Origin of the sequence: Staphylococcus simiae (genome assembly GCF_002902085.1) — a bacterium.
Lineage (GTDB): Bacteria > Bacillota > Bacilli > Staphylococcales > Staphylococcaceae > Staphylococcus > Staphylococcus simiae.
The window spans coordinates 1-48,934 of the sequence record NZ_PPQR01000013.1; the positions used below are offsets into that span (position 1 = coordinate 1).

44 protein-coding genes, 1 other RNA gene and 1 other annotated feature are annotated in these 48,934 nt (G+C 32.1%); of the genes, 2 read left to right on the forward strand and 43 right to left on the reverse strand.

Annotated features, from left to right (window positions below; translation table 11 throughout):
* Nucleotides 1-661 precede the first annotated feature (661 nt).
* The 19 genes from CD113_RS01865 to CD113_RS01955 all read right to left on the reverse strand — a co-directional run bounded on the left by CD113_RS01865 (nt 662) and on the right by CD113_RS01955 (nt 21,570).
* Entirely contained in the window at nt 662-1,897 is a 1,236-nt protein-coding gene (locus CD113_RS01865) for an NRAMP family divalent metal transporter (protein WP_095092742.1), read from the reverse strand.
* 12 nt (nt 1,898-1,909) lie between these two features.
* Nucleotides 1,910-2,662 carry a 5-oxoprolinase subunit PxpA gene (gene pxpA / locus CD113_RS01870; protein ID WP_002465295.1) on the reverse strand — a complete coding sequence of 251 codons (753 nt, stop codon included), beginning with the start codon at nt 2,660-2,662 and terminating at the stop codon, nt 1,910-1,912.
* Nucleotides 2,662-4,023: an acetyl-CoA carboxylase biotin carboxylase subunit gene (locus CD113_RS01875; protein ID WP_002465294.1), complete on the reverse strand. Its 1,362-nt coding sequence runs from the start codon at nt 4,021-4,023 to the stop codon at nt 2,662-2,664. The genes pxpA and CD113_RS01875 overlap by 1 nt, the downstream gene beginning before the upstream one ends.
* Before the next feature lie 12 nt (nt 4,024-4,035).
* The gene (locus tag CD113_RS01880) at nt 4,036-4,470 is read right to left on the reverse strand and encodes an acetyl-CoA carboxylase biotin carboxyl carrier protein (protein WP_002465293.1); all 435 of its coding nucleotides are present in this window, start codon (nt 4,468-4,470) and stop codon (nt 4,036-4,038) included.
* On the reverse strand, nt 4,471-5,475 hold the full coding sequence (locus CD113_RS01885; protein WP_002465292.1) for a 5-oxoprolinase subunit C family protein: 1,005 nt from the start codon (nt 5,473-5,475) through the stop codon (nt 4,471-4,473). It abuts the gene before it with no gap.
* A complete protein-coding gene (pxpB, locus tag CD113_RS01890; RefSeq protein ID WP_002465291.1) occupies nt 5,465-6,199 on the reverse strand; it encodes a 5-oxoprolinase subunit PxpB in 735 nt (244 codons plus the stop codon). The genes CD113_RS01885 and pxpB overlap by 11 nt, the downstream gene beginning before the upstream one ends.
* 586 nt (nt 6,200-6,785) lie before the next feature.
* Nucleotides 6,786-7,262, reverse strand: a complete 477-nt coding sequence (gene greA / locus CD113_RS01895; protein WP_002465290.1) for a transcription elongation factor GreA — start codon at nt 7,260-7,262, stop codon at nt 6,786-6,788.
* 27 nt (nt 7,263-7,289) lie between these two features.
* Nucleotides 7,290-7,913 (reverse strand): uridine kinase, encoded by a 624-nt coding sequence (udk, locus tag CD113_RS01900; protein WP_002465289.1) that lies wholly within the window; start codon nt 7,911-7,913, stop codon nt 7,290-7,292.
* Nucleotides 7,913-9,181 (reverse strand): peptidase U32 family protein, encoded by a 1,269-nt coding sequence (locus tag CD113_RS01905; RefSeq protein ID WP_002465288.1) that lies wholly within the window; start codon nt 9,179-9,181, stop codon nt 7,913-7,915. Before CD113_RS01905 ends, udk begins: the two co-directional genes overlap by 1 nt.
* Before the next feature lie 12 nt (nt 9,182-9,193).
* Entirely contained in the window at nt 9,194-10,117 is a 924-nt protein-coding gene (locus CD113_RS01910) for a peptidase U32 family protein (protein ID WP_002465287.1), read from the reverse strand.
* A 2-nt stretch (nt 10,118-10,119) separates the two neighbouring features.
* Nucleotides 10,120-10,758, reverse strand: a complete 639-nt coding sequence (locus tag CD113_RS01915) for an O-methyltransferase (RefSeq protein ID WP_002465286.1) — start codon at nt 10,756-10,758, stop codon at nt 10,120-10,122.
* A 608-nt stretch (nt 10,759-11,366) separates the two neighbouring features.
* Complete coding sequence (locus CD113_RS01920; RefSeq protein ID WP_002462083.1) at nt 11,367-11,681, reverse strand: DUF1292 domain-containing protein; 315 nt, start codon at nt 11,679-11,681, stop codon at nt 11,367-11,369.
* A gap of 15 nt (nt 11,682-11,696) precedes the next feature.
* A complete protein-coding gene (gene ruvX / locus CD113_RS01925) occupies nt 11,697-12,125 on the reverse strand; it encodes a Holliday junction resolvase RuvX (protein ID WP_002462081.1) in 429 nt (142 codons plus the stop codon).
* 3 nt (nt 12,126-12,128) lie between these two features.
* Nucleotides 12,129-12,389, reverse strand: a complete 261-nt coding sequence (locus tag CD113_RS01930) for an IreB family regulatory phosphoprotein (RefSeq protein ID WP_002462080.1) — start codon at nt 12,387-12,389, stop codon at nt 12,129-12,131.
* A 62-nt stretch (nt 12,390-12,451) separates the two neighbouring features.
* On the reverse strand, nt 12,452-15,082 hold the full coding sequence (gene alaS, locus CD113_RS01935; RefSeq protein WP_002462078.1) for an alanine--tRNA ligase: 2,631 nt from the start codon (nt 15,080-15,082) through the stop codon (nt 12,452-12,454).
* A 518-nt stretch (nt 15,083-15,600) separates the two neighbouring features.
* Nucleotides 15,601-18,057: an SF1B family DNA helicase RecD2 gene (gene recD2, locus CD113_RS01940; protein ID WP_002462077.1), complete on the reverse strand. Its 2,457-nt coding sequence runs from the start codon at nt 18,055-18,057 to the stop codon at nt 15,601-15,603.
* A gap of 1 nt (nt 18,058) precedes the next feature.
* On the reverse strand, nt 18,059-18,727 hold the full coding sequence (locus CD113_RS01945) for a tetratricopeptide repeat protein (protein ID WP_002462075.1): 669 nt from the start codon (nt 18,725-18,727) through the stop codon (nt 18,059-18,061).
* 581 nt (nt 18,728-19,308) lie between these two features.
* The gene (gene mnmA / locus CD113_RS01950) at nt 19,309-20,427 is read right to left on the reverse strand and encodes a tRNA 2-thiouridine(34) synthase MnmA (RefSeq protein ID WP_002462073.1); all 1,119 of its coding nucleotides are present in this window, start codon (nt 20,425-20,427) and stop codon (nt 19,309-19,311) included.
* The gene (locus CD113_RS01955; protein WP_002462072.1) at nt 20,428-21,570 is read right to left on the reverse strand and encodes a cysteine desulfurase family protein; all 1,143 of its coding nucleotides are present in this window, start codon (nt 21,568-21,570) and stop codon (nt 20,428-20,430) included.
* A 275-nt stretch (nt 21,571-21,845) separates the two neighbouring features.
* Here CD113_RS01955 and CD113_RS01960 point away from each other — a divergent pair, with 275 nt between their 5' ends.
* A complete protein-coding gene (locus CD113_RS01960) occupies nt 21,846-22,856 on the forward strand; it encodes an LLM class flavin-dependent oxidoreductase (RefSeq protein WP_002462071.1) in 1,011 nt (336 codons plus the stop codon).
* Between the two features lie 205 nt (nt 22,857-23,061).
* On the opposite strand, the gene CD113_RS01965 is transcribed toward CD113_RS01960, so the two are convergent.
* Both CD113_RS01965 and cymR read right to left on the reverse strand, forming a co-directional pair.
* Nucleotides 23,062-23,211, reverse strand: a complete 150-nt coding sequence (locus CD113_RS01965) for an SAS049 family protein (protein WP_002462069.1) — start codon at nt 23,209-23,211, stop codon at nt 23,062-23,064.
* A gap of 136 nt (nt 23,212-23,347) precedes the next feature.
* Nucleotides 23,348-23,770, reverse strand: a complete 423-nt coding sequence (gene cymR / locus CD113_RS01970; RefSeq protein WP_002462068.1) for a cysteine metabolism transcriptional regulator CymR — start codon at nt 23,768-23,770, stop codon at nt 23,348-23,350.
* Nucleotides 23,771-23,855: 85 nt separating this feature from the next.
* Here cymR and CD113_RS01975 point away from each other — a divergent pair, with 85 nt between their 5' ends.
* Complete coding sequence (locus CD113_RS01975) at nt 23,856-25,130, forward strand: replication-associated recombination protein A (RefSeq protein ID WP_002462067.1); 1,275 nt, start codon at nt 23,856-23,858, stop codon at nt 25,128-25,130.
* 222 nt (nt 25,131-25,352) lie between these two features.
* Here CD113_RS01975 and CD113_RS01980 read toward each other — a convergent pair whose 3' ends face one another.
* The 22 genes from CD113_RS01980 to mreC all read right to left on the reverse strand — a co-directional run bounded on the left by CD113_RS01980 (nt 25,353) and on the right by mreC (nt 48,875).
* Nucleotides 25,353-26,126, reverse strand: a complete 774-nt coding sequence (locus CD113_RS01980) for a tRNA threonylcarbamoyladenosine dehydratase (protein ID WP_002462066.1) — start codon at nt 26,124-26,126, stop codon at nt 25,353-25,355.
* Between the two features lie 350 nt (nt 26,127-26,476).
* A non-coding RNA gene (ssrS, locus tag CD113_RS01985) (6S RNA) lies at nt 26,477-26,666 on the reverse strand.
* An 83-nt stretch (nt 26,667-26,749) separates the two neighbouring features.
* Nucleotides 26,750-28,516 carry an aspartate--tRNA ligase gene (gene aspS, locus CD113_RS01990; RefSeq protein ID WP_002462065.1) on the reverse strand — a complete coding sequence of 589 codons (1,767 nt, stop codon included), beginning with the start codon at nt 28,514-28,516 and terminating at the stop codon, nt 26,750-26,752.
* A 15-nt stretch (nt 28,517-28,531) separates the two neighbouring features.
* Nucleotides 28,532-29,794 (reverse strand): histidine--tRNA ligase, encoded by a 1,263-nt coding sequence (gene hisS / locus CD113_RS01995; protein WP_002462064.1) that lies wholly within the window; start codon nt 29,792-29,794, stop codon nt 28,532-28,534.
* Between the two features lie 436 nt (nt 29,795-30,230).
* A complete protein-coding gene (locus CD113_RS02000) occupies nt 30,231-31,106 on the reverse strand; it encodes an N-acetylmuramoyl-L-alanine amidase (protein WP_002462062.1) in 876 nt (291 codons plus the stop codon).
* Nucleotides 31,103-31,555 (reverse strand): D-aminoacyl-tRNA deacylase, encoded by a 453-nt coding sequence (gene dtd, locus CD113_RS02005; RefSeq protein WP_002462060.1) that lies wholly within the window; start codon nt 31,553-31,555, stop codon nt 31,103-31,105. The genes CD113_RS02000 and dtd overlap by 4 nt, the downstream gene beginning before the upstream one ends.
* A 12-nt stretch (nt 31,556-31,567) precedes the next feature.
* Entirely contained in the window at nt 31,568-33,757 is a 2,190-nt protein-coding gene (locus CD113_RS02010) for a RelA/SpoT family protein (protein ID WP_002462058.1), read from the reverse strand.
* 388 nt (nt 33,758-34,145) lie between these two features.
* The gene (locus CD113_RS02015; RefSeq protein WP_002462056.1) at nt 34,146-34,664 is read right to left on the reverse strand and encodes an adenine phosphoribosyltransferase; all 519 of its coding nucleotides are present in this window, start codon (nt 34,662-34,664) and stop codon (nt 34,146-34,148) included.
* Nucleotides 34,665-34,686: 22 nt separating this feature from the next.
* Entirely contained in the window at nt 34,687-36,960 is a 2,274-nt protein-coding gene (recJ, locus tag CD113_RS02020; RefSeq protein WP_002462055.1) for a single-stranded-DNA-specific exonuclease RecJ, read from the reverse strand.
* A 576-nt stretch (nt 36,961-37,536) separates the two neighbouring features.
* Nucleotides 37,537-39,816 carry a protein translocase subunit SecDF gene (gene secDF, locus CD113_RS02030; RefSeq protein WP_002462956.1) on the reverse strand — a complete coding sequence of 760 codons (2,280 nt, stop codon included), beginning with the start codon at nt 39,814-39,816 and terminating at the stop codon, nt 37,537-37,539.
* Nucleotides 39,817-40,087: 271 nt separating this feature from the next.
* The gene (gene yajC, locus CD113_RS02035; protein ID WP_002462958.1) at nt 40,088-40,348 is read right to left on the reverse strand and encodes a preprotein translocase subunit YajC; all 261 of its coding nucleotides are present in this window, start codon (nt 40,346-40,348) and stop codon (nt 40,088-40,090) included.
* Between the two features lie 17 nt (nt 40,349-40,365).
* Entirely contained in the window at nt 40,366-41,505 is a 1,140-nt protein-coding gene (tgt, locus tag CD113_RS02040) for a tRNA guanosine(34) transglycosylase Tgt (RefSeq protein ID WP_002462960.1), read from the reverse strand.
* 21 nt (nt 41,506-41,526) lie between these two features.
* Nucleotides 41,527-42,552 (reverse strand): tRNA preQ1(34) S-adenosylmethionine ribosyltransferase-isomerase QueA, encoded by a 1,026-nt coding sequence (gene queA / locus CD113_RS02045; RefSeq protein ID WP_002462962.1) that lies wholly within the window; start codon nt 42,550-42,552, stop codon nt 41,527-41,529.
* A 1-nt stretch (nt 42,553) separates the two neighbouring features.
* On the reverse strand, nt 42,554-43,558 hold the full coding sequence (gene ruvB / locus CD113_RS02050; RefSeq protein ID WP_002462964.1) for a Holliday junction branch migration DNA helicase RuvB: 1,005 nt from the start codon (nt 43,556-43,558) through the stop codon (nt 42,554-42,556).
* Between the two features lie 33 nt (nt 43,559-43,591).
* The gene (ruvA, locus tag CD113_RS02055; protein WP_002462966.1) at nt 43,592-44,197 is read right to left on the reverse strand and encodes a Holliday junction branch migration protein RuvA; all 606 of its coding nucleotides are present in this window, start codon (nt 44,195-44,197) and stop codon (nt 43,592-43,594) included.
* Nucleotides 44,198-44,210: 13 nt separating this feature from the next.
* Nucleotides 44,211-44,666 carry an ACT domain-containing protein gene (locus CD113_RS02060; RefSeq protein WP_002462969.1) on the reverse strand — a complete coding sequence of 152 codons (456 nt, stop codon included), beginning with the start codon at nt 44,664-44,666 and terminating at the stop codon, nt 44,211-44,213.
* A gap of 12 nt (nt 44,667-44,678) precedes the next feature.
* Nucleotides 44,679-45,971 carry a GTPase ObgE gene (gene obgE, locus CD113_RS02065; protein ID WP_002462971.1) on the reverse strand — a complete coding sequence of 431 codons (1,293 nt, stop codon included), beginning with the start codon at nt 45,969-45,971 and terminating at the stop codon, nt 44,679-44,681.
* 487 nt (nt 45,972-46,458) lie between these two features.
* On the reverse strand, nt 46,459-46,743 hold the full coding sequence (gene rpmA, locus CD113_RS02070; protein WP_000916187.1) for a 50S ribosomal protein L27: 285 nt from the start codon (nt 46,741-46,743) through the stop codon (nt 46,459-46,461).
* 11 nt (nt 46,744-46,754) lie between these two features.
* Complete coding sequence (locus CD113_RS02075) at nt 46,755-47,075, reverse strand: ribosomal-processing cysteine protease Prp (RefSeq protein ID WP_002463023.1); 321 nt, start codon at nt 47,073-47,075, stop codon at nt 46,755-46,757.
* A 6-nt stretch (nt 47,076-47,081) separates the two neighbouring features.
* Nucleotides 47,082-47,390, reverse strand: coding sequence for a 50S ribosomal protein L21 (gene rplU, locus CD113_RS02080; RefSeq protein WP_002463025.1), 309 nt, complete (start codon nt 47,388-47,390; stop codon nt 47,082-47,084).
* 12 nt (nt 47,391-47,402) lie between these two features.
* Nucleotides 47,403-47,476 (reverse strand) — a sequence feature (ribosomal protein L21 leader region).
* Nucleotides 47,477-47,502: 26 nt separating this feature from the next.
* On the reverse strand, nt 47,503-48,033 hold the full coding sequence (gene mreD / locus CD113_RS02085; protein WP_002463027.1) for a rod shape-determining protein MreD: 531 nt from the start codon (nt 48,031-48,033) through the stop codon (nt 47,503-47,505).
* A complete protein-coding gene (gene mreC / locus CD113_RS02090) occupies nt 48,033-48,875 on the reverse strand; it encodes a rod shape-determining protein MreC (RefSeq protein ID WP_002463029.1) in 843 nt (280 codons plus the stop codon). Before mreC ends, mreD begins: the two co-directional genes overlap by 1 nt.
* Between the last annotated feature and the right edge of the window lie 59 nt (nt 48,876-48,934).

Below are 48,934 nucleotides of genomic sequence, written 5' to 3' on the forward strand. Positions count from 1 at the left end.
AGATGTGTATAAGAGACAGGATTAAATAGACATTTTAAAAGGCTTAACAACTTATGACTAGCTTCATTAATTAAGAAAAATTAAAACTATTACTTTATTTAATGAATACTATCTTATTAATCATTAAATAACTATCAATGTTAATAAATAATGAATTGTTATTGTTTAATATTTTAATATCCTTTATATTAATTAGAGAAAACTTTACCATAGGAGATGACAAATAATTAAAAATTATATTTATGTAAGTCTATTATTAACTTTACTGTCGTTTATCACAATGGCATTACCTATAATATGGTATCAAGCAACAATAATATGGTTTATTCCTGGAGCAATAATCATTACAGTAGCGACATTAATTTTACTTGCGTGTTATTTAAAATTTAGAAATAAAATTATGTTGATTTTATTTATTATTAACGTTTTGATTTTACTCATATATGCTTCACCTTTAATTCTTTCATAACATCACACCTAATAACATACTACATAGTGATAGTTAACTTGTCTTTTAGGATTAAGAATGTATGTTTTCAAACTCAATAAAACAAGCCAATTGCTATCAATTTTTATAGCAATTGGCTTGTTTACTTTACCTAAGAACTTAATATTCTATGTCCTAAGTTCTAATTTTTAATTTTCATTAAATGTCACAATATTATTTAAACAATTCTAAAACACCTTGGAATGAGAAAATTCCAGTTAATATGGTCACAATTACTGCTACAATACCAAAGACGAACATCCATGTTGGGTGCTTATAATCACCCATAATTGATTTTTTCTTACTTGCTATCAAGATTGCACCAAGCGTGATTGGTAAAATCCAACCATTGATAGCACCAGCGATAATTAATAAACTAATTGGCTTACCAATAAATAAGAAAATCAATGTTGAAATAACGATGAAGATAATCACAATTAAATTACTTCTATTTAGTAATGATTTATGCAATGTTTTTAAAAATGTTGCACTTGTATATGCTGAACCTATGACTGATGACATCGCTGCAGCAAATAAAACCACACCAAATATATTTTTACCTATTGGTCCAATGGCATGTTCAAAAACTGAAGCTGGAGGATTTTCCGCACTTAATGTGACACCAGTAACTACGACACCTAATACCGCTAAGAATAACAAACCTCTCATAACACCAGTTGTTAAAATACCTGCAACAGCTGACTGATTTACAAATGGTAGATACTGTTTACCTTTAATACCAGAATCTAGAATTCTATGGGCACCAGCAAATGTAATATAACCGCCTACAGTTCCTCCAACAAGCGTAATTATAGGTAACACTAATTTCATAGGATGTTCCGGTGCAAAAGTATGGATTAAAGCATCACCATATGGAGGATTAGAAACAACCATGACATAAGCTACGACTATAATCATAACGACACCTAATATCATTGATACAACATCCATAATTTTCTGTCCACTCTTACTGACAAATATTAAAATCGCCATAATAGCTGTTAAAGCTGCTCCCCATTTAACATCAATACCAAAAATAGCATTTAAACCTAAACCTGCGCCTGCAATATTACCAATATTAAATGCTAAGCCACCAAAAGCAATTAAAATAGAAATCACTGTACCTAAACCAGGTAAAACTTTATTTGAAATTTCTTGACCCCTTAATCCTGTGACAACTAAAATTCTCCAAATATTAATCTGCGCACCGATATCAATAATAATTGATAATAATATAGCAAAAGCAAAGCTGGCATAAAATTGTGCAGTAAACACTGCTGTTTGCGTTAAAAATGCCGGTCCAATCGCAGATGTTGCCATTAAAAATACTGAACCTAGTAATAACCTTTTATGATTTTTAGTAAATTGAAAATCTTGTTGTTGATGTTGTGGTTTTAAATCTTCTCCCATCTTTAAGCCCCCTTATAGCGATTGAATTTCAACGCCTTCTTTCATTAACTGTTGTCTTATGTTAGTCACGAATTCTAATGCATGTGCACCATCGCCATGCACACAAATTGTATCAGCTTGCAAGTCAATAACTTCTCCATCTTTAGATACAACTTGTTGCTCAGTTACCATTGTTATAACTTGTTTCAACGCCTCATTGGTATCAGTTATAACTGCATCTTTTTCTTTTCTACTTACTAACTGTCCATTACTCTCATACCTTCTATCAGCAAAGACTTCAGAAGCAGTAATTAAACCTATTTTTTGTGCTTCAGAGATTAAATAACTATTAGCTAATCCTACAAAAACTAACGAAGAATCAAAATCATAAACTGCTTGTGCAATTTTTCGAGCTATATCTTTATTTTTAGCACCCATTTGATACAAAGCACCATGTGGTTTAACATGATTGATATTTACTTGATGTATTTTGCAAAATCCTTGTAAAGCACCTAATTGATAAATAACTAGATTATAGATTTCATCTAGTGTCATGTCCATATTTCTTCTACCAAATCCTTGTAAATCTGGTAGACCTGGATGAGCACCGATACCTACATTATTATCTTTAGCTAATTTAACAGTTCCATTTATCACATTTTCGTCACCAGCATGAAAACCACAAGCGATATTTGCAGATGTGATTAATGGAATAATTTGTTGATCTCCACCAAACGAGTAATTTCCAAACGCTTCTCCTAAATCACAATTCAAATCTATTTTCATCATAATGTCACTCCTGTTATAATTTGATGCTTTTCTAAAAATTTAATATCTACATCACGAGCATCACCATTTGCATATGGTGGATAATTCAATACTGCATATAAAAAGTCAGCTGTAGTAGTAAATCCATCAATAACCATTTCATCTAATGTTACTTTTAATTTGGTAATAGCTGACGCTCGATTATTTGCCTTAACAATAACTTTTGCAACTAATGAATCGTAAAAAGGTGATACGTGATATCCTTGATATAATAATGAATCTACCCTTACATTAAATCCTTGTGGTAGATGTAAGTGATTGACCTTACCCGGTGTTGGTTGGAATTTCTTTTGTGGATTTTCTGCATTAATACGTGCTTCTATCACATGTCCACTGAACTTAATATCTTGTTGCTTAAATGGTAATTGGTTATTCATTAATAAATAAAGTTGAGTAGCGACTAAATCACGTTCGGTTCTCATTTCTGTAACTGTATGTTCTACTTGAATACGAGCGTTCATCTCTATAAAATAATGTGCATCTTCAGTAACTAAGAATTCAATTGTACCCGCACTTCTATAATGAGATGCTTTTGCTACTTTAACTGCATCATTACAAATTTGTTGTCTTCTTTCTTCTGACAAAGCTGCACAAGGAGATTCTTCTATTAATTTTTGATTCTTGCGTTGAACTGAACAATCTCGTTCACCAAGATGAACAAAATTATGTTGGCCATCTCCCATAATCTGAACTTCAACATGTTTGGCGACTGGGATAAAAGCTTCAACATAAACTCGGTCATCATCAAAATACTTTTGCCCTTCGCTTTTAGCTTCATTTAAAGCTTTTTCCAAGTCTTTAGCTTCCTTCACTATTCTGATACCTTTACCTCCACCACCACTAGCAGCTTTTATAACTACAGGATATCCAATATCTTCAGCCAATTGTTCAATTTCTTCTACCTTATTCACTTCATCCTTTGACCCAGGAATAACTGGTACACCAGCACTATCTACTGTTTGTCTAGCTGTTATTTTATCTCCCATCATTTGCATCGTTTCTTTAGTTGGTCCAATAAATTTAAGACCATTTTCTTCGATAACTTGTGCAAATCTAGTAGATTCTGATAAAAAACCATAACCTGGATGAATCGCATTAGCTCCAGTAATATGTGCAGCCGCAATTATCCTGTCAATATTTAAATAACTATCTAAAGCATTAGCCTCTCCAATACATACTGCTTGATCAGCCAAATGAACATGTAGACTTTGTTCATCACCTTTGGCATAAATAGCAACTGTTTCAATATTCATTTCACGACACGCTCGAATAATACGAACAGCTATTTCACCTCTATTGGCTATTAAACAACGATACATTGACTTTCCTCCTTATTTAACACGCACTAATACTTGATCATATTCTACGTTACTTCCATGATTGACAACGATTTCTTGCACTTCACCAGTGACATCACTTGGAATTTCGTTTAATACTTTCATTGCTTCTACATATCCAATAATGTCACCTTCATTTATTACATCACCAACTTTAATCATTGGTTCTGTTAATTCCTTACTATCTTGTAAATAAAATGTGCCAACCATAGGTGACTTAATTTCTTTATTATGATTGGTTTTATCTGTCTTGTTCGATGTCGTTGCTTCTTCATTAACATTTGAATGAGTTACAGTATGTTGTGATACTTCTTGTTGACTTGTAGTAAAATCAATTTCTATTTCATCTTCGAAATTTTTATATTTAAATTTTGCTACATCATTTTCTTTTACTAATTTGATTAATTGTTCTATTTGTTCTATGTTCATTTAATTAGCCCCCTGTAACATTTTAGAAATTTTTTGAGAAGTTTGTCTTAACGCTGTCATATCATAGGTTGGCTTGTCCTTCATTGTCTTGATATTTATTTCAAAGTCATTTTCTAACTTGTCATTTATTTTCTTAGCAACTTCAAAATCAAGCCATTTGAATTTTATGTCATCATTAGGCTTCATTTGAGCCAATTTTGGTAAATCAAATTTACAAACTGTAGCAATTTTTGTATAACCACCGATTGTTTGTTTATCATTCAATAAGATAATAGGTTGTCCATCATTGGGAACTTGTATACTTCCAAGCGCAACAGGTTCAGAAATAATATCAGCATTGTTGATAGGTGCAACACCTTCACCAATTAAGCGATAGCCCATTCTATCTGATTGTTCAGAAATAACATATGATTGTTGCGTCAATGTTTCGATGGTCTTAGTAGAAAATTCATTAATTTGTGGTCCTTCAATGATATGAATCAACTTATCTTGAGGTAGTAGATTCATGTCAGCATGTTTGCCTAAATTTATTTTATATTTATTATTATGACGTACGTTAATCATGTCATTTTTTTGCAATGTTCTACCTTTATAACCACCTATAGCAGTTCTAGTATGGGTTGAATAACTATTCGCTACTTTAGGAATGTCCAGTGGCTTACCAAACGTAATATAGCCTCTTGTGCCATGGCTTAATGGTCCTATGGTTAAGATATCTCCTTTGTCTACAAAATAAACTGTTTGGTGACTAATAGCTTGATTATTAAGTAATGAATCACCATATGCGCCACACAAAACAAATGTATTTGCTTCATTAAATTGGATAGTTGGACCTATCATCGTATATTCTATTGCAGGCCCTTCATTGCCAATCATAATCTGTGCTAAACGAAAACTATTAACATCCATTGCACCAGCACCAGAAAATCCAATATGTTGATAGCCTATTCTTCCTATATCTTGAATTGTAGAAAACAAGCCAGCTTGTATTATTTTAATAGACATTTTTAGTCACCACCCAATCTGCAATATCAAATTTACCATTTTGAATACGATCTTTTATTGAGTAATATTCTGACGCACTAATGGATTTAAATTGAATATAATCTCCCGCTTCATATAGTGTCATCGGCTGTCTATTTAAATAAAAAACTTCGACGGGTGTTCTACCAATAATCTGCCATCCTCCTGGTGAATCCAAAGGATATAAACCTGTTTGGTTATTAGCAATACCTACAGAGCCAGCAGTTATTTTGACTCTTGGCTCATCTCTTCTAGGCGTATGTAATCGTTTATCAAGCCCTCCTAAATATGGAAAACCAGGCATAAAACCCATCATATATATGAGGTACGGTTTACTGACATGCGTTTCAATCACCTCTTCAATTGTGATGTTATTATAGTGAGCCACTTCTTCAATGTCTGGACCAAATTCATCACCATAAACAACAGGAATTGTAATAATACGTTGTTGTTGTAATTCAAGCGTATTACTTTTGTTATGTAAACGATTAAGTTCTAAATTTTCAATTAATTTAGAAGCTGAAATTTCCTTTTCATTAAAGTATATTAATATAGCTCGATATGATGGGACAATATCTTGAATTGCAGGATGACTTTTATCTTTAATATGTTGCACTACTAAATTTACTTGATTATAATTTTCTTCACTAATTTCATTGTTAAAATAAAGCATCACAGTTTGCTCATTAATATAGTTAATTTCCATAGCCCTTTACCCCCTTTGTATTACAACATCTTATTTATTGAATACTTTAATATTGTATCATTGTAAATACCTAGTTGTTTAATAAGTAATTCAAATCGCATTTAATAATGTAGACAAATCGAAAAATAATTTCTTAAAATATATATTGTACTATATTAATTTTATATGTAGTTAACTTTTTAGTAGCTATAAATAATATTAACGCTTGATACGCTAATAAATTATTCAACTCTTATTTATCATTTGTAAAAAATAGAGAAATTAAATAATAAGATTACAACAATACAGTCTACAGATTAAAATTATAAAAATAGTTTCGTTTCTCTCAACTGCATAAGAGGCTCTATTCCTTTTGATCGTAATCAAAAGTTTAATGGTTTACTGTTTCGTTGCACTCAACTGCATAAGAGGCTCTATTCCTTTTGATCGTAATCAAAAGTTTAATGGTTTACTGTTTCGTTGCACTCAACTGCATAAGAGGCTCTATACTTTTATTCAAAAGCTAAGAGCCTCTAAAAAATTTAAATACGACTACAAACTATTATATAGATAGTTGCAGTCGCATTTTTAAATCATATTTATTTAATTATTGAATGTTTACAATTTTGACGTTCATTTCGCCACCGTTTGGTAATGGTACACGTACTTCATCATCTAGTTTCTTACCAATTAAAGCTTTAGCCATTGGTGATTCGTTCGAAATTTTACCATTAAATGCATCTGATTCTGCTGAACCAACGATTTGATAGCTTTCTTCTTCATCACCTGGTAATTCTACAAATGTTACTGTTTTACCAATTTTAACTTCATTATTATCTCCAGTGTCTTCAATGATTAAAGCATTTCTGATCATATGTTCAATGCGTTGAATATCTTGTTCGATGAAACCTTGTTCATCTTTAGCCGCATCATATTCTGAGTTCTCTGATAAGTCACCGAATGAACGAGCTACTTTAATTTTTTCAACTACTTCTGGTCGTTTAACTGTTTTTAGTTCTTCTAATTCACGTTCTAACTTTTCATAACCTTCTTGAGTCATTGGATATTGTTTTTGATTTTCCATAATGTCAACTTCCTTTACTTTGGTTTACTATTGCTTACTAACTAATGTCTGAATTTTTGTTGTCATAATATCAATAGCTACTTTATTGCTGCCACCTTCAGGAATAATTATATCAGCATATTTCTTAGTTGGTTCAATAAATTGATCATGCATTGGTCTGACAACACTTAAATATTGTTTAATAACAGATTCCATTGAACGTCCACGTTCTTTTGTATCTCGTGTAAGTCTACGTAATATTCTTAAATCTGCATCTGTATCAACATATATTTTAACATCCATCATATCACGTAATGTCTTATTTTCTAAAGCAAAGATACCTTCTACGATAATAACATCTTTAGGTTGAAAATCAATGGTAACATCACTACGTGTATGATTAGCATAATCATATGTTGGTACTTCAACAGCCTTACCACTCTTTAAATCTGATAAATTTTGAATTAATAAGTCATTATCAAAAGCAAAAGGGTGGTCATAATTGGTTTCTAAGCGTTGCTCAAATGTTAAATGTGATTGATCTTTATAATAATAATCTTGTTCTAATAAAGCTACACTATGACCTTCTAGATTTTTCATAATTTCATTCGTTACAGTTGTCTTTCCTGAGCCAGAGCCACCAGCAATGCCAATTATCGTTGTAGCTTTCATTAACCAATTTCCTTTCTCATCATATTATTTGGATAAATTGGACGATCAACCTTTATTTGTACAATTTGTAATGGATGTCGTGCAGCATCTAAACTATTACCTTCCTCATCATAAATCGCTTCAACGACTTGTCTAAAGGTTGCTATTTCTGGACCAAAAAATTCAATTTCTTGACCAGGTTTAAAATTATTACGTTGTTGAATTGTGGCCAATTGTGTTTCTTCATCATAATCTAGTACTAAACCACAAAAATCATATGGCGACTTCTTAGATTGTTGTTGTCCAAACATTTGTTCCTCATATCCTGGAGTACCTTCAAAGAAAGCTGGAGCGGTATCTCTATTAGCACATTTGTCTAATTCAACTAACCATTCAGGATTAATCGTAAAATTGTCTGGGTCTGCCGCATACGCATCAATTACTTTACGATAAACAGATACAACTGTTGCAATGTAATGAATTGATTTCATACGTCCTTCAATTTTCAGAGAATCTACCCCTATATCCATCATTTGTGGAATAGATTCAATTAATTTAAGATCTTTAGGACTCATTGCAAACGGTACAACATCACCTTGTTCGTAAAATAAGTCTAATTCTCCATTTTCATCAATTTCTAATAAATCATAATCCCAACGACAACTTTGACAACAGCCGCCACGGTTAGAATCTCTAGCTGTCATATGATTACTTAAGGTACATCTACCAGAATAAGCGATACACATTGCCCCATGTATAAATGCTTCTATTTCGATATCTACTTTCTCTTTCATTTCTTTCATTTCCATAGCACCTGTTTCACGAGCTAATACTACACGATCTAGTCCTTCTTCTTTCCAATATTCTACAGCTTTGTAATTGGAAAGAGATTGCTGTGTAGATAAATGGATTTCTAATTTAGGAGCTACCTCTTTACATGTTTCTATAATTAATGGGTCAGCAACAATTATACCCGTAGCACCTGTTTTTTCAAGATTTTGTAAATAATTTGTTAAGCCATCTATATTTTCATCATGAGCAATAATATTAGTAGTTATATAAATTTTAGCACCATAACGGTTTGCAAATGCTACTCCTTCAGCTATTTCTTCCATTGTAAAGTTATCCGCATTAGAACGTAGGCCGTATTCCTGACCTCCGATAAATACTGCATCGGCGCCATAATGAACAGCAATTTTTAATTTTTCTAAATTACCAGCAGGCGCTAACAATTCTGGTTTCTTCATAACTGTTTTAGGAGTTGATTTAATTTCTTCCATTGTTTTCATAATTATTCTCCTTTAGTATACCGTTTGTTTAAATAAGAAACCTTCATCAAATGGACGATGTTCTGGTTGTATGTCTTCGATTGGATCCACTAACATAAATTTTTCATCTTCATAAATTTCTGGATCTTCATTATATAAATCGATAGCTTGTCTATATTGTTCTGTGACAACATTAATATACGCTTCACTTTGCAAAATACCATCTATTTTAAACGAATCAATACCCGCTTCGAAAAATGGTTCTAATTCTTCAATTAAACAAATATCATTAGGCGACATGATATGCGTGCCATTATAATCTTCATAAACGGGATAATTATTTTGACGTTCTTCATCATATAATAGTAATGATTGATCATCTTTATGACGTTCAATTTTCATTTGTCTATCTTGAAATGTATAATAATTTCCAAGTAACATACGTTTTGATTGGAACATACATGTCATTCCATGAACTTGGACTTCAATTTCTACATCAGCATGCTTTTTAATATTGATAATTTCTTCTAAATTTAATTCTCGTGCTAATACTGCTCTTGCAGCACCTTTTTTCCCCCAATAATTACATTGAAAATGATTAGTTACTAATGCTTCAGCATTCCAATGCAGTGGAATAGGATTGTCTTGTTGTTTAACAAACATAACTACCGCTGGATCTCCAAAAATAATTCTATCGACGTTTATGTCATGTAAAAATTCAATATAATTTTCAACTGCATCTAAATGATAATTATGGAATAAGCCATTTACAGCTGCATATACTTTTTTATCGTTATTATGCGCAAGTTCCACCGCTTTCTCCATATCTTGTCGATTAAATTCTCCTGGTAATCTTAAACCAAACTTTTGTTCTCCAATAACAAAAGCGTCTGCACCTAACTCTATAAGTGTTTCCATATGGCTTAATGACTTAGGTGTAACGAGTAATTCCGTCATAGTCATTCTCCTTTTATTGATATTGCTAATCCATCATCTATATTTAAAAAATTGGTTGTATAACCCGGTTGTTGTATCAACCATTCATTATATTCTTGAACTTTTTTAACCATTTGTCTGACATTTCTAGATCTAACAATGCCTATATCAGAAACAAAACCATGATATAAAACGTTATCTGTAATTACGAGTCCATGATTTTTTAAAAGTGGTGTATATATTTCAAAAAACTTCTTTGATTGTGCTTTAGCAGCATCAATGAATATCATATCATAGACCTTATCATTTACATGATTAAACTGATCAAGTGCATTACCTTCAACTAATGTAATCTGATCATTAAATCCAAACTGTTGAATATTATCTTTAGCATAAAGAATCATATCATCATCACGTTCTATCGTAGTAACATGAATATCTTTATTTATTGAAGCAAATTGCATTGCACTATAACCAATAGCAGTTCCAATTTCTAAAATATTCTTAATGTTATTCATACGAATGAGTTGTTTAATCAAGTCTAATGTTAAACGGTCAACAATTGGTACAGCATAGTCATCTGCAAATGTGCGTAAGGATTCAATAGGATTATCATGATACTTATGTAATTGTATTAAATATTTTGCATTTTGATCATCCATGTTTCAATACTTCCTTTATGTAAATTAAGTCGCGCTACGTTAAAAGCAATAAAATAAATCAGTCTCAACAATTGATTGACTGCTGCTAATCAATTAAATGACTGATTTAATAGTTGATGCATTACTATTTTGTGTACGAAAGCACATCATTCATATTTAAATTAACTTAAAATATTTTATCACATTTTAACTTAAAATATAAGTAGTAAATGTAAGATTACTATTGACAAATAAAAACTCTTACATGATGATGTCGTTAATCATGTAAGAGTTTAAAATTTTATTTATCATATCAACAAATCACCGATAATAGAAGGTTCTCTAACAAATCGGACTGATACAAGATTAAATTTTCAAGCCTCGCACCCCAGCTTGCACACTAAAGTAAAAATTCTTTTGACAGAATTTTTCTTTGCTGGGGCCCCAATGCCCAACTATGCCCGTCTTGCACATTATTGAAAAAATTCTAAGTATAGAATTTTTCTTTGTTGGGTCCCTACCTCAGGAGTCTCGGCTTCAAATTAATTTTTTAAAAATTATTCATTTTCTATTTATCAGTCCTAAAAAATAGAGAACCTAATAAAGTTGATAGCATTAATGGATGTTAATTATTCAACGTCATCCATTTCTGTGTTTACTACTTCTTCAATCATATCCCATTCTTCATCTGTTTCAATTGGTACTAATTTACCACCATCACCAGATTCATCAGGTTCGTTAATCATAGGTACTAATTCAATCATGTCATCATCATCTGATTGTGCACCTTCTTCAGCTAAAATAACATATTCTTTTTTGAATTCAGGATGATAAAATTCTAAAACCTTACGATATAAAACTTCATTTCCTTCTTCATCAAATAATGTTAATAACTCTTCCTCGTTATTAATATCTAATTTTGCATCATGATTATGTTCAGTCATAATATAATTCTCCTTTTATTGTAGTGAATCTAAATAGCCTTGTAGTATAAATACTGCTGCCATCTTATCAATCACTTTTTTTCTTTTTTGTCGTGAAACATCTGCTTCAAGTAATGACTTTTCAGCAGCCATTGTGCTCAAACGTTCATCCCACATTACTACATTAATGGATGGATAAGCTTCTAATAGCTTTTCTTTATAAGCTAATGATGCTTCGCCTCTAAATCCTATTGAATTATTCATGTTTTTAGGTAGTCCTATGACAACCGTACCTACATTATTTTGTTTAATAATATCTACTAATTGATCTATACCTAACTCATTATTTTCTTCATTAATACGGAGTGTGTCTAATCCTTGTGCCGTCCAACCCATTAAATCACTTATCGCAATACCTACTGTTCTACTACCAACATCAAGTCCTAAGATTTTATGCTGTAACATCAGTTATTTGCTTTGCTCTTTTAAATAATATGAAACAAGTTCTTCCATAATGACATCTCTATCGATATGTCTAATTTGATTTCTTGCTTCATTTTGACGCGGGATATAAGCTGGGTCTCCAGATAATAAATAACCAACGATTTGGTTAACAGCATTATATCCACGTTCTTCTAATGTGTTAAATACATTATTTAAGACATCTCTTACATTTTGTGTTGGAAGTTCTTCATAATCAAATTTCATAGTTTTATCAAAGTTTTCCATTTGCGACACTCCTTTAATTACAAGTATAACTCTCTATCATCATACAATAATATTAAAATAAATTATAGATTTTTAATGTAATCTTTAATAAAGCTTAATGATTTTGAGATATTTTCAGGTTGTGTTCCGCCACCTTGTGCCATGTCTGGGCGACCGCCACCTTTTCCACCAACAATTGGTGCCATTTCTTTAATGATATCCCCTGCTTTAATTTTAGTTGTTAAATCACTAGGTACAGTTGCCACCATTGATACTTTACCATCTACATTACTTGCTAAGATAATAATTGTATCTTGTAATTTTGATTTAAAGTCGTCCATTGTAGAGCGTATTGCTTTCGCATTTGCCACTTCTACTTCAGTAGCCAACACTTTAAAACCATTGATAACTTCTACTTGATCTTCAATATTGCCCATTTTAAGTGCTGTAATTTCTTTATCACGTTGTTCGAGTTGTTTCAATAATTCTTTCTCTTCTTCTTGTAATTGAGTTAACTTATCAACAACTTGACTATCATCTTTAACTTTCAATTGTTGCTTCATAGTGTTGAATTTTTGTTGAATGTTTTCTAAATATAAGAATGCTGCTTTACCTGTTAATGCCTCGATTCTTCTAACTCCTGCACCAGTGCCAGATTCGCTGACAATTTTAAATAAACCTATTTCAGAAGTATTACTTACATGAATACCACCACATAACTCTATTGAGAAAGGTGCCATATTAACTACGCGTACTACATCACCATATTTTTCACCAAATAGGGCCATTGCACCCATAGCTTTAGCAGAAGCAATGTCCATTTCTTCAATGTTAACATTTAGACCTTTCCAAATTTCTTCGTTAACTAAACGTTCAACTTGGTCAATTTCATGCTCTGTCATTGGTCCAAAATGAGAAAAGTCAAATCTTAAACGTTCTGCTTCAACTAATGAACCAGCTTGATTGACATGATCACCTAATACTTGTTTTAAAGCAGCATGTAATAAATGCGTTGCACTATGATTCTTCTGAATATCACGACGATCTGCCTCATTGACTTGCGCTGTTACTTCAGCATTAACCGTCACTTGTCCAAACTGTACGTTTCCTTTGTGTAAGTTTTGACCATTCGGTGCTTTAGTTACTTCAGTTACAGCAATTTCAAAATTATCGTTAAATACAATACCTGTATCTGCTACTTGTCCACCACTCACAGCATAGAACGGCGTTTGTTCTAACATGAAGTAAATTGTTTCTCCAGCTTCAGCATTAGTCACTTCTTCACCATTATATATAACATGCGTAATTTTAGACTGTGCCTCTGTTGTTGTGTAACCTACAAACTCACTTGGCGTTGCAATATTTTTCAGTACTTCACTTTGCACTTGCATTGATTGAGAATTTTGACGAGCTTGTCGTGCACGATCTCTTTGCTGTTGCATTTCAGAATCAAACGTTGCCATATCTACTTTAAGTCCTTCTTGACCGGCAATTTCTTCCGTTAATTCAATCGGGAAACCATATGTGTCATAAAGTTTAAAAGCATCTTTACCGTTAATCTCGTTTGTAGTGTCTTTTGCTTTTTTGATTAATTGATTTAAAATAGTTAAACCTTCTTCTAACGTTTCATGGAATCGTTCTTCTTCTGATTTAATTACACGTTTAATAAAGTCAGCTTTTTCTTTAACATTTGGATAGTATGGTTCCATAATATCTGAGACGATATCAACTAATTTATACATAAATGGTTCGTTGATGCCAAGTGTTTGACTAAATCTAACTGCACGACGTAATAATCTACGTAACACGTAGCCACGGCCTTCATTAGCAGGCAAAGCACCATCTGCTATAGCAAAGGCAATGGTACGAATATGATCTGCGATAACTTTGAAAGCCACATCTTGACTATCATTGACAAGATAAGATTTTCCAGATACTTCTTCAATTTCTTTAATAATTGGCATAAACAAGTCTGTCTCATAATTTGTTCTAACATTTTGTGACACTGAAGCCATACGCTCAAGTCCCATGCCTGTATCAATATTTTTATTTGGTAACGGAGTATAACTATGATCTTTATTATGGTTAAATTCACTAAATACTAAATTCCATACTTCTAAGAAACGTTCATTTTCGCCACCAGGATACATTTCTTCAGCTGGATCATCTTGACCATAAGCTTCACCACGATCATAAAAGATTTCTGTATTCGGTCCAGAAGGTCCTTCACCGATATCCCAAAAGTTACCTTCAATACGAATGATTCTACTTTCTTCTAAACCAATATCGTTGTGCCAAATTTGATATGCTTCTGTATCTTCAGGATGTATAGTTACATATAATTTTTCAGGTTCCATACCCATCCATTGATCACTAGTTAAAAATTCCCAAGCAAATTCAATAGCTTCTTGTTTAAAATAATCACCAATAGAGAAATTTCCTAACATTTCAAAAAATGTATGATGGCGCGCAGTAAATCCAACATTTTCAATATCATTGGTACGTATCGCTTTTTGAGAGTTAACTATTCTTGGTTTTTTAGGTGTTTCTCTACCATCAAAATATTTTTTTAAAGTAGCGACACCTGAATTTATCCATAATAATGAGTCATCATCTATTGGAACTAAAGGTGCTGAAGGTTCTACCATATGACCTTTTTCAACGAAGAAATCTAAATATTTTTGTCTAATTTCACTAGCTTTTAAGTTTTTCATAATCAACACATCCTATTAATTTTTGAAATTTATACTTGTTAAATAAAGATTTGTATACATCGAACAATTAAGTGTCATACTAGATAGTCATCATTTGAAAATCCAACCAATTTTATGCGACAACTGTCATTTTACTATTGAAGTAATACTCAAACTTTAAAAATAATAGTTTTCTAATTTTTAGGACTAATAAATAAAAAGTTAATAATTATATATCAATCTAATTTGAGAGGGAACATAATTTTGGGAAATTATTCGCACAATTAAGTTGCATAAAGATAAAAAAACGTTCATCCTCAAAAGGGACGAACGTTTTCGCGGTACCACCCTAGTTATAAATATACTATGAACTATCATGTATACCTATCACTTAAAATCGACTATACAGTTTTATATAAAGTAGCGTTCGTTAGTTGCTGTTGTACTTTGCACCAACCAGTACATCTCTATTAAGCTAACAACTAATTACTCATCTTCATATTAATTTAATTCTATTTTAGTTATTATTAATCCAGTTGTCAACGTTCGATAAAGTCATATGGAGATACATTTCCCATATTAATCATTGGATTAATTTTAAACATTGTTTCTTCTGATAATACAAGAGAAATCGATTCTTTTGGTTCGTCTTTGACCTCTTGTCGAATTTCTTCTTCAACAATGTCATTAGCCACTTGTTGCTCTTGTGATAATAAAGTATTGCTGTCCTGTTCTCCGCCATTATTAAAATATCCAATAAGTAATGTACATAATTGAGTTAAACGTTCTTGTCCACGTGTTTTTAACCCAATATCAAATGCGTCAGGATCTCCTAGTAAAACTAAACTCGTTTTGGCACGTGTCAATCCAGTATATAAAATAGGTCTTTGTAACATTCTAAAATATTGTTTAACTATAGGCATAATGACTATAGGAAATTCTGAACCTTGTGATTTATGAATAGATGTACAATATGCATGTGTTAATTCCATCATATCTTGTCTAGTAAACGTAATTTCATTACCTTCAAAGTCCACAACTAAGACATCTTTATTCAATGCATTTTCTTTCGCCCAAAAAATACCTACAATAACGCCAATGTCACCGTTAAAAATATTATCATTTGGTCGGTTCACTAGTTGAAGAACTTTATCACCTTTTCTAAACAAAACATCACCAAACTCTATTTCACGACTATCTTTTTGTTTAGGATTTAAAATATCTTGCAGTACTTGATTTAGACGCTTAATACCAGCATTCCCTTTATACATTGGTGCTAATACTTGGATATCACTCATGTTATATCCTTTAGCTACAGCACTCGTAACGACTTTATCTACAACATCTGGAATCTGATTGACACTACAGTTGATAAAACTGCGATCATGATAACGCTGCGTAATATCTATTGGCTGTCCCATTTTCATTCGATGTGCAAGTTCAATAATACTTGAGCCATCTTGTTGTCGATAAACTTCCGTTAGATTAACTCTAGAAATAACTTTTGAATCAATTAAATCTTTAAATACTTGCCCTGGACCAACAGATGGTAATTGATCTTCATCTCCTACAAAAATTAACTGAGCATCTAACGGAACAGCACTTAAAAATTGATGAAACAACCATGTATCTACCATCGACATCTCATCAATTATAATTAATCTAGCATTGATTTCATTATCTAATATATCTTCAGGTTGTGTGTCTTGATTCCAGCCGATCAATCGATGAATGGTCATCGCTTCAAGTCCTGTTGATTCATGTAACCGTTTTGATGCACGTCCTGTTGGTGCTGCTAACACAATCGGATAATCATCATTAGCATAATCATCATAATCTAAAGACAAACCATGAATCTCTGCATATAATTCTACAATACCTTTTATTACTGTTGTTTTACCTGTACCTGGACCACCAGTCAATAACATTACTTTTGAATTTATGGCCATTTGTAATGCTTCTTTTTGAGAATCAGCATAGTTCACCTGATTATGCGCTTCAATTTCTCCAATATGCATCTGTAAATCTGATAATTCTATTTCTTTTAATTTGGTCGTATTGGTCGCCACGCGATATAAATTTTGGACACTCTTAATTTCTGAATAATAAAGACTAGGAATAGAAACTTGTTCTTCTTTAACTATTAGTTTTTTTTCTTCACTTAAATGTAGCAACATTTCTTCTAATAATGATGCATCAATCGTTTCATCATTACTTTGATAATTTAGCACTTGTATCGTTAAATCGACCACTACGTTACTAGGTAAATATGTATGCCCTTGTTTAATACATTCTTCTTCTAATGTATATAATAATGCTGCTTTTAATCTTTCAGGATCATTGTATGCTAAGCCTATATTTCTAGCTAATTGATCGGCTTTGTTAAAACCAATACCTTTAATATCATAGATTAATTGATAAGGATTTTTATTTAAAATATCTATTGTTTCGCTTAAATAAAACTGATAAATGGCCATTGATAATTTTGGACCAAAACCTAAATCATGCAATCTAATCATTACTTTTTCTGATTCTTGATTAGCCGCTATCTGCTCAGCAATTTGCTTTTGTTTCTTTTTAGGGAGACTTGGTACTTTGTCTAAAATGGAAGCATCATTTAAAATATCGTTAATGGCATTATCTCCTAGCGCATTCACTATATTTTGTGCAGTTTTTTTACCGATACCTTTAAATAAATCACTTGATAAATAACTAATAATAGCTTCTTTAGTTTGTGGCATTTCTTTTTCAAAAGTTTCTGCTTTCAGTTGTTTACCATACCTAGGATGTTCAAAGATTTGGCCTTTAAACGTATAGACATCACCTTCAACAATATTAGGAAAAAACCCTACAACTGTTGGCATCGAATCAAAGTCTTCATTTGTCTCAATTGTATCTACTTTTAGAACAGTATAAAAATTATCACTGTTTTGAAATAAAATAGCTTCAACAGCGCCCTTGATCATTGAGTAATCAAAAAGTGTAGGGTTCGTCATATTATTCCTCCTCTAGTGCCATTGTAAATGTCTTTAAAGCATGTTGACTTAATAAATGTTGCGGATCAATATCAACTGCACGTTGAAAATATGTGATAGCTTCTTCAATATTTTCATTCTTCATATATGTTGCTAAACCTAGATTATATAATGCGTCTACATGTTCAGAATCAATAGTTAATACATGTTGTAATTGTTGAATAGCTTGATCAAACATTTCTAAGCGACATAAAATTAAGCCGTATTGAAACTGTATTTCAGTATCATCTTGCTGATCCAGCTCTGCAGCTGTCATAAAATATGGTAGTGCTTGTTTAAAGGCTTCTAACTGATTAAAAGACATCCCTATCATATAATTACAATCGACTTGTTCTATTTTAGTTTCAAGCGCTTGTTGATACAATTTAATAGCATCTTGATATCGTTGTTGATTATAATAAAGATTAGCTAAATTATAATAGATAACACCATTGTTGGCATCAAGTGTTAACGCTTTTTGGAAAAAACGTTCTGCTTTATCAATTTCATTAGCATCTGCTAACACTATTCCTGCATTAATATAATTCTCTACTGTATTAGGTTCTTCTTCAATATTATCAAACAGTGCTTGTAATGCTTGTTCTATTTTTCCTTGCTGTATATATTGATATATTGTTTGTTGCTCAATCATGTTTCACCCTCATTTCTGAACTATTATAACATCTGTTAAAAAATAATGTCTGTTCCATCTCGTTTTGACTCGTATAATTATCACTTAAATATTCATTTAGATAGAAATTGACAGCATCATATTCATATTAAATTAACGAAGCAGTCTAATGAGGAGCCTCACAAGACTGCTATAGTCGCATACATTTTTATATTATAACTCTGTGGTATATTCTAAATCATTTTTATATTACATTTTATTTTAACATCTTAATTAAAAATTTTAAAATGAACAATTTAACTGACAAATAAGGCCCTTTATATTAATGCGTAAAAACCCCATCACCATATTTTAGTGACAGGGATTAATACATTATTGGTACTATGAGCCAGAGACAAACATTTCCTGCTTAAATTCAAGCAGTTGGCAGTAACTGTCTGATTTGTAAAATATTGATACATTAACGTTTTACAAAGCTAGTTAGTCTTGCCGGGGTGGGATTACTAAATAAATGTTATTTAAAATTAATGTCTGTCCCACTCCCATATATACTTGCAAGCGATGGTCATAATTCTTCTAAGTATAAAATTGCTAACCATGTGCTAAACTACGTAGCTTAACTGCCCACTTGTTTTATAGACATCATCAATAGTTGCCCCACCAAGGCATACTTCATCTTGATAAAAGACCACAGCTTGACCTGGTGTAATTGCTCTAACAGGTTCATCAAATGTTACTCGGATAGTGTGATCATCTTCTTGTTGTACAAATACTTTAGTATCTTTTTGACGGTATCTAAATTTGGCTGTGCATGTGAAACCTTGTTGTAAATCTACATCATCCGGATTTATAAATGAATAATCAGATGCGATTAAATAATCACTATATAATGCATCATGATGGAAACCTTGTTCTACATATAATACATTTTGTTGTAAATTTTTACCAACTACAAACCAAGGGTCACCATCACCGCCAATACCTAACCCATGACGTTGTCCGATAGTATAATACATTAAACCACTATGTTGCCCCATTTTCTTACCATCAAGTGTCACCATTTCTCCAGATTGGGCCGGTAAATATTGAGATAAAAATGTTTTGAAGTTCTTTTCACCAATAAAACAAATTCCTGTTGAATCCTTTTTCTTAGCAGTTGCCAAACCTTGTTCCTCAGCGATTTTACGAACTTCACTTTTCTCAATATTACCAATTGGGAACATCACTTTAGAAAGTTGTTGTTGAGACAATTGATTTAAGAAGTATGTTTGATCTTTATTATTATCAACGCCTCGTAACATTTCTACATGTCCATCATCATGACGACGAATTCGAGCATAATGCCCTGTAGCAACATAATCAGCACCTAAATTCATCGCATGTTCCAAAAAGGCTTTAAATTTGATTTCTTTATTACACATGACATCTGGATTTGGTGTGCGTCCTTTTTTATATTCATCTAAGAAATACGTAAATACTTTGTCCCAGTATTCTTTTTCAAAATTGACAGCATAATATGGTATACCAATTTGATTACAAACTTCAATAACGTCATTATAATCTTCAGTTGCAGTACAAACACCATTTTCATCTGTATCATCCCAGTTTTTCATAAAAATGCCGATAACATCATAGCCTTGTTCTTTTAACAAATGTGCTGTGACAGAACTATCAACACCACCTGACATACCAACAACGACGCGTATATCTTTGTTTGACACTTATGATTCCTCCTTAAATTTAAAATATATTTTATGAATTTCTGCTACTATATTATTTATGTCATCTTCTGTTGTCAGTTCATTAAAACTAAATCTAATTGAATGATGAGCACGTTCTTCGTCTTCATACATTGCAGCTAAGACATGTGAAGGTTGCGTAGAACCAGCAGTACATGCAGAACCAGACGATACATATATATGAGCTAAATCAAGTAACGTTAACATTGTTTCTACTTCTATAAATGGAAAATATAAATTGACAATATGGCCAGTTGACGATGTCATCGATCCATTCAATTCGAAAGGAATGGCCCTTTCTTGTAACTTAACTAAGAATTGTTCTTTTAAATTCATTAAATGCAAGTTATTGTTATCTCTATTTTCATCTGCTAATTCTAATGCCTTAGCCATTCCAACAATTTGAGGTAAATTTTCAGTACCTGCACGACGTTTGAATTCTTGTTCACCACCCAGTTGCATAAAATCAATTGGTAAATGGTCTTTAATTAATAAAGCGCCAACGCCTTTTGGTCCGCCGAATTTATGCGCCGTAATACTCATAGCATCTATGTTAAAGTCTTCAAATTTTATATCTAAATGTCCTATAGCTTGTACTGCATCAACATGGAAAAATGCATGCGTATCAGCAATAATATCTTCTATATCATATATTTGTTGTACTGTACCAACTTCATTATTAACAAACATAATTGAAACCAGAATCGTTTGATCGTTAATCGTTTCTGCAAGTTGGTCTAAATCAATAGCTCCAGTATCATCGACATCAAGATAAGTGACATCATAACCTTCTTTTTCAAGTTGTTCGAAGACATGTAAAACGGAATGATGTTCAATTTTTGAAGTGATGATATGATTACCGAGTTGTTCATTTGCTTTCACAATACCTTTTATAGCAGTATTATTAGATTCTGTTGCACCACTTGTAAAAATAATTTCGTTTGGTTTTGCACCTAAAATTTGTGCTATTTGACGTCTTGATTGATCTAAATATTTTCGTGCATCTCTACCAATAGTATGAATAGATGATGGGTTGCCATAATGTGTTTGATACATCTTAGTCATAACATCAATAACTTCAGGTTTTACTGGTGTGGTCGCAGCATAATCTGCATAAATTTCCATGTTAGGACACTCCTCACAATTTTATCAATGTTCCAATAATAGCACCTTACATGCTATTTTTCTACTGTTCTGTTTTAAATGTTTAATTTCAAAGATATATTAATAGTAACATTTCATACTCACTTTTTACGATAGTCATAACAAAATCGTGTTAACTTTTATGTTGTAACTTGTTTAAACTTTAAAAAGTTATAACTATGAGCAGTTTTATATTTAAAAGTCCATTCAATTGCTATACTGCAAATACTATAAAAATGAAAGGATGCTGACATAATATGTCTATTAAGTATTCAGCTTTAAATTTAGTTCCAATTCGTGAAGGTGAAGATGAAAGTATAGCAATCAAAGATATGGTGACATTAGCGCAACATTTAGATGATTTAAATTATGAGCGTTATTGGATTGCTGAACACCATAATGCACCATTTTTAGTAAGTTCAGCTACTGCATTATTAATTCAACATACGCTTGAACATACACAACGTATTAAAGTAGGATCAGGTGGTATCATGCTACCTAATCACGCCCCACTTATTGTTGCAGAACAATTTGGTACTATGGCAACTATGTTTCCTAACCGAGTTGATTTAGGCTTAGGTCGTGCACCAGGCACTGATATGATGACTGCGAGTGCCTTACGTAGAGACCAACATGATGGGGTCTATAAATTTCCAGAAGAAGTCGCTTCATTACAACAATATTTTGGACCGGCTAGTCAACAAGCCTATGTACGTGCTTATCCTGCAGTAAATAAACAAGTTCCATTATATATTCTTGGCTCATCAACTGACTCAGCTCATTTAGCAGCAAGAATGGGATTACCTTATGTCTTTGCTGGACATTTTGCACCTCAACAAATGAAAGAAGCAATTGCTATTTATAAAGAACTATTTGAACCCTCAGATGTGCTATCCCAACCCTATGTCATGGTTTGTTTAAATACAATCGTTGCTGAAACTGACGATGAAGCACAATTTCTTGCAACAACAATGGCGCAAGTTATGGTTAGTATTACTAGAGGACGTATGCAACCTGTTCAACCACCGACAAATAATTTACAGAGTTTACTATCTCCTAGGGAATACGCTATGGCAAATGCAAGATTACAAACGTCACTTGTAGGTTCTGAATCATCAGTCAAACAACAAATCAAAGATTTCATGTCTGAATATGGTCAAGTTGATGAATTTATGGCTATTAGTTATATTTATGATAAAGAACAACAAGTTGAATCATATCGTCGATTTGCTAACGTGATTGATGAATTGAATAAAGAACATGTATAACTTATTTAAAAATCATCTTTGATAGTAAAAGTGAATTAAACTTTATACTTCAACTAAACTAGACACTGAGTATTAAAATTTTTTGCTCTATAAAAAATCGGACTGATAGAAAATTTTAAGTTATTTTCTATCAGTCCGATTTTTGAATTTTGAATATGAAAAAAAGCATCCGCAACTAAAAATAACTTACGGATGCTTTTGAGTTTTATTTGTCATCTTTTTTATCTTCTTTGTGGTCGTTTTCTTTGTTACCACCAGTGTACTCATTAATTTTTTCTTTCACTTGTTCAACTTGTTTGTTATCACTATTTTTAAATTTTTCAGCGGCGTCTTTTGCTTTATCCATGAAACTCATAATAATACTCTCCTTAACAAATGTTTGATTACATCAAAGTATAAAATTATGTTATCAATTTTAAAACCTTATTTGATGTATATTAGTGTATACCACAAACAAGGTCAACTAAACATAAGACATATTTTTTAAGTTATTATATATAAAACATGTAACCATCTAAATTTTCATTTGTTTCATTGTAATCTGCTAAATATTTTAAGGTTGTATTATCTAACACATCTCTGACTGCATCTCTCATACGTAGCCATAATTGTTTTTGCGCAGGTGGTTCTGATTCGATGCTTTCTACAAAGGTTATTGGTCCTTCTAACAGTCTGATAATATCGCCTGCTGATATTTCTTCAGCTGGCACTCTTAGTTGATAACCACCTTTTGCACCACGAACACTTCGAATTAAACCTGCATTTCTTAATGGACCAACTAATTGCTCTAAGTATAAATCACTTAAATTGTTTTCCTCAGCAATTGTTTTTAATGATATACAGCCTTGCCCTTCTTTTTTAGCAAGAGAAATCATTAACGTTAGTCCATATCTCCCTTTTGTTGATATTTTCATTGTATAACCTCACTTAATTCGAATATTAGTTACTCCCATTTTATCATTTTTTAAGTTAAGATAGTATTAGAAAGGTGTGACAAATGTGAGTACTGAACCATTAGCGTCAAGAATGAGACCCAAAAACATAGATGAAATCATTTCGCAACAACATTTAGTTGGTGAAAAAGGTATCATAAGAAGGATGGTTAAGACTAATAAATTATCTTCAATGATTTTTTATGGACCGCCTGGTATAGGTAAGACTAGTATTGCTAAAGCAATTTCTGGCAGTACTCAGTATAAGTTCAGACAACTTAATGCTGTTACTAATACTAAGAAAGATATGCAACTTGTCGTTGAAGAAGCAAAAATGTCTGGACAAGTCATTTTGTTATTAGATGAAATTCATCGTTTGGATAAAGCTAAACAAGACTTTCTATTACCTCACCTAGAAAATGGCAAAATTGTCTTAATTGGAGCAACTACTTCAAATCCTTATCACGCTATTAATCCTGCTATACGTTCAAGAGCACAAATCTTTGAACTTTTTCCATTAGAAAGTTCAGATATTTATACCGCATTAGAACGTGCCATAAACGATAATGAACGTGGCTTAGCATCATACCAGCCTGTCATAAATGATGATGCCATGACTTACTTTTCAACCCAAAGTCAAGGCGATGTTCGTAGTGCACTTAATGCGCTTGAATTAGCTGTATTAAGTGCAGAAGTAAGTGAAGATGGTTACCGTCACATTACATTACAAGATGCTAAAGATTGCTTACAAAAAGGTGCATTTATTAGTGATAAAGATGGTGATATGCACTACGATGTCATGAGTGCTTTTCAAAAATCAATTCGTGGCAGTGATGTCAACGCTGCATTACATTATTTAGCTCGACTTATTGAAGCTGGCGATTTACCAACAATTGTTAGACGTTTACTAGTTATCAGTTTCGAAGATATTGGTTTAGCTTCACCTAATGCTGGACAACGAACATTAGCTGCAATTGAATCAGCTGAACGTCTAGGTTTGCCAGAAGCACGTATTCCTTTAAGTCAAGCTGTTATAGAATTATGCCTATCTCCAAAATCTAATTCAGCTATCACAGCTATCGATAGTGCATTATCTGATATTAGACAAGGTCATGTAGGACAAATTCCTGATCATTTAAGAGATGGTCATTATCAAGGTGCCAAAGAATTAGGACGTGCAATAGGTTATAAATATCCTCATAATTATGATAATGGCCATGTCGTACAACAATATCTACCAGATAAACTAAAAAACAGACAATACTATGAACCTAAAACAACTTCTAAAAGTGAATTACAATTCAAAGAAATTTATGACAATTTACGTCAAAAACGTAAATAACAACTTACTCTTATGAAAACACCAAAATTATGAAAACACCAAAAATTATGAAAACACCAAAATTATGAAAACACCAAAATTATGAAAACACCAAAATTATGAAAACACCAAAATTATGAAAACACCAAAATTATGAAAACACCAAAAAACCTTCGTTATATAAATACGTATAACGAAGGTTGATTTTTTAAGTCACTATCTTGTTATTCAGTTTATCAGTTGTTATTGCCCTCTATCTTTAATGCGAGTTACAGGAATGTCTTTTAAAACATCATTAATAACATAGCTAGCACAAATCAATCCTACTACACTTGGAACAAACGCATTTGAAGAGGGTGGAATTTGACCTTTACGATTTATTGCATTTTTATCACCAACGACTTCTTTAACATCTTCTCTAATTACTATTGGACTTTCATCAGAAAAAACAACAGGGATTCCTTTTCGAATACCAGCTTTTTTCAATTTTTGACGAATAATTTTTGCCATTGGATCTGTGTGTGTCTTTGAAATATCAGCTATTTCAAATTTAGTTGGGTCTGTTTTATTAGCTGCACCCATACTTGAAATCATTTTAATGCCTCTATCCAAACATTCTTTCATTAAGTGTACTTTGTACATAATGGTATCACTAGCATCAATAACATAATCAATATCATAGTTATTAAAGATGTCTTCGTATGTATCTTCAGTATAAAACATATGTAAAGATGTCACTTTACAATCTGGATTAATCAATTTAATACGTTCTTCCATTAATGTTACTTTACTTTGACCAATTGTTGAAGTTAACGCATGTAACTGTCTATTAACATTTGTAATATCAACATCATCTTTATCAATTAAAATAATGTGACCAATATTAGTACGAGCTAATGCTTCAGCTGCAAATGATCCAACCCCACCAACACCTAATACAACGACTGTTTGTTGTTTTAATAAATCTAATCCTTGTTGACCTATAGCAAGTTCATTTCTTGAAAATTGATGTTTCATAGTTATATCTCCTTATTGCAGTTCTTATATCGTCAGTCCATAACAACTGCATATACAATAGTTGAATTCACAACAAATTGTATTCCTTATTTCACTTATTCTTCTTTTGCAATTAGTAGACTGCCAGTTTTAATAATCTTATTTCGTCTGAAATCATTTTATAACAAACATAATATATTATATTTTAACATTGATTCATAATAAATAATCAATGATTATTTTATACGCATATGTGAGTGGAACAAAATATTTTTTTATTTTAAATTATTCATTTTTTATTTATCAGTCCTAAAAAATAGAGAGCCATAAAAATGTGCATAAAAATACGCAAGACAATGTCTTGCGCATTGATAGAGTCCGAGTTGCCGTAGTTATAGTAGCTTGATCATTCGGCCTGCTATATACAGGTGGGTGCCCTGTTTCTCGTTTTGTACGTCCTTGTAATAAGGCGTGTACGCTGCAAGAAAACCTATTGGGCTCCCTGATCAAAGAGTGTTAGGCCCAAATTAAAAAGCAAACATACGCACAACTCAGATGACTATCTTATGATGCTATAATAGCATAAATATTTTAGTATTGAAATTTTAAAGAACTATAATTTAAAAACTTTTAACAATTAGTGATTAACGACGAATTCTCAATGATAATTCTTCTAATTGTTTTTCTGATACTTCGCCTGGTGCATTTGTTAACAGACATGTAGCAGAAGCTGTTTTAGGGAATGCAATTGTATCTCTTAAATTTGTTCTGTTTGTTAATAACATGACTAATCGGTCTAAGCCTAATGCTATACCGCCGTGTGGTGGTGCGCCGTATTTGAATGCATCAAGTAAGAAACCGAATTGTTCTTGTGCTTGTTCTTTTGTAAATCCAAGAACTTCGAACATTTTTTGTTGTAATTCGCCATCGTGTATACGAATTGATCCACCGCCAAGTTCATAACCATTTAATACAATGTCATATGCATTGGCTTGAGCTTGTTCTGGTGCACTATCTAATTTAGCGATATCTTCTTGTTTAGGAGATGTGAATGGATGATGCGCTGCTACATAGCGTTTGCTATCTTCATCATATTCTAATAATGGCCAATCTGTTACCCACAAGAAGTTTAATTTCGTTTCATCAATTAAACCTAATTCTTTAGCTAATTTAACACGTAAGGCACCTAAACTTTGTGCAACAACACTTGGCTTATCAGCAACGAACATCACTAAGTCACCTGCTTGTGCACCTGTTAATGACTTAAGTGTTTCAACATTAATATCTTCAAAGAATCGTGCAATTGGACCAGTTAAACCATCTTCAACAACTTTAACCCATGCCAATCCTTTAGCACCATAAATATTCACAAATTCAGTTAAAGTATCCATATCTTTTCTTGTATATTGTTCAGCAGCACCTTTAGCTACAATCGCTTTAATTTCGCCACCGTTATTTACTGTATCTTTAAAGACTTTAAAGTCCATTTCATGACCTAATTGACCAACATTTATTAATTCCATATCAAAACGTGTATCTGGTTTATCTGAACCGAAACGATTCATTGCTTCCTCATATGTCATTCTTGGGAATTGGTCTTGTAAGTCTACTCCCTTAACTTCTTTGACAACTTTTTTCAACATTTCTTCACCCATAGCCATGACATCTTCTTGGTCTACAAAGCTCATTTCAATATCGACTTGGGTAAATTCAGGTTGTCTATCAGCTCGTAAATCTTCATCTCTAAAACATTTTACGATTTGATAATATTTATCGAAGCCGCTTATCATTAATAACTGTTTAAATAATTGTGGCGATTGAGGTAAGGCGTAAAATTCACCTTCATGAACACGTGAAGGAACTAAATAGTCACGTGCACCTTCAGGTGTTGATTTCGTTAACACTGGTGTTTCAATATCAAAGAAACCATCATTATCTAAGTATTGACGAATTGATTTTGTGATTTGATGTCTCATTTTGAATGTTTGAGCTAATTCTTGACGACGTAAGTCTAAATATCTATATTTTAAACGAATATTTTCATCAACATTGACATTATCTTCGTTAATTGCAAATGGAGGTGTCTCTGATTTATTAATAATTTTAATATTAGAAACTTGAACTTCTACTTGTCCAGTTTTGATTTTAGGATTAACTGTTTCAGGATCACGTTTCGTTACAACCCCTTGTACTTCTACAACATATTCTGAACGCACAGTTTCAGCAATTTTTAAAGCTTCTTCTGAAAAGTCAGGATTAAAAACGATTTGAACAATCCCTTCTCTATCTCTTAAATCAATAAAGATTAAGCCTCCTAAATCACGACGATTGTGTACCCAACCTTTTAAAGTAATTTCTTGATTTAATAATTCTTCAGTAACTAAACCACAATAAGTTGTTCTTTTAGCCATTTTTAAACTCCCTTTCTATTTCCTAAAATATGCTGCAAGTTGATCTAACTGAATTGTTTCAGAATCACCTGTTTGCATATTTTTTACATTAATTTGATTATTTTCTAATTCTTGTTCACCAATGACGACAGTGTATTTTGCACCTAAGCGATCAGCTTGTTTCATTTGTCCTTTAATTTTACGTTGTAAATAATCTTTATCGACTTTAACACCTGCGTGACGAAGTTGATTGAGTAATTTAACAGCATAACGCTCAGCCTCATCACCCATTGTTACAACAAACAAATCTAATTCTTCATCAACATCTAAATCGATACCTTCTTCATCTAGTGCAAGTAATAAGCGTTCTATACTTAAGGCAAAACCAATACCTGTTTCACTTGGTCCATCTAATAGTTCTAATAATCCATTATAACGACCACCACCACATAAAGTTGTAATTGCACCATCATAATTTGGGTTATCCATCATTAATTCAAATGCAGTATGTGTGTAATAATCTAATCCTCGCACAAGATTTGGATCTTCAATATATGGTATTGCTAACTCATCTAGATACGATTTGACTTGCTCATAATATTGCTTAGAGTGTTCATTTAAATATTCAGTGATACGTGGCGCTGTTTTCACAGCCTCTTTATCACGATCTACTTTACAGTCTAAAATTCGCATAGGATTCGTATGCAAGCGTGCTTGACAATCTGAACAAAAATCATCAATGACTGGTTCAAAATGTTTTACTAATGCTTCATTGTATTCTTTACGTGAATCCATATCACCAACACTATTGATTACTAATTTCAGATGTTTCAAGCCGAATGATTGATATATATGCATAACCATAGCTAATACTTCAGCATCTACACTTGGATTTTCCGCACCAATAGCTTCAACACCAAATTGATTAAATTGACGATAACGTCCTTTTTGCTTACGTTCATATCTAAACATAGGACCATTATAATAAAGTTTAATCGGTTGATTTGGATTACCTTGCATTTTGTGTTCTATATATGAACGCACTACAGCAGCAGTACCTTCAGGTCTGAGCGTAATACTTCGATCACCTTTATCTTTAAATGTATACATTTCTTTTTGAACTACATCAGTCGAGTCTCCAACACCGCGTGCAAATAATTCAGTACTTTCAAAAATGGGTGTTCTAATTTCTTTATAATTATATAGCGTCATTAATTCATCTAACTTATTTTCAATATAACGCCATTTTTTAGATTCTTCTGGCAAGATATCTTGTGTCCCTCTTGGAATCTTAATCATAAGCAAACAACTCCTTTATCAAATTTTTAGTAAACGCGTTTATCACATACATTATGTTATTCATTTCTTATAGTTAAAAAATAAAAAAGCCCCTGCACAGCTAGTAACCTAACTGCACAAGGGACGAAATTCCGTGTTGCCACCCTAATTGATTATTGTTTCATTACTCGATTTAGTACTAGAATAATATCAACATTAATCCACTCAAAACGTTTAACGTACGTTCCCCGGTTTCACTGTTAAAATGAAACACCTCTTCTTGTGTTCAAATGATTAACATACTCAGTATAATCTTTCAGCCTAGGATTATATTTCTACATGATTATCATGAATTGAATCATCATTACCTATTTCAGTTAACATTTCAAGAATCATAGCGGTTTTTAATATAAAATTCACTATTCATCATAACGATTTTAAACTTAAGATGCAAGTATTAAGCTGAAAAATATTGTTTAAGTCCATCAATAACTGCTTTTTCAACTATTTGTCTATGTAATTGATCTTTTATCATATTTTCATCTGTTGGGTTACTAATGTAACCTAGCTCTAGTAATACTGCTGGAATATTAGTTTGTCTTAAAACTTGATAGTTTTGTTGTCTCGCACCTCGGTTAGAGAGTAAAGCCTTTTTTTGAATTGCTGAGTTTAATGTATTAGCAAGTTGTTGCTGATTATCATGAAACCAGTAAACGGTTGCTCCATTCGCATTTGGTGACTCTAACGAGTCGTTATGTATACTAATATACACGTCGCCTTTAACATTTCGATCATCAAGTGACACATAAGTATCGTCCTTACGCGTCATTTTAACAGTAGCACCTTCATCCTCTAAAAAAGATTTAAGCTCTTTAGCTGTCTTTAGTGTATATTCTTTTTCTAAGCTCTTATATTTAGTAGTACTTGATGCCCCCTGGTCACTACCACCATGACCAGGATCAAGTACTACTGTTTTACCTTTTAGGGCATTTTTAGTTTTTGTGGCATCTTCAGTTATATCTAGATTTGTATGCCAACCTGCAATCCAACCTTTTTCATCATTAGACGTGTTGACAACTTCAATCCATTTTCCAGATTTACCTATTTTTTTAAAATGATCCCCTTTATCAACTTTATAAATAACTGGATAGGCAGCATTAGGACCAGTACGTAACTCTGCATTTTCTGTAACTGTGATGTTACCATTATTTTCATCATTGCTATTTAATAATAAAAATAAAAAAATGATAAATAATACAAATGCGATAACAATAATTAATGTCCTCTTATTTTTGAGACCATTGTTAGCTAACCATGTACTTATCTTTGTCATTGAATTTTGCCATCCTGACTTTCATAGATAATGGTAACAGGACCATCGTTGTTAATTTCTACATTCATATGTGTACCAAACTCACCTGTTTTAACTGGTATATCAAATGATTGTAAACAGTCATTAAAATATTCATATAATTCATTTGCCTCGGTAGGATTTTTTGAATTTGAAAATCCTGGTCGATTTCCTTTTTTAACATCAGCATATAAAGTAAATTGTGAAATAGATAAAATTTCACCTTCAATTTGTTGAATGTTGAAATTCAATTTATCTTCAGCATCTTCAAATAGTCTAGCATTAGCAATCTTTTTAGCTAATACTTCAGCATCTTGTTTGGTAGAATCTTGTCCTACACCTACAAGAAGACAATAACCTTTATTAATTTGATTATTTATTGTGTCATTTGTCACTGAAGCTGATCTAACTCTTTGGACAACTACTTTCACTATTTACACCTCCTAGTTCCAAACTCTTGAAACAGTATATACATCACCAAGTTGTTTTATTTTTTCAACAACACGATAGACATCATTAACGTTTTTAACCATCACACTAATATTTATAATTGCATTTTTATCAACATCAGAACGACCAGATACTTTAATTAAACTACCAGCAGTAGAATTAACAGCTTGTAATACTTCATTAAGTAAACCATTTCGATCGTATGCTGTTACTTCTAGATCAACTTGATATTTTTGAGTTTCATCTTTTGATTTTACCCATTCGACAGCAATTAAACGATCTGTTTCATTTTTTATGTTTGGACAATCAGTACGATGAACCTTGATGCCATGACCTTTAGTGATATATCCTACAATATCATCTCCAGGTATTGGATTACAACATTTTGACAGCTTAATTAAAACATTCTCAAGTCCTTCAACATAAACACCACTATCGGTAATAATATTATCTTTAATTGGAACTGATTTAGTAACTTCTTGTGCTTCGTTTAAAGCACGTTGTTTATCTAAAATACGCTGTCTTTCAGTTAATTTATTGACAATTTGTAATGCAGTGACACCACCAAAACCTACTGCAGCATATAAGTCTTCTTCATTTGCAAAATTATATTTTTCGTTCACAACTTGTATATTTTTTTCTGTTAAGACATCTTCAACTCGGAAACCTTGTTCTTTAATTTCAAATTCAACCATTGAGCGTCCTTTTTCGATGTTTGAAGAACGATCTTGCTTTTTGAAGAAACTTTTAATTTTTCCTTTAGCACTAGATGATTTTACAATTTTTAACCAATCTCTACTCGGTCCATATGAATGCTTACTGGTACGTATTTCAACTATATCACCCGTTTGTAACATATAATCAATCGGTACAATTTTACCATTAACTTTGGCACCAATCATTTTATTACCAACTTCACTGTGAATTGCATATGCAAAATCTATTGGTACTGCGCCATACGGTAATTCAATGACATCACTGGCTGGTGTAAATGCATACACTTTATCACTTTGTAAATCATATTTTAACGTTTCCATAAATTCTTGTGCATCAGAAGATGTATGATCCGCTTCAGCTAATTCTTTTAACCAATTTAATTTGTTTTGATAGCTTTGATCTTTTTCATTAACTGTTTTACCTTCTTTGTAAGCCCAATGTGCTGCGACACCATGCTCAGCTATTTCATGCATATCAAAGGTACGAATTTGTATTTCCAATGGATCCCCATTAGGTCCTACGACTGTTGTATGCAGTGATTGATACATATTTTGTTTTGGCATGGCAATATAATCTTTAAATCGACCTGGCATCGGTTTCCATAAAGTATGCACTAAACCTAAAACGGCATAACAATCATTAATAGAATTAACAATGACTCTAATTGCTAATAAATCAAAAATTTGATCAAATTGTTTTTTTTGTTTCATCATTTTGCGATAAATACTATAAATATGCTTTGGTCGACCATTAATTTCTCCCGCAATTTGCATACGTTCCATTTCAGTACTTATCTTATCTATGGCCTTTTCAATATATTCTTCACGTTCGCTACGTTTCTTTTTCATTAAATTAACAATTCTAAAATACTGAACATTATCAATGTATCTTAAAGCAGTATCTTCCAATTCCCATTTAATTGTATTGATACCTAGACGGTGTGCTAAAGGTGCATAAATTTCTAAAGTTTCTCTTGAAATTCTAATTTGCTTATCTCTTGGCATTGCCTTTAATGTACGCATATTATGTAGTCTATCTGCTAATTTCACTAAAATAACACGTACATCTTTAGCTATAGCAATAAATAATTTACGGTGGTTTTCAGCTTGTTGTTCTTCTTTTGAACGATATTTAACTTTTTTAAGTTTTGTTACACCATCAACAATTCGTGCTACCTCTTCATTAAACATTTCTTTAACGTCTTCAAATGTGTATGGTGTATCTTCTATGACATCATGTAAAAATCCTGCCACAATAGTAGGACCATCTAGGCGCATTTCAGTTAAAATACCTGCTACTTGTATAGGATGCATAATATATGGCAATCCGTTTTTACGAAATTGGCCTTTATGTGCTTCATAAGCAATATGATAACTTTTTAACACATATTCATATTCGTGTGCTGACAAATATGATTTAGCTTTATGAAGTACCTCGTCTGCGCTATAAGGATATTCGTTATTCAAAATATGACACCCCATTCATCTTTATTACTTTGCCCTTAATAAACTATAACGATTATAAACGTTCATTTAATTGATTAGTTTGTTATTTCTTGAATTGATTATTTCTTATTTCTTGATTTGAACCATTCTAATTTTACATTTTTAGATTTATAAAAATTAAAGTAAGATAGTCACTTAAATTTTTTAATATTAGTTTTATGATACTACAAGTTAATAAATAAATAAATGGGCTAATTACGCATTAAAGCTCAATTTCTTAACACTTTATTAATAATATAAAAAAGATTCTATATTAAATTGTTTTCAAATAATATGGATAATACAGAAATCATCATATATCAACAATTAATTATAGAATCTTCATCTTTCTTAAAGTCTTTAGCAAAGACTATTCATCATAAGTAATCAAACTCATTACATCATAATCTTTTATTTTTTCAATACCATTTAAATATTTTAATTCAATTATAAATGCAATACCAACAACAATGCCGCCAAGTTTTTCAACTAGCTTGATTGCTGCTTCAATGGTACCACCAGTTGCTAATAAATCATCAGTAATTAACACACGTTGCCCTGGTTTAATAGCGTCTTTATGCATTGTTAAAACATTAGTACCATACTCCAAATTGTATTCATAACGTATTACTTCACGAGGTAATTTTCCCTCTTTTCTAACAGGTGCAAAGCCGATGCCCATTGAATAGGCAACTGGACAACCAATAATAAAGCCACGGGCTTCAGGACCAACAACAAGATCTACATTTCTATCTTTGGCATATTTAACTATTTGATCTGTTGCATAACCGTATGCTTTACCATTATCCATAATTGTAGTAATATCTTTGAAGCTTACTCCGGGTTGTGGCCAATCTGGCACTTCTGATACATATTGTTTTAAATCCATTAACTTCTTCCTCCTAAATTGCTCAAGACAATTGTGACTTAATCCATTCCTTAATTTGTGTAAATTCGTCATATAAAAGACGTTGTTCAACTTCCATCCTATGCTGTCTTAACTGATAAATTCTACTTGATTCAATAGACCTTTTATCTGGTTGGTTATTTATCTTAATTATACCATTTTCTTCTACGATAAAGTTTAAATCTAAAAATACTTTCAACATAAATTTTAAAATATTAGGTTTAACATTTAAATATTGACATAAATGCATACCATGTTGTTGTAAATCTAATTGTTGTTTTGTGATTAATGCTTTATAGCACTTTTTAAACGTATCCATATGAGGCATGCCTTCAAAATAAATTGAATTACTATGTTGCAACACTAAATATAATTGTGAAAAATTCATATGATTTAAAGTTATTGCTAAATCTTCCATTTTTTCCGGTAGATCTTTTAAAACAACTTTATCAAAATGACCCTCAACTATTTCACCATAAAAATATTCATTACTATTAGTCTTGTCACTTTTCGGATGAATCAACACAATCATATTAGCTTCATGATCTGTATAAGGTACTTGTTTACGTTTACTACGATAATCAAGAATTTGTTGTTGATTCATGGCAATGTCTTCAATAATAAGTTGTGGTGTTTGATTGCCATTCCAGTCATTAATTTGTATATTAGCGAGTACATTAATAGGCTGTTGATCTTGTAATTCAGAAGCTAAATGACCATGTTGCCAATATAAAGCAGTTATCTTATTGTCACCTAAAGCTAATTTCAAATGTTTGTTATCTTGACCGATAGCTTTAACTGAACCAACTGTTAAGTCATTCAGTTCAAATAAAGGCTTATTAAAATCTGTACCAAAAGGTCGCAATTTATTAATATCTTTAATATTTTTGATTGTTATATCTTGTTCATTCAACATAACATCTACCTTTTTCACAGGATCTAAAGATGTCGTTTGCTGTAACGTTGTCATCCATTGATTTAGACCAGTAGATAGCTCGTCAATGTTATCTATGTTCATTGTCATACCTGCTGCCATATGATGGCCTCCAAATTTGGCAATTAAATCGTGATGTGCATTTAAAATTTCAAACATAGATACCTGTGCTATCGATCTTGCTGAACCCTTGGCATGATTTTGTTCTCGATCAATATTTAAAATTAATGTCGGTAACGCATAAGTTTCTACTATTTTAGAAGCTACAATCCCTAAGACACCTTCATGCCAATTTTCTTTAGCTAATAATAAAAATAAGTTTCCATCATTAACTTGCGTTTCAGCCATAGCCATAGCTTCTTCAGTAATAGCTGCTACTATATCTTTACGTTCTCTATTAAAATGCTCAACTTGTTCAGCTAAAAATACTGCTTCTTCTTCATCCTCGGTCATTAATAGTTCACAGGCAAGCGATGCATCCTCTAAACGTCCTACTGCATTTAATCTCGGTCCGATAATAAATCCTATCGTTTCTTCATTAATTTCATCATTATAGCCAGCTTCATTTAATAACGCTTTGATGGCAACAGGACAGTCATCATTTAATTGAGCTAAACCTTGTTTTACTAATGAACGATTCTCGTCCGTTAAAGATACTAAATCAGCTATGGTACCTATCGCTACTAAAGCTTTAAAATAATGAGGTACATCACCTAAAAGTGCTTGCGCTAATTTGTATGCGACACCTGCACCACAAAGTTGTTGAAAAGGATATTCAAAATTAGGATGCATTGGATGAACAATAGCATAAGCTAACGGTAAAGTGTTTCCTATTTCATGGTGATCTGTAACTATAACATCTACACCTAACTTTTGAACCATGTCAATTTCATTATGTCCTTGTATACCATTATCTACAGTAATAATTAATGAAATACCTTCATCATGAGCATTTTTAAAGGCTAATTCATTCGGACCATAACCTTCAGAAAATCGATTAGGAATATACCAACCAACTTGTGCTCCAAGACGTTGTAATGTCGTAACTAATATTGTAGTAGAAGTTACACCATCTGCATCATAATCTCCATATACAAGTATCTTTTCTTTATTGTCAATAGCAGTATTGATCCGTTCAACTGCTTTAGACATGTCGCTTAATTTAAATGGATCATAATCAATAACACCATCATTGATAATAGCATCAATTTGATTTTCTTCAACAAGTGACTTACTTTCTAAAATTTTCTTAACTATAGGCGTTAATTTAAATTTAGCCATGACTTGACCTGAGATATATTCAGTTGGTTGTTGTAAATGCCATTTATATTTCGATTTAATCATTGTGTTACGCCTCTTTTCCAAAAGCATTATACCTAATTTTGAAATAGTTTTAAACATTAAGTTGCAATTCAAGACCTCTATTATAACAAATCAAATTAAAATTTGTCATAAATAGCGCTAATATCATAAGTAGAATTTGAAAAACATCGAATCATTTATCTGCTCACTTTAGAGCTTGGCACAAAAATATTTCACACTTAAATTCAAGAATTTGTCAGTAACTATCTGGTTTGTAAAATACTGATATGTCACGTTTTACAAACCTAGTCAGTCTTGCCGAAGTGGAAGGGACCCAACACAAAAAAACTGGTTAGTCAGTTTTTTCAGACAATGCAAGTTGGGCAAGGGACCCGTCATCAAAAATCCATGTATGGATTTTACATTAATGTGCAAAACGGGCATCTACGACATAAATTTCATATAAAATTCATATCTGTCCCACTCCCATATCATTACATAATTCAAATAATAATAAATCTGAATTCATAGCCAACGCATTACTTCATTTCAATAAATATACAAAAAATCCCAAGATTACTTTAGTTAAAATAATCTCGGGATCTATAAGATAGCGTCTTAAACTAATATTTTTTCATCATTTGAACGTTTTTCTTTATGCACTACTAATTTATGATTTGGTGTTTTTCTCAATTGACGTTTTTTCATAATACCCCAAAGAGGTACAGCAATAAATACTGAAGAGAACACACCTGAAATCAATCCAATGAATAATGCTAATGTAAAGTTAAAGATAGTTGGTGCACCAAATAATAGTATTGCAATAACTACAACTAAGACAGTTAACACTGTATTGATTGAACGTGTCATCGTTTGTCTGATTGATCTATTTACAATATCATCAATTTGTTCTGTAGAAGTGATTACTTTAATTTTTTGTAAATTTTCACGTACACGGTCAAACGTTACAATCGTATCATTAATAGAATAACCTACAATAGTTAATACGGCCGCAATGAAAGTTAAATCAACTTCTATTCTAAATAAACTGAAGATAGCAACTATGATGAATACATCATGTAGTAATGCTAACACTGATGATAAGCCCATGCGCCATTCAAATCTTAATGATACGTAAATAATAATACCAATAGCTGCATATAGTAAAGCAAGCATAGCATTTTTAGCTAACTCTTGCCCTATAATTGGAGATACCGTATTGATTTGTGGCGTATCACCAAATTCAGATTTAATCGCATCATTCAATTTATTATCTTGAGCACGTGATAAGTTTTGTTTGAATTGAATTGTTGCAGCTTTATTACCTTTGCCGTTAATTTGAATTTGATCAGCTTTTAAGTCAGTATCTTTAACAACTTGTTCAATTTTATTTTGAGTCAATGCATCTTTAGATTCGAAATCTACTCTTGTACCACTTGAGAAGTCTATTCCTAAATTAAGTTTAAAAATGTATAAGATTACTGCACCGACTATTACAATAAGGATACTTAAACCAATTAATGGTTTAGCCAACTTAACAAAGTTCCATTTTTCAAATGAAGTTTTTAAATCGTGTACTTCAACACCTTCATTAATATCATGTCTGTCTTTCTTTTTAACACCGAATAACCAGTAACTTTTCTTAAAGACATTTGATGATACTAGTAAAGATAATAAGAATCTTGATAAGAATACAGCTGTTACAAATATCATTAAAATACCTAATAACAACATTGTAGAGAAACCTTTTACTGAACTTTCACCAAAGAAGAATAGCACAGCCGCTGCGATAACAGTTGTTAAGTTTGAGTCAAAGATTGTTAAGAAAGAACTTTTATTAGCTTTTGAAAATGCCTGTTTAATTGTTCGACCAATTCTAAGTTCATCTTTAATTCTTTCGTACATAATGATGTTGGCATCTACTGCCATACCTACACCAAGTACCAGTCCTGCAATACCCGGTAAAGTAAGAACACCAGAAATGAAATTAAATGCTACTAGTGTTAAATAAATATATGTTGTTAAAGCTATGATGGCTACTAAACCAGGTAGACGATAGAAACCTAACATAAATAGATAGATAAGTGCGACACCAATAAATGAAGCAAAGATAGTTTTATCTAAAGCATCTTGTCCAAATTGAGCGCCTACAGAGTTTGAATAAATTTCTTTTAAATCTACAGGTAATGACCCCGCATTTAACAACTCAGAAATTTGCTTAGCTTTTTTAACACCTTCTTGGCCTTTAAAACCACCAGATATCTCTACACTATCTGAATTGATTGGTTGATCAACACTAGCTGCTGATATAAATTTCGGATTTTTCTTTTGTGCTTCTTTTTTATAACTGTCGCCTTTTTCAAAATCTAGCCAAACTACCATGACATTGTCACGTTTTTTAGAGATTTCTTCTGTTACTTTTTTGAATTTATTTTTATCTTTCACTTTAAAAGTAACTGTCGGTTGATTCGTCTCTTGCTTAAACTCTTGTTTTGCAGAACCTTGTTTAATATCAGAACCATTTAATTTTACATGATCATCAGCATCTCTAATGGTTAAATTAGCTTGTGATGATAAAATTTTACGTGCTTCTTTCTGATCAGTTACCCCTGCAAGTTGAACACGAATTCTATTTGGTTCCTCAACTTGAATTTTTGGTTCAGAGACACCTAATACATTGACACGGTTTTCTAAGGTTTGCGCTGTTGATTGTAGCGCTTTTTTATTTATCTTATCGCCATTATGTAATGGATCAACTTGATAAAGTACCTCAAATCCACCTTGTAAATCTAATCCTAGATTAACATTCTTAATTACATTTTTATAAGTGACTGCCATTCCACCGAAAAGCAAGACAACTAATAGTAAGAATGCTATGATTCTACTTACTTTTTTCACATGAACACCTCATTATTTACGTATGTATATAGAATACTTTATCTGCAATTTGTTACGCAAGTTAATTCTTTTTAACAATATTTGTCAACTTATATATAGTAACATACTCAAACAATTAGTGAAATTAGTCACTACGATATTTAACTTAAATTTAATAGTTATCGTTATTTATAATTTTTTAAGTTTATCATGTGTTTGTTTGTATAAACTATTGCAAATTAAAAAGGATGAAACAGTCAGCGTTTCATCCTTTTTATAAGTTGATCGTGTATTATGAAGGATCTACTTGTTTAATAGCAGGCTTTTCAAATGTCATTTCTGTACCATGACCATTAACTGTAATAACTACAGTTGTTTCATCCACTGCTTTAACAGTTCCTTTAATACCACCGATAGTTGTTATTCTTTGTCCTGCTTCCACACGACTAATCATTTCACGATGCTCTTTAGCACGTTTTTGTTGTGGTCTGATTAAAAAGAACCACATTAATACAATTAATAAAATTGGAATAATTAATGAAGTAAATTGCATTTTTATAACTCCTCTATTTAAAAGTTTTTGGGATTTTCAACATTCAAACCATACTGTTCGAAAAATTCTTCTTTAAAATCTAGAAGACGATCTTCGCGAATGGCTTGTCTAACATCTTCCATTAATTTTAGCAGAAAATGTAAATTATGGATAGTAGTAAGGCGTATACCAAATGTTTCTTCTGCTTTAATTAAGTGACGAATGTACGCTCTAGAGTAATTTTGACAAGTATAACAATCACAATTTTCATCTAAAGGTCTTAAATCATCAGCAAATTTCGCATTTTTAATGACTAAGCGACCATTAGAAGTCATACAAGTACCATTACGTGCAATTCTTGTAGGAAGAACACAGTCAAACATATCCATTCCTCGAATACTACACTCAATTAGCGCATCTGGAGAACCTACACCCATTAAATATCTTGGTTTATCTTTAGGCATAAATTGCTCAGTATGTTCAACCATTTTATACATTACTGGTTTAGGTTCACCAACAGATAGACCACCAATTGCATATCCCGGAAAATCTAGTTCTACTAAATCTTTAGCACTTTGTTCTCTTAAATCTTCATATTCGCCACCTTGAATGATACCAAATAATGCTTGATCTTCTGGTCTTTGATGTGCTTTCAAACATCTTTCAGCCCATCTTGTTGTTCTTTCAATAGATTTTTTTACATAGTCATATTCTGCTGGCATTGGCGGACATTCATCAAAGGCCATCATAATATCTGAACCTAAATCATTTTGAATTTGCATTGATTTCTCAGGACTTAAAAATAGTTTAGAACCGTTCGTATGATGTCTAAACTCTACCCCTTCTTCAGTAATTTTACGTAAATTACTTAAACTAAATACTTGGAAGCCACCAGAGTCAGTTAAGATAGGTCCATCCCAATTCATAAATTTATGTAATCCACCTGCATGTTTAATAATATCATTACCAGGTTGCAACCATAAATGATACGTATTACCTAAAATAATTTTAGCATTAATTTGTCTTAATTCTTCTGGACTTAATGTTTTAACTGTTGCTTTTGTTCCTACTGGCATAAACATTGGGGTTTCGAATGAACCATGTGGTGTATGTACAATACCTAATCTTGCACCAGACTGCTTACAAGTTTTAATATGTTCATATGTTACTGCAGGCATGTTTAATTCCTCACATTCTTTTTATATTATTAACATTGCATCGCCAAAACTAAAAAATCTATATTGCTGTTCAACAGCACTACGATAGGCATTTAAAACATGTTGACGACTACTAAACGCTGATACTAGCATAACTAGCGTTGATTTTGGTAAGTGAAAATTAGTAATTTGACCATCGATAGCTTTAAATTGGAAGCCTGGATATATAAATATATCTGTCCAACCGCTTGTTGCAACAAACTGATCATGATCACGACGAATGGTTTCTAATGTTCTTGTAGATGTTGTACCAACTGAAATAATACGATGATGATTAGCTTTTGTCTCATTTAATAGATCAGCTGTAGCTTGCGACATTTGATAATATTCACTATGCATTTCATGATCATCAATATTATTAACACTTACAGGTCTAAATGTACCTAAACCAACATGTAAAGTAATAAAAGCAATATTAACACCTTTTTCTCTTATTTGAGTTAACAATTCATCAGTAAAATGCAAGCCAGCTGTAGGTGCAGCAGCTGAGCCACTTTCTTTTGCATAGACTGTTTGATATCTATCTGGATCATCTAAGCGTTCTTTAATATAAGGTGGTAAAGGCATTTCACCTAGTTCATCTAAGCGTTCTTGTAAAATACCATCATAATAGAGACGCATGATACGACCACCTTGGTCTAATTCTTTAATACATTCTGCAATAATTTTTCCTTCTCCAAAAGTTAATTTATTGCCAACTTTAATGCGTTTAGCAGGTTTCAATAATACTTCCCAATCATTACCTTCAATTTGCGTTAACATTAGCATTTCAACTTTGGCGCCAGTCTCTTCTTTTAAACCGAATAGTCTTGCAGGCATAACTCTAGTATCATTTAATACCAATGTATCTCCTGGATTAAAATAATCAATAACATCTTTAAAATGTGAATGAGTCAATTCACCTGAATGTCTATCCATTACTAGTAAACGACTATGATCTCGATCTTTAAGTGGTGTTTGCGCAATTAAAGATTCTGGCAAATCATAATCAAATTCTTCAATATTCACTTTAATCTCTCTCCTCATTGTTCTTTCCAAAATGCTCATAAGCTAGTGCTGTTGCTCTACGTCCACGTGGTGTTCGCTCTAGGAAACCTTGTTGAATTAAAAAAGGTTCATAAACATCTTCTATAGTAATACGTTCTTCACCTATCGTGACAGCAATTGTATCAAGGCCAACAGGACCCCCATTATATTGATTTATGATGCATGACATCATTTTATGGTCAATATAATCTAAACCATGTTGATCCACTTGTAATAAATTTAATGCTCTTCTCGTAGTTTCTATATATATTTGCTCTTCTTCATTAACTTGTTGAAAATCACGCACGCGTTTTAATAAACGATTGGCAACACGTGGTGTCCCTCTTGAACGTTTAGCAAGTTCAATTGCACTATCCTCATCGATGCCAGTACCTAGTACCTCAGCAGTTCGAATAATGATTTCCTTTAAGTCTGATTCATTATAATATTCTAATCTCAAATGAACACCAAAGCGGTCTCTTAAAGGTCCTGTTAAACTTCCCGCTCTTGTTGTTGCACCAACTAAAGTAAAAGGTGGTAAATCAATACGAATACTGCGTGCTTCATCACCTTTGCCAATAATGATATCTAAAAAGAAATCTTCCATCGCAGGATATAATACTTCTTCAACTACACTACTTAGTCGGTGAATTTCATCAATGAAGAGAACGTCACCAGGTTGCAAACCAGATAAAATGGCTGCTAAGTCTCCTGGACGTTCTAAAGATGGTCCTGACACGGTACGTATATTAACTTCCATTTCATTAGCAATAATATTCGACAACGTTGTTTTACCTAATCCAGGGGGACCAAATAACAACACATGGTCTAACGGTTCTTGACGTAATTTAGCAGCTTTAATAAATACTTCTAAATTACTTTTTATGGCATTTTGACCAATATATTGTCGCAATTTTGTAGGTCGTAATGATAATTCAAAATCTGATTCTTCATTATGCATTGATTGATCAACCATTCGTTCATCCATGTTCATATCTCCCCCATAAATTTAAAGTCATTCTTAAGATACTAGTGTTTGCAAGCCAGCTTTTACCGCTTCATCAACAGTATCAAATGATTGTTTATTTAACGTTTTTTCAACTTTTGCTAATTCACGCTTAGAATAGCCAAGTGCTTCAAGTGCTAACATAGCTTCTTGAATTGTTTGATTATGTGATGATCCTTGAGAATCAACTTGTAATAGTGTGTTAGCATCTTCTTCAGTTATTTGTACTTTACCTTTTAAGTCTAATACGATTTGTCTTGCTGTTTTTTTTCCAATTCCAGGAAATTTAGTCAAATAAGCATCATTTTCATTTTCTATTGCTCTTTTAACTTCATTCGGTGTACTTGTTGCTAAAATAGCTAGCGCTGATTTAGGCCCGATACCAGTTACTTTTATTAAGCTTAAAAACATCTCTTTTTCATCTTCATTACTAAATCCATATAAAAGTTGAGCGTCTTCTCTAACGATTAATGATGTATGAATTTGAACATCGTTATCTAAATATTTTTGAAAACGGTAAGAATTAGGCGTCTGTATTTCATAGCCAATACCATTTGAAGTTTCAACAACAACGTGAGTAGGAAATAACTGCGTTAATTTTCCTTTTATATAGGCATACATATATGTCACTTCCTTATATAGTCATACTGATTAGTTCAACTTTTGATACATTGTCAATTTGTCTTAAAGTCGCAATCACATCATCTACTAATATATCTTTAGATTTAGCGTTAACAGATAACGTAATAGTAGCCTTTTCATCCATTGGTATACTTTGATGAATAGTCAATACTGATAATTCAAGTTTCGAAATTTCATCTAATACTCTTGCAAGCATACCGACAACATCTGTTACATATAAAATTAAAGTGAATTCTCTACGATCTAACATTTTGTCATCTACTGGAAATATTGTTTCTCTATATTTATAAAATGCACTTCTCGATAAATCGTATTGCTTAACGGCATCATAAATGGACAATTTAGGATCATTTTTTAAAGCATCTTTAATTTTTAATGTTTTAACAACTGATTCTGGTAAGACATCTTCTCTAATTAAATAAAACTTCTTATAATCATTGTTGTCCATTTATAACTCTCCTTACTCAATGAATTCGAATTCTCCACCTAAGATTCTAACAATATCACCATTTGAACATCCGCGTGCTCTAAGTGCATCATCAATTCCCATAGAACGCATTTGTCTAGCAAATCTACGGACAGCAGGATCACTATTAAAGTCAGTCATCTTGAACATTCTTTCAATAGCATTACCACTAACTACGTATGCACCATCATCATCTCTGGTAATAGTAAATTTATCTTGAGATGGTGTATGTTTATAAACTACGCGATTGATTCCCACAGTATCATCTTCTTCAACAGAAAAATCAACATCTTTATATTCTTCTAATTTATCCGCAATTGCATATAATAATTGATCAATATTTTCTCTAGTGATGGTAGAAATTGGTATAATCGTAACTTCATTACCAAAAGTTTCTCTGAACAACTCTAAGTTTTCTTGTGACTCAGGTAAGTCCATTTTATTTGCCACTACAATTTGTGGTCGATCCTCTAAACGTTGTTCATATGCAACTAACTCTTGATTAATCACATTAAAGTCTTCAATCGGATTTCTTCCATCTGTTCCACTCATATCTATCATATGAACGATTACTTTAGTTCTTTCAACGTGACGTAAAAATTGATGACCTAAACCAACACCTTCAGATGCACCTTCAATTAAACCTGGTAGATCGGCCATAACAAAGCTTCGTTGATCTGGTGTTGATACTACACCTAGATTAGGCTTAATTGTCGTAAAGTGATATGCCCCAATTTTAGGTTTGGCTTTAGAAACGATGGATAACAATGTTGATTTTCCAACACTTGGAAAGCCAACAAGACCTACGTCTGCTAATAACTTCAATTCAAGCGTAACATCTAGTTCTTCACCAGGTTCGCCATTTTCACTAAAGTCCGGTGCAGGATTTCGAGGTGTAGCAAAACGGGAGTTACCACGTCCACCACGTCCACCTTTCGCCACTACTGCTCTTTGGCCATTTTCTACTAAATCAGCCAATACTTCATCAGTTTCAACGTTCTTTATCGTAGTACCTGGTGGCACTTTTAATACTAAGTCTGCTGCATTTTTACCATGCATATTACTACTTTGCCCATTTTCACCTTTTTTAGCTTTAAAATGGCGTTGATATCTAAAGTCTAATAGTGTTCTTAATCCTTCATCCACTTCAAACACTACTGATGCACCTTTACCACCATCACCGCCAGCAGGACCACCAAACGGAATATATTTTTCTCTTCTATATGCAGTGATACCATTTCCACCGTCACCGGCTTTAAGAGATATTTTGACTTGATCGACAAACATATATCTCACCTCTTTTACTTTTTTTCATTTTCCCAATAATTATAGCATATTAAGCGCTCTTCTATCTTTGATAGATTAGAGCGATTTAGGGAGTGGGATAGAAATAATTTTTCAGCTTTATTTCGTAATCTCACCCCGGCAAGACTGACAAGGAATATAAATTATTATTTCATCTATGTTTTATATTCCAGACAGTTACTGCCAAATGAGTCAACTTTGTGACTCATGTATACCTTAAGTATTTTTATGTTAATAATTTACTGATTATACTATGTTTTATTATTTCTTTTATTGTTATGAAACTTAACAACTTCGTACAATCATATGGTCCTTAAATTTAAGTATTAGTTGTCATTCACATTACTTGATTATCTTATGAACACTTTACAGCTTTTATTGGCGCTATCAGCATACTTTTATATGCAAACAACATACTTAAATAATAAAAAACACCAGAAGTATCACTTCTGGTGTTAATTAGACAAAATTATTCAGCTACTGCATATACAGAAACTTGTTTTTTGTCGCGACCTTTACGTTCGAATTTTACTACGCCGTCGATTTTTGCGAATAATGTATCATCGCCACCACGACCTACATTTTCACCAGGGTAAATTTTAGTACCACGTTGGCGGTATAAAATTGATCCTCCTGTTACGAATTGACCGTCAGCACGTTTAGCACCTAAGCGTTTTGATTCAGAGTCACGTCCGTTTTTTGTAGAACTTACCCCTTTTTTAGATGCGAAGAATTGTAAGTTTAATTTTAACATCGGAATGCACCTCACTTATAATTTAATCTAATATTGTCACTATATTCTTCTTCAATTGTTTGTAAAGAAACTAACATTGCCTGAAGAATAAGTTGCGCTTCATCATTATTTGTATCAACACTTCTAATATGAAAATGACCACCATTATCATCATAATCGATATCTGGTCTTTCTGATGTCAAACCCATAATAGCATTAACACTACCAAATAAAACTGCTGAAGCTCCAGCACAAACGATATCATAACCATATTCGCCATGATTGGCATGGCCATCCATGATAACGTCAGTTACTTTGCCTTCATCATTAACTGTGATATCAACAGTAATCATAATTGATTACGCGTTAATTGCATCGATAGTTAATTTTGTATATGGTTGACGATGGCCTTTTTTACGTTTTGAATTTTTACGACGTTTGTAAGTAAATACAGTAATTTTTTTACCGCGACCTTGTTTATTAACTGTTGCAGTAACAGTAGCACCTTCAACTGTTGGCGCACCAACTTTAACTGAATCTCCACCTACAAATAATACTTTATCAAATGTGAAAGTGTCACCTTCATTTACGTCTAATTTTTCAACGTAAATTTCTTGACCTTTTTCTACTTTGATTTGTTTTCCACCTGTTTCGATAATAGCAAACATACTTTGCACCTCCTATATTATAAGTCACGCCATATATAGGTGACTACATCGTACTTAAACCTATATTTGAGCGGTTGTATGTAGCTACTCATAACTACTCAACTACTGCATCTTACCATTGACGACGTTTCATGTCAATTGCATTGTTAGTTTTTTTAATGAATTTAATAATCAAAGGATATAAAATAATCAATAGAATGAAATTCAATAGAAGCGTTGGTAATAATCTAAATAATACAAATTGAATTAGACTAAATTGAATAAATCCTAACACGCCATATATAACAGCAACATAAATCTCTAATAAGATTGTACAACTTAAAATGATGACAAACATCATAGTATGATCTTTGTAAAATATTTTAAAAAGCTGATCCATAAGTGCTAAAAATAATATATAGCCAAATAAATACACGCCATAAATACTACCAAAATATACATCTGTTATCATCCCTAAAAATATTGCCAGAAGAATACCTACTCCAAATCCTCGATAAACTGTCATCATTAATATGTACATTAGCGTTAAATGTGGTACGAATATAAGGTCTATGTTACCAATATGCATTGGAATAACTAACCCTATGGCTGTATCTATATAAAATAACAAAATACCAATCAGAAAATATTTTAACGCTCTCATTATTTATCCCCGCTTTCTTTATCAGGGATAGTGCTTGCATCTCTTTTGGCAACATAAACATGATTCAAGTCTGCTAAATCTGCACCTGTTTTAACTCTTACTTCTTTAGCTAAGCCATATTGATCATTTTGTACCTTTGTAACTTCACCTATATATAAGTTACTTGGTAAATCATCTGCCAGACCACTTGTGACAACTTTATCTCCTTTAGAAATATTATCTTTATTGTTAATGTCACTGATTACTAATTCTTCATTTTTTTCATCATATCTATCGATAAGACCAAAAACGTTTTTTGAATTATGTTGAATATTAACCGAAAGTTTACCAGATCTTGTGTTAGTAGAAATCAAGTCAACTTGTGATGAAAATTGATTTACTTTTGTTACTCTACCTATAAAACCTTGTGAAGTCATTACAGCCATATTAGTCTTAATGCCTGCTTTAGAACCTTTATCAATAATGATTGTGTTTAACCATTGATCTGGGTTTCTGGCAATTACTGTAGTTGAAATTGGATCATATTTAGAAATATCCTTAACATCCAACTCTTTTTTTAATTTTGTATTTTCTGATTCTAACTGTTGATTTTTTGCTTCTAGTTGATTGATTTTATTTTTAGTTTCTTTTGATTCACCCTTGCCAAAGAAATTTCCAATTGCACCAGATACAAAATTAACTGGATAACTCACAACTCTTTGTCCAAATGAGACAGAATCCCCTACATATTGTTCAGGAGGTGATTGAGATTGTGATCTGATGGATAATCCAATTAATGCAATGAAAACTATAATTGCACATAAAACAACAATTAATTTGTTATTTTTAAAAAATTTAAACACCCAGAACACCTCTATTACATCATAAATATTATTTGTCTTTACTATTTTATATTACAACC

What these genes read in the sequence shown, in the direction of transcription:
- CD113_RS01865 (WP_095092742.1), bottom strand. Translation starts at nt 1,897, where the DNA reads ATGGGAGAAGATTTAAAACCACAACATCAACAACAAGATTTTCAATTT.
- pxpA (WP_002465295.1), bottom strand. Translation starts at nt 2,662, where the DNA reads ATGAAAATAGATTTGAATTGTGATTTAGGAGAAGCGTTTGGAAATTAC.
- CD113_RS01875 (WP_002465294.1), bottom strand. Translation starts at nt 4,023, where the DNA reads ATGTATCGTTGTTTAATAGCCAATAGAGGTGAAATAGCTGTTCGTATT.
- CD113_RS01880 (WP_002465293.1), bottom strand. Translation starts at nt 4,470, where the DNA reads ATGAACATAGAACAAATAGAACAATTAATCAAATTAGTAAAAGAAAAT.
- CD113_RS01885 (WP_002465292.1), bottom strand. Translation starts at nt 5,475, where the DNA reads ATGTCTATTAAAATAATACAAGCTGGCTTGTTTTCTACAATTCAAGAT.
- pxpB (WP_002465291.1), bottom strand. Translation starts at nt 6,199, where the DNA reads ATGGAAATTAACTATATTAATGAGCAAACTGTGATGCTTTATTTTAAC.
- greA (WP_002465290.1), bottom strand. Translation starts at nt 7,262, where the DNA reads ATGGAAAATCAAAAACAATATCCAATGACTCAAGAAGGTTATGAAAAG.
- udk (WP_002465289.1), bottom strand. Translation starts at nt 7,913, where the DNA reads ATGAAAGCTACAACGATAATTGGCATTGCTGGTGGCTCTGGCTCAGGA.
- CD113_RS01905 (WP_002465288.1), bottom strand. Translation starts at nt 9,181, where the DNA reads ATGAAAACAATGGAAGAAATTAAATCAACTCCTAAAACAGTTATGAAG.
- CD113_RS01910 (WP_002465287.1), bottom strand. Translation starts at nt 10,117, where the DNA reads ATGACGGAATTACTCGTTACACCTAAGTCATTAAGCCATATGGAAACA.
- CD113_RS01915 (WP_002465286.1), bottom strand. Translation starts at nt 10,758, where the DNA reads ATGGATGATCAAAATGCAAAATATTTAATACAATTACATAAGTATCAT.
- CD113_RS01920 (WP_002462083.1), bottom strand. Translation starts at nt 11,681, where the DNA reads ATGACTGAACATAATCATGATGCAAAATTAGATATTAATAACGAGGAA.
- ruvX (WP_002462081.1), bottom strand. Translation starts at nt 12,125, where the DNA reads ATGTTACAGCATAAAATCTTAGGACTTGATGTTGGTAGTAGAACAGTA.
- CD113_RS01930 (WP_002462080.1), bottom strand. Translation starts at nt 12,389, where the DNA reads ATGGAAAACTTTGATAAAACTATGAAATTTGATTATGAAGAACTTCCA.
- alaS (WP_002462078.1), bottom strand. Translation starts at nt 15,082, where the DNA reads ATGAAAAACTTAAAAGCTAGTGAAATTAGACAAAAATATTTAGATTTC.
- recD2 (WP_002462077.1), bottom strand. Translation starts at nt 18,057, where the DNA reads ATGACGAACCCTACACTTTTTGATTACTCAATGATCAAGGGCGCTGTT.
- CD113_RS01945 (WP_002462075.1), bottom strand. Translation starts at nt 18,727, where the DNA reads ATGATTGAGCAACAAACAATATATCAATATATACAGCAAGGAAAAATA.
- CD113_RS01955 (WP_002462072.1), bottom strand. Translation starts at nt 21,570, where the DNA reads ATGGAAATTTATGCAGATTATGCTGCGACCACACCAGTAAAACCTGAA.
- CD113_RS01960 (WP_002462071.1), top strand. Translation starts at nt 21,846, where the DNA reads ATGTCTATTAAGTATTCAGCTTTAAATTTAGTTCCAATTCGTGAAGGT.
- CD113_RS01965 (WP_002462069.1), bottom strand. Translation starts at nt 23,211, where the DNA reads ATGAGTTTCATGGATAAAGCAAAAGACGCCGCTGAAAAATTTAAAAAT.
- cymR (WP_002462068.1), bottom strand. Translation starts at nt 23,770, where the DNA reads ATGAAAATATCAACAAAAGGGAGATATGGACTAACGTTAATGATTTCT.
- CD113_RS01980 (WP_002462066.1), bottom strand. Translation starts at nt 26,126, where the DNA reads ATGAAACATCAATTTTCAAGAAATGAACTTGCTATAGGTCAACAAGGA.
- aspS (WP_002462065.1), bottom strand. Translation starts at nt 28,516, where the DNA reads ATGGCTAAAAGAACAACTTATTGTGGTTTAGTTACTGAAGAATTATTA.
- hisS (WP_002462064.1), bottom strand. Translation starts at nt 29,794, where the DNA reads ATGATTAAGATTCCAAGAGGGACACAAGATATCTTGCCAGAAGAATCT.
- CD113_RS02000 (WP_002462062.1), bottom strand. Translation starts at nt 31,106, where the DNA reads ATGACAAAGATAAGTACATGGTTAGCTAACAATGGTCTCAAAAATAAG.
- CD113_RS02015 (WP_002462056.1), bottom strand. Translation starts at nt 34,664, where the DNA reads ATGGATTTAAAACAATATGTATCAGAAGTGCCAGATTGGCCACAACCC.
- recJ (WP_002462055.1), bottom strand. Translation starts at nt 36,960, where the DNA reads ATGATTAAATCGAAATATAAATGGCATTTACAACAACCAACTGAATAT.
- yajC (WP_002462958.1), bottom strand. Translation starts at nt 40,348, where the DNA reads ATGCAATTTACTTCATTAATTATTCCAATTTTATTAATTGTATTAATG.
- tgt (WP_002462960.1), bottom strand. Translation starts at nt 41,505, where the DNA reads ATGCCTGCAGTAACATATGAACATATTAAAACTTGTAAGCAGTCTGGT.
- ruvB (WP_002462964.1), bottom strand. Translation starts at nt 43,558, where the DNA reads ATGGATGAACGAATGGTTGATCAATCAATGCATAATGAAGAATCAGAT.
- ruvA (WP_002462966.1), bottom strand. Translation starts at nt 44,197, where the DNA reads ATGTATGCCTATATAAAAGGAAAATTAACGCAGTTATTTCCTACTCAC.
- CD113_RS02060 (WP_002462969.1), bottom strand. Translation starts at nt 44,666, where the DNA reads ATGGACAACAATGATTATAAGAAGTTTTATTTAATTAGAGAAGATGTC.
- obgE (WP_002462971.1), bottom strand. Translation starts at nt 45,971, where the DNA reads ATGTTTGTCGATCAAGTCAAAATATCTCTTAAAGCCGGTGACGGTGGA.
- rpmA (WP_000916187.1), bottom strand. Translation starts at nt 46,743, where the DNA reads ATGTTAAAATTAAACTTACAATTCTTCGCATCTAAAAAAGGGGTAAGT.
- CD113_RS02075 (WP_002463023.1), bottom strand. Translation starts at nt 47,075, where the DNA reads ATGATTACTGTTGATATCACAGTTAATGATGAAGGCAAAGTAACTGAC.
- rplU (WP_002463025.1), bottom strand. Translation starts at nt 47,390, where the DNA reads ATGTTTGCTATTATCGAAACAGGTGGAAAACAAATCAAAGTAGAAAAA.
- mreD (WP_002463027.1), bottom strand. Translation starts at nt 48,033, where the DNA reads ATGAGAGCGTTAAAATATTTTCTGATTGGTATTTTGTTATTTTATATA.